A 55,511-nucleotide genomic window follows, 5' to 3' on the forward strand; every position below is an offset into this window, starting at 1 on the left:
ACAGCACCTTTTCGATCATGATCGACTGGGGCCACAAGTCATGCCGGGCCCGGAGGCCGGGAGCCCCGTTGCGGGGCCGTGAAAAAGGTAACGGGCGAGGCCCGGCCCCCGGCGGCGTCGGCCAGAGCCGGGCGTGCGACCGGGCGGCCACGGCAGCGTCTACGGCAGCCGCTCGACCAGGACCATCGCCGCGTCGTCGTCCAGCCGCCCGCCGACGTGGGCGAGCAGGTCGCGGCGCAACCGCTGTAGCAGGGCGGCCGGGCGCTCGGCCTGCCAGTCGGTGACCCGGTCGGTGAGCGGGTAGAAGCGGCGCTGGGCGTCGCGGGCCTCGATCACGCCGTCGGTGTAGATCAGCAGCCGGTCGCCGGGGCGGAACGGGAAGGCCTCCACCTCGTATTCCACCGGGGTGAGCTCACCGAGGCCGAGCGGGGGCGCCGGGTGGCGGGCGACGACGGTGGTGATGCCCTCGGGACGCAGCAGCAGCGGCGGCGGGTGGCCGCAGTCGATCAGGCGGACCGGCGAGCCGTCGTCGGGGATGTCGAGCAGGACGGCGGTGATGAAGGACTCGTCGCCCTCGTCGGGGGCCTCGTGAACCCCTGGGCGCAGGGACGGACGGGCCAGCCGGGCCTGCCGCGTCTGCTCGGCCAGCTGGGCGAGGTCCCAGCAGACGCTGCCGTCCAGGTAGGCGGCGAGGTCCGGCAGGTCGGCGTGCAGGTGGGCGGCGGCGCGGAAGGCGCCGAGCAGCAGGGCGGCGTCGCCGAGCGAGGACAGGCCCTTGCCGCGCACGTCGCCGACCAGCAGCCGGGTGCCGGTGGTGGTGCGGGCGGCCGCGTACAGGTCGCCGCCCACCTGCGCCTCGGCCTCGGCGGCCAGGTAGACGGAGGCCAGGTGCAGCGGCCCGATCCGTTCCGGCAGCGGGCGCAGCAGCACCCGCTGGGCGGCCTCGGAGACCGAGCGGACCCGGGCCAGCTCGCGCTCGTGCCGGTCGCGCAGCACCCGCAGGCCGACGATCAGGGCCGAGACGACGACCTGCGCCCCGAGCTGGCTCTCGATGTTGGCGCTGGTCAGGCCGTCCCGGACGGCGCCGATGAAGGTGAGCGCGCCGAGGGCGAGCAGGGCGACCACGGCGGTGGCGCGGGCGCCCGCGAAGGAGGCGGTGAGGGCGGGGGCGACGATCAGCAGCGGGCCGAGGTGGATCTCCGACGGGGAGAGGACGTCTACGACGGTGATCAGGACGATCAGCGCGAGCGACAGCGCCGTCAGCACTCGGCGATCGGGCCGCCAGGCGCGGCGGCGGGCACGAGGACGCGGCTGTTCGGCACGCTGCCGGAGGGGCACCTTTCCTCTGTACACCGTGGGGACGGTGCGGCGCACCCCGGGGGAGTCGCGGGTGGTGTCCGGCGGTGCCGTGGGCCGGGCTAGCCTTCCTCGCCGTAGCGGGCCAGGTAGGCGGCGAAGCGGGCGACGTCCTCGTCGGACCAGTCGGTGAAGCGGGTGGTGAAGGCCGTCCGGCGCTGCTCGTTGGCGTCCCGCAGCAGGGTCAGCCCGGCTTCGGTGGCGCGCAGGATCTGGCCGCGCTGGTCGTCCGGGTCGGCCTCGCGGCGCAGCAGGCCGAGCTTCTCCAGGGCGGTGACCTGGCGGCTGACGGTGGACTTGTCGAGCATGAAGTGCGCGGCCACGTCGGCGGCCCGGCAGCCGCCGCGCTCGGTGATCAGGTCGAGGATGCTGTAGGTGACCAGGGAGAGGTCGGGGTGCAGCTGGGAGGCCTTGTGCCGGGCACGGCGGGCGAAGGCGGTCAGCTCGCGCTGGATGGTGTCGATGGACGACTGGCGGCCGGGCACGGCGTTCCTACCTCCTCGGAATTTGTTGCACTATACAACGGATTCACCCGGGGTCGCGCGCGGCTCGTCGGCGGCGTCGCCTGCCGTCCTGCTCGACGCCTCGCTTGACGCCTCGCTCGCCGCCTCGCCCGCCGGGCGTCCCGGTCCGGCCTGCCAGGCGCGGGCGGCCGCGATCCGGCGGGTCGCACTCGGATGAGTGGCGAACAGTAGCTCAAGCACCCGCGGCGGGTCGACATCGGAGACGTTCGTCAGTGCCAGTCTGCGCTGCATCGCCACGAACTGCTCGGCATCCCTGGTCAGTTCGAGCGCGTGCCGGTCCGCCCTGGCCTCGATCCGGCGGCTCACCGCGCACTGCGCCGGGCCCGACAGGGCACTGATCAGCGCGGCGAGCGCGGCCAGCAGCGGCAGTGCCCGCGGATCGGCCGCGTCGCGCGCCCCGGCGGCGTCCAGCAGCGGGCGCCAGGTGCTCAGCAGTCCGAGGACGGCCACGGCGACAGCCGCGCCGACCGCGCCCAGCGCCGTACCGAGCGGCACGTCGCGGTGCTTGACGTGCCCCAGCTCGTGCGCCACCACGAGCTCCACCTCGCGCGGCTCGGCGGTCGAGAGCAGGGTGTCGTACGCGACGATCCGGCGGGTCGCGCCCAGCCCGGAAACGTACGCGTTCAGCGCGGTGGTGCGCCGCGAGGCGTCCGCCACCAGGACGTCCCGCACCCGCACGCCGTCCCGTGCGGCCAGCGCCAGCAGGGCGGTGCGCAGCTCACCCGGGGGCATCGGGGTGAAGCGGTTGAACACCGGCTCGATCAGCAGCGGGTGAAGGAAGGAGAGGGCGGCGGTCAGCAGCGCCGCCACACCCGCGGCCGGGAGCCACCAGCGACGCGGCGACCAGTCCGTCAGGGCGAACAGGCCGAGCAGGAGCGGGAGGAGCAGCACCAGGGTGAGCGCGAGCCCGCGCAGCACGTCCAGTGCCCAGCCTGCCCAGCCCTGGGTCACCAGGCCGTACCGGGCCCGCACGGAGCGCACCCGGGCGCCGAACGGCAGCTGCAGGGCTTGGCCGAGCAGGACCAGCGCGGCCGCCCCGGCCAGGACGGCGGCCGTGCGGGAACCGCCGAACCAGCGGCCGGTGGCGCTCACCAGGGCAGCGCCGGCCGGAGTGAGGCCGAGCAGCAGAGTCAGCGCCAGGCCGGCCAGTCGGCCGCCGAGCGCCCACGGCAGCTGCGCGCGGCGCAGGGCGCGGCCGCGGGCGCGCTGGGCGGGGGTGAAGTCGGGGGCTGGCGGCGCGGTGGTCGGTGGGGAGTTCGGCGGCGGGGTGTTCGCCGGTGTGGTGTTCGGTGGCGGGGTGTTCATGGCCGGGGTGCGGCTCCTCCGGTTCGGGGCGTCGCGGTTCAGCATGGCGTACCTGCCCGGGTGCTGCGCAGTCCTCCGAGCTCCGGTGCTCGTGCTCGCTCCTTGTGCTCGCTCCCCGTGCTCACTCCTCGGCGGGACCGGTGGCGCTGTGCACGCCGGCGCGCAGCAGTTGGTGGCCGAGGTCGACCAGGGCGCGGCCGACGGCGAACTCGTCGCCGACCGCCGGGGCCGGGGTGTCGCGGGGGTTGCGGCGGGCCAGGGCGTCGCTGTGCAACACGTTGCCGTCGGCGTCCAGTACGGCGTGCACCCGGGTGGTGTCGCGGTCCTCGACCACGTGCAGGCTGAGCTGCCAGTCCTTGGTGCGGACGGCGTCCGGGGTCTGCTCCCCGGCCGTCGCCGCCGCCTCTGACGGTGGCGGCTCCGAGGCCGTACCGTCGGCGCGGACGATCACCACCGGGCAGACCCCGTGCACCGCGCAGCGGGTCGACACCGAGCCGAGCAGCGTCCGGGCGAAGGTGCCCCGGCCGCGGCTACCCAGCACCAGCAGGTCCGCGCCCTCGGCCGCCTCCAGCAGCACCTCGGCGGCGTGTCCGAGCACCAGGCTCTCCCGGATCTCCACCGAGCGTTCCGGGCCGGCCACCTCGTTGACCTCGGCGGACAGCGTCCGGCGGGCGGCCTGCTCGAAGCCGTCGTCCACCATCGGCGCGAACCAGCCGTACAGCGAGGGGTACTCCCAGGCCGCCACGGCGTGCACCGTGGCCCCGGTGAGCACCGCTTGCCCGATCGCCCAGCGCAGCGCCGCCTTGGACGGTGCCGAACCGTCGATCCCGACCACGATCCGGCGTGCCCGGCCGGGGGTGGGCCGGGTGCCGACGGGTCGGGTGCCGGCGGGTTGGTTGCCGGCGGGTTGGTTGCCGGCGGGTTGGTTGCTGCCCATCTCGTACCACCTCCGGCGTGGATCTGCTGCCGCCTCCCCTCCACGCTGCGCGCCGACCGGCCGGGGCGCCAGGGACGCGGTGGCCGGGTGGGGCGGGGGATTGGGCCGGGTGGGCCAGCGGGCGGGGCGGCTGTCGAGTCGGCTGCCGGTGCGGTCGTTGGTGTGGTTGTCGGTGCGCTTTTGTGTTCGGAATGTTGCGGGTGCGGGCCCAAGCCGTGGCGGTTCGGTGGCGTAGGCTGACCGCTCTTGCATCGTTCTCGGGGGGAACCACTCATGCGCCGTGCCGCGGCCGCCGTCGCGCTGTTCGTCGGGCTGACCACCGTCGCCGCCTGCGGGCCGGACGACCCGGTGCCCGCCCCGGCGGCCCCCTCCGGTGCCGCGGCTGCCGCGCCCCCCGGTACGCCCTCCGGCACGGCCCCCGCCTCGGCGCCCGGCAAGAGTTCCGCGCCCCGGCCCGACGGCAGCATCACCGTCGCCTTCGCCGGGGACGTCCACTTCGAGGGCCGCACCGAGGCCCGGCTGTCCGTCCAGCCGCCCGAGCCCGCACTCGGCCCGATCTCCCGCACCCTCGCCGACGCCGACCTGTCCGTCCTCAACCTCGAGACCGCGATCACCGGCCGCGGCGCGCCGGAGCCGAAGACGTACACCTTCCGCACCTCGCCCAAGGCGCTGTCCGTGCTCAAGGACTCCGGCGTCGACATCGTCTCGATGGCCAACAACCACGCCGTCGACTTCGGCGCCGACGGCCTCGCCGACACCCTCGCCGCCAAGGACTCCTCGCCGATCCCGGTGATCGGCGTCGGGCACAACGCCAAGGAGGCGTACGCCCCGTACGTCACCACTGCGCGCGGGGTGAAGGTCGCGGTGGTCGCCGCCAGCCAGGTCGAGGACATCACCAACCAGAAGTGGCGGGCCGGCGCCGACAAGCCGGGCATCGCCTCGGCGCTGGACGTGCCCGCCCTGGTCAGGGCGGTGGAGTCGGCCAAGCAGCAGGCCCCGGTCGTGCTCGTCTACCTGCACTGGGGCGAGGAGGGCAAGGCCTGCCCGACCGGCGCCCAGACCGCCGTCGCCAAGAAGCTCGCCTCCGCCGGGGCCACCGCCGTGGTCGGCACCCACGCCCACACCATGGTCGGCTCGGGCATGCTCGGCAACACCTACGTGGGGTACGGCTTCGGCAACTTCCTCTGGTACGGCACCTCCAACTACCCCAACTCCAACGAGACCGGCGTCACCACCCTCACCCTCACCGCCGACGGCAAGGTGACCGGCGAGGCCTTCGCCCCGGCCACCATCGACGACAAGGGCATCCCCCAACCGGTCACCGGCGCCGCTGCCGAGGCCGCCCTCAAACGCCGCGACGGCCTCCGCGGCTGCGCCGGACTCACCCCGCCCCCGGCTGCCCGTTGATGTAGTCGGTACCATCACCGGATGAGCGGACACGAGGAACTGACCACCCGTCGGCTGTCCCTGCGGCGCCCCACCGATGGCGACATCGATGCAGTCCTCGCCATCCACCGCGATCCGGCCACCTGCGTCCACAACCCCTCCGACGCGCTCGCCTCCCGCGCCGAGGCCGAGGAGCGCTACGGCCGGTGGGACGCTTTGTGGCAGGCCCGCGGCTACGGCTACTGGACGGTCCGCGAACATGGCGCCGCGTCGGTGCTGGGCTTCTGCGGAGTCAAGCCGATGGAACTGGCCGGCCGGCCGATTCTCAACCTCTTCTACCGCTTCGCCCCCGCCGCCTGGGGCCGGGGCTTCGCGAGCGAGGCGGCCGGCGCGGTGGCGTCCTGGGCGGGCCTTCACGTCCCCGACCTGCCACTGATCGCCCGCATCCGCTCCGAGAACCTCCCCTCCCAACACGTTGCCCTGCGAGCCGGGTTGCGGCGGGCGGAACACCTGGACGGGCCGGGCTACGACGGCCTCGACTGGATCTACGCGAGCAGGCTGTGAAGGGCCTGCGCGCCGTCCCTCGGCGGGCAGCGATGGCACATCATGGTCTGACCCTCAGTCGGTCCGGCCGGGCACCACCGAAGCCCGGCCTGACCCGCCTTTACCGCTACCACACCCGAACCGGGCGGGAGTTCGGCGAGGAGATCCACACCCCTTCGCCGTTCGTATTCGATCTGGACCTGTCGCGCCTGGTTCCCTACCGGGACTGACGGCCCGCCTGGGTGAAGGCGATGAAGTCCGCCCAGGCCGTCGGGCTGAAGGCGAGCTGAGGGCCGGTCCTGTCCTTGGAGTCCCGGACGTGGACTGTGCCGGGGGTGAGGGCGACTTCGACACAGGCGCCGCCCTCGCTTCCGCTGTGGCTGGACTTGAACCAGATCAACGCGCTACTCACTGATCCTCCACCAACGTGTTGATGAACTCGGCCGACTTCTCCGGAGTAAGAGCCTGCCGGAGGATCCTTTCATGGCGCTGGCTCAGTAGTTGCACCTTGTCGGCGTCCGAGTGCAGCAGACCGGCTGCCTGGCCCTCCTCGTAGGCGATCCGCTCGTGTTCGGGCAAGTCCAGGAGGATGAACGGTCCTTCCAGGCCGGGGTGAAAGCCCTTCGACGGAACGACCTGGATGACCACGTTGCGCTGCTTGCCGATGGCGACGAGGTGTCGTAGCTGCTCGGCGTGGGCTTCTTCCGTGCTGAGACGACGGTGTAGGACCGCCTCTTCGATCACGAAGTTGAACGCCTTGGTCTGGATCTTCAGCAACTCCTGACGTTCAAGGCGAGCGGCTACCCGCGCCGCGACGGTCTCGTCGTCCAGCGGGGGCCAGCGGCCATCGATGACGGTTCTGGCCGTCGCCGCTGTCTGGAGTAGACCGGGAAAGAGCTGGTTCTCGTACCAGTTGATGACCACCGCCTCCCCCTCGTTCCGAATGTAGTCCTCGGCAAATCGCGGGTACTTCTCGGGCTTCAGGTAGTCCGCTCCCGCCACCAGGATCCCCTTCGCGCCGCACGCCTCGTCCGCGACCTGCAAAAGGTGCAGCGAGGGCTTTCGCCGCCCGGCCTCCATCGATCTCAGGCTCTCGTAGCTGTACCCGGCCTGTGCGGCCAGGTCCTCGCGGCTGACGCCAGCCCGAGCCCGCCAGAGTTTGATCTGGTCGCCGCAGTATTGCCAGGACATCGGCGGCGGCGAGGCGGACGAGGACGCGTTCATCGCTGACCCCCCAAGGTCATCCGGTGTGGCCCTCGACGCTAGACGCCCGGCGGCTCGGAGGTGTGCGAATCGACTGAATCCGCCCATGTGGGTGACCGTCGCGCTCTGCTCGGAGGCCTGGGCACCTGAGGAGGCGGTCACCGGAAAGGCATAAGACCGACCGGCAAATGGATCACTTGAGGCGGCGTGTGGTGGGGCGGCCGTCCCACCGGTAGCGGGTGGTGGCGCGGCGGATCAGTATGCGGAGCGTGACGAGTGCGGCGGCCAGGTGGAGATAGAACTCGACGACCGTGCCGTTCCTCTCGGTACAGCGCCGAAGCTTGCCGTAGCCGTTCATCCACGAGTGCGTTCGTTCCACGGTCCACCGCTTGCCGGCCTGGATCGGGGCAGGTACGCCCTTGCGGGCGACCTCACCGGTGAAGCCCAACTCACGAAGCAGAGTCCGGGACTTGTTGTTGTCGTAGCCCCGGTCGAGGTTGACATTCACGTCCTGAGGCAGGGGCCCGACCTGCTCGATGGCGGCCTCGAGGGTCGGCCCGAGGAGAGGCGAGTCGCATCCCAATTGGCGGTCGAGTCGTCGCGGGGCTCCGGGCGGCCATGTTCTCTGAGCCATCCGATCGGCTCGTCCATGACAGCCATACCCAGAGCCCTTGGGTCGACCGATCTTACGAGTGACCAGTGCGAACCCATGCCTGAAAGGTAGGACTCCATGATCGCGTGGACCCGTGCCCGTTCTGCCGTTCGGGCCATGTCGCCAGCGCCTACTGCGGGTCGATCTGAGCGGCCGTCACCCGGTAGGTCCGGCGACTGCGCTCCGCCCGCTAATCAACGCACACACCGGTCCGGTGAGCCGCTCTCGCCATGTGGACTGTCCGCGACGGGGCAGGACGCAGCATCGTGAGCATCGCCGTCGTCGTGATGTAGGCGCATCCCGCCAGGATGGCCGCTCCTTCGATCCACTCGGCGCCAGCAGGCTGCGCCGCCGGGTCCAACAGCGCCCGGACCACCGCGATCTGGACGAGGACCACCCACGCCATCAGCACCCGAACCCTGCGGCGCGGCGCGTGGTCGTAGCGGAACCAGAGCAGCGCGACGAAGAGGTTGAACGCGACGACCAGGAGCCAGAGGCCGAGGTCCAGCCCGGCCGCGACGCAGGAGGGCTGCTGATCCTCCCAGGGATGGTCACAGTCAAGAACGGCGAAAAGCGCGAAACCCACCTGCACCAACGAGCCGGCGAGCGCCTCGAGTGCCAGCACTGTCGCTGCCACACGCGGTCTGAAGACTCTCATGACCGCATGACTATCACAGCGCAACAGTGAGGTTGCAGTCGGAATCGGCACCGGTGGTGGTCAAGATGAAGAACGCCCAACGAAAAGGCCGCACGCAAGATGGCAGCGCGGGCACGGCCGTCCTTCGTGATCACTGAGCGTGGAGAACCGGTCTGCTGTACGGACGATCTCGCCACCGCCTATTGCCGGTCGGTCTAAGTCGAAGTAATTGCAGAGACAGATAATCGGCGCTGACTGTCATACTTGTCGGAGAGAAGACGCAACGGGACGTACGGGCGAACGCGAAGGGAAGGCGAGCCATGGGGATCCGCGATGACGCCGCCGAAGTCCGGGCCAGTGGCTGGCGCACGCTCGCCGCACTGCACGGGCTGATCGACACCGCTCTGGAGAAGGCGCTCCAGGCCGAGCACCAGCTCTCGGTGGTCGAGTACACCGTGCTGGAGGCCCTGTCCCGGCAGGACGGATGGCACATGCGGATGCAGCAGCTGGCCCGCGCGGCGGCGCTGAGCAGCAGCGCGACCACCCGCCTGGTCTCCCGCCTGGAGGACCGCGGCCTGCTCAGCCGCTACCTCTGTGCGGACGACCGCCGGGGTATCTACACCGAGCTGACGCCGGAGGGCCGTGCCCTGCTGGAGGCCGCCCGCCCGGTGCACGACGCCACCCTGGAGGCGACCCTGGCCCAGGCCGCCGACGTCCCCGAACTGGCCACGCTGGTCGACGCGCTCACCGACCTCAAGCTCACCCCGGCGAAGGCCTGACGGCGAAGGCCTCACGGTGAAGGCATAGCAGCGGGCAGGCGGCCGGCAGTAGGCGCCGATTGCCGATTACCGATTGCCAATTGCCAATTGCCAAGCACCAAACGGTGAGTCGCTCCTACCGCCGCCCGGCCGCCAGCGCGTCCCGGTGCACCCGGTCGAGCAGGGCGAGCAGCAGCTCCTTGCTGGACGCCCGCTTCCGGACGTCGCACAGCACCACCGGCACCTCCGGCCCGAGGTCGAGGGCGCGGCGGACGTCCTCCGGGCTGGCGTCGCGCCGGCCGTGGAAGCAGTTGACTCCGATCGCGAACGGGATGCCCCGCTGCTCGAAGAAGTCCACGGCGGCGAAGCTGGATTCGAGCCGGCGGGTGTCCGCGAGGACGATCGCCCCGAGGGCGCCGAGCGCGAGGTCGTCCCACATGAACCAGAACCGGAACTGCCCCGGCGTGCCGAAGAGGTAGAGCACCAGGTCCTCGCGGACGGTGATCCGCCCGAAGTCCATCGCCACCGTGGTGGTGGACTTGTCCTGGATGCCTTCGAGGCTGTCGATCCCGATGCTGGCGCGGGTCATCCGCTCCTCGGTCTGCAGCGGTTCGATCTCGCTGACCGAGCCGACCATGGTGGTCTTACCGACGCCGAAGCCGCCGGCGACGAGGATCTTGACCGCGCCCGGCACCAGGCTCTGGGTCGTCAATTCGGGTCTCCTGGATGGGAACTGGGTGGTGCGAGGAGGGAGGGCCGACCGGTCAGAGCCGGCGGACGCCCTCGATCACGGCCTGGATCAGCGAGATGTCCGGCGCCTCGGCGAGCTGGACCGGTGCCCGGGTGAGGATCAGCCGGGCCTCCGCCAGGTCGTCCAGCAGCACCTTGACCACGCTCACCGGCAGGTCCAGGGCGGCCGCGATCTCGGCCACGGCCAGCGGGCGTTCGCGGCACAGGTCGAGGATCGCGGCCGGTTCGGGTGTTAACCGGGTGGTGTCGGCGCGAGGGTCGGCGGTGACCACCAGGGTGATCAGGGCGAAGCCGTCACGGACCGGGCCGGTGCGCCCGTTGGTGATCGCGTAGGGACGGACCAGGTGGCCGGCGTCCTTGTCGTAGAACCAGCCCTCATCGGCGTCGGAGGTGGTCACGCACCGCCACCCGCGCCGGCCTGGCCGGCGTCGCTGCGCGGCGCCGCGGTGAGGTACTGGCCGACCTGCTTGACCAGCATGTTGATCTCGTAGGCCATCAGTCCGGCGTCCACCTGCTCGCTGGTGAGGACGGCGAGCCGGGCGCCCTGCCCGGCGGTGGTGACGAACAGGAACAGCTGGTCCATCTCGACCACGGTCTGCCGGACCCGGCCGCCGTTGAAGCGGTGCCCGGCGCCGCGGGCGAGGCTCTGCAGGCCGGAGGCGACCGCGGACAGGTGCTCGGCGTCGGCCCGGTCGAGGCCCTGGGACATGCCGACCAGCAGGCCGTCCTCGGAGAGGACGATGGCGTGCCGGGTCTCGGGTACCCGCGCCACCAGCTGGTCCAGCAGCCAGTTGAGGTCGCGCGGGGTGTCGGTGTGCTGCGTCATCACTGCTGTTCCTTGGCTTCCTGAACGGCGGAGGCTTCCGCAGGGGCTTCCCGGGGGGCGGAAGGTGCGGCCGGGTTGGGGGCGGTGGCGGGCGCGTCCGGTTCGGCACCGGCCGCGCGGGCGCTGCGGGTGCCGCGCTGGATGGCGGCCATGGTGGCGCGCGAGCGTGCCGGTGAGAGCTCGTCGGCCTCACCGCCGTCGTACCGGGGGCCGGTCGGGGCGGCGTGCCCCCCGTACGGCTGAGTCGGCGCGGTGGATCGCGTCGAGGGCGTCGAGGGCATTGACGGACTTGACGGCGTCGACGGCATCGACGCCACCGGCGGCATCATCGCACCCGGCGCGTTGGCCTCGCGGAGCTGCTCGGCGAGGCTGGCGTTGCGGACCCGCTGCGGGAGGACCCGCGGGGTGCGCAGTTCGCCGTCCGGGCCGTGCTCCACGTGGTCCTCCTGCGGGCGTTCGTGGGTGGGCGCCGAGGGATCGGCGGTGACCCCGTCGAGCCCGGCCGCCGGATCCACGAGCGGTCCGTCCGCACGGCCGGACGCAAGGTCGGAGCCGACACCGGAACCGATGCCCGAACCGAGGTCCGAACCGAGGCCGGAGTCGCTGCCGGAGCCGACGCCCGAACCGTGGCCGGAGGCGACGTCCGGCCCGAGACCGGCAGCGAACTCCGAGGGATCGGTCGGCAGGGCGTACGGCCGGGGCAGCGCGGGCCGGGGCACGACCACGGCACCGGGCAGCCCGGGGATCTCGGCCCCCACCGGCAGCCCACCGTTGGAGGGGGCGGCGCCACCCTCCCCGTCCTGCCGTGCGAGCAGCTCACCGGTGATCACACTGCCGTCCGGCTCCCCGGGGGCGGCGGGCGCCTCGGGCACGGAAGGACCGGAAGGAGCGGAAGAAGCGGAAGAAGCGGATGGATCGGCGGAAGGAGCCGCAGGACCCTCGCCCAGCAGTCCGCTCAGCACTCCCGCCAGAGCGCCCGACAGCTGCTCGTCGACCTCCCCGAGGTCGCCGTCGGCCGTCGGCCGCTGCTCCGGCACCGGCGTGCGGGTGACCCGCGCGCCGGAGGGCAGCCCGGGCACCGCGGCCGGCTGCCCGGCCTGCTCCAGCAGCACCGAGGGCACCAGGACCACGGCCCGGGTGCCGCCGTACGGCGAGGGCCGCAGGGTGACCTGGATGTCGTGCCGGGCGGCCAGCCGCGCGACGACGAACAGGCCGAGCCGCAGGTCGTCGCCGAGCGCGGAGACGTCCAGCTCGGGCGGGTTGGCCAGGTACTCGTTGAGTCGCTCGTACTCCTCCTCGGTCATGCCGAGGCCGCGGTCCTCGACCTCGACCGCCAGGCCCTTGGGGACCTCCTGCGCGGAGACCTGCACCTGGGTGTACGGCGGCGAGAAGGTGGTGCCGTTCTCGATCAGCTCGGCGACCAGGTGGATCACGTCGGCGACGGCCTGCCCGCTGAGCGAGGCCCGGGGCACGCCCTGGACGACCACGCGGGCGTAGTTCTCGGTCTCGGAGACGGCGCTGCGCAGCACGTTGACCATGGGCACGGCGTTGCGCCAGCGCCGGGCGGGCAGCGCGCCGCCGAGGATGACCAGGTTCTCGGCGTTGCGCCGCATCCGGGTGGCCAGGTGGTCGACGGCGAACAGTTCGCGCAGCAGCTCGGGTTCCTCGTGCTCGCGCTCCAGGGCGTCGAGCATGCTGATCTGCCGGTGGATCAGGATCTGGGTGCGGCGGGCGATGTTGAGGAAGACCTTCTTCGTCCCCTCGCGGCCCTGGGCCTGGTGGACGATGGCCGCGACGGCGGCCTGCCGGACGGCGGCCAGGCCGTCCGAGGTCTGCTGGACCTCGTCGCCGGTCCGCCGGGAGGGCGCCCAGGTGGGCGGGGTGGGGACGGTCTCCCCGGCGCGCAGCCGCCCGACCACGTCGGGGATCTCCTGCTGGGCGATCGCGAGGGTGTCGGCCCGCAGTCCGGCCAGTCGGACGGACAGCGCCTGGGCGGCCCGGATGCCGCGGATGAGGCTGATCAGCAGGACCACGGCGACGACGGCGGTGCCGGCCAGCAGCGTGGTGCGGTGGTCGGCGTCGCGTAGCAGGTAGGCGGCGTAGCCCCAGGCGGCGGCGAGGCCCAGGCTGGGGACCAGCACGAGGGCGAGGAGCGAGCTGCGGAGGGAGCCGGACCGGCCGGCGCGGTGGCCCGTGCGGGGGGCCGATATGCCTGGCATCTGATTCCTTGTTGCAGGGCCGAGTTGCAGGCCGGGTCGCGGGTCCGAAGGCGGAGTCGGCCCGTGCGGCCCGGGCGGGCTTCAGGGCGCCGAGGCCGGGGTTTTTGGACGGAGTGACGCGGTGTCACCGTCCGGGCGGGTGCAGCCACGGCCGCCGACGGCAGGAAACCTATCAGCCCCAGGTGCCCTTATCGCAACATCAACTGACGATATGTGAACGGCCGATGGCAGTGGGGCCCGCTCCCGCTCAGGGCGTTCGCTGGCGGAACGTCGCAGATCAGCTTGGTGGCGGCGAAGCGGGAACGGCTCTCCGGGAGGGCCGGGTGTGTCTCTCGGAGAGCCGTCAGGAACAGGTCAAACAGTCGTCATGCTGAAGGTTCTCCACCATCCGGGCGGCGGTTTCCGGTCCGCCGCCCGGGGCTGGCACACGTCCCGGCCCCGGGTCGTCCGCAGTTCACGGTCCACCCGCTCGACCGCCGCGGATCAGCTCGCCATGGAGATCGGCACCACCCTGGCGACCCGCGAGCGCTGCGCCTTCGCCTCGGCCTCCAGCTGGTTGAGCTCGGTCCACGCCCAGCTCGCCACGTCGGCCAGCTCGGCCGACCACTGCTTGCCGTACGTACCCGAAGCCACCTGGCCCAGCCGCAGCTTCTGTACGTCCGAGGTGCCGGCCGGGGCGTAGATGTGGGTGGCGTCCCGCAGGTAGCGGATGATGTTGTGCTCCTCCTGGGTGCCGCGGGCGGCGAAGACCTCCATCGCCTGGCGCGCCGAGTCCATCACGTACTCGGTGTTGACGAGCTTGGCGTTCATCAGCTCGGCGTCGCAGGCCTGGCCGCGGTCCAGCAGGTGCGAGGCGTGGTAGGCGGCCAGCTTGGCCGTCATCAGCCGGGACTGCATCTCGCCCAGCTTCAGCGCGACGCTGTTCAGCTGGTTGAGCGGCTTGCCGTACAGCACCCGCTCCTCGGCGTAGCGCACGGTGTCCTCGACGACGGCGACGTGGATGCCCAGTGCGACGGCGCCCAGGTTCAGCCGGCCGTAGAGGGTGGAGGAGGAGTAGGCGACGTCGAGGCCGAGCCCCTCCTCGCCCAGCCGGTTGGCCGCCGGGATGCGGCAGTCCTCGAAGACCAGCTCGCCGAAGCTGAAGCCGTGCAGACCGCCCTGGGTGCCGATCGCCCCGGTGCGGAAGCCGGGCCGGTCGCTCTCGACCAGGAAGGCGGACAGGCCCCTGCTGCCCTTGCCCGTACGGAAGACCACGCCGTGGACGTCGCCGATGTGCGAGTTGCCGACGAACACCTTCCGGCCGTTGAGCACGTACTCGTTGCCCTCGCGGCGGGCGGTGCCGGACATCCCGAGCACGTGGCCGCCGGACTCCGGCTCGGTCACCGCGATGGTCGGCAGGCGCTCCCCGGAGGCGAACTTCGGCAGCCAGAATCGCCGTTGGGCGTTCGAGCCGAAGTGGATGACCTTGGCGACGCCGAGCTGGGAGGCCTGCGCCATCGCACCCATCGCGCCGCTGACCCGGGCCAGCTCCTCCACGATGATGGTCTTGGCGAGGTGCCCCAGCCCCAGGCCGCCGAACTCGCGCGGGATGGTGACACCGATCCAGCCGCGACGGGCGATCTCGTGGGAGAGCTCGAACTCGACGTCCCGGTCGGCCTCCATCCTGGCCACCTCGGGACGCACCTCCTTCTCCGCGAACTCGCGGACCTCCGCCCGAAGGCTCTCGTGCCGCTCATCGGTGAAGTAGTCCATCGCCATGCTCTGGTCCTCTCGTTGCGGTGGGTGTCGTGCCTCCGTTCGCGCCGTCGATTCCGCTGCGACCATTCCCCCGGCGGGATCACGGGAACTACCGTCCGTGTCTTCGGCAGGGCTCATTGTCATATGTGCCTCCCGACTCCACAGCTAGTGGATCTTGGATTGGCGAGAATCGGATCATCTTTTCGTCGATGGGTTTGGCGCGGCGCCGGGTGGGAAATGGCCTTCCCCCGCTCCGTCGGCCCGCCGCGGGCCCCTCACATGCGGCTATGACTGTTCATCAGCAGGCGTGACGGGCGATCCCGATAGCCCCGCGACACCCCAATGTCTGATTACATGTGCGCCATGACTGATGTGATGAGCACTCAAGGCCAGTTCCCGGGTGCTGCCGGGGAGTCCGAGCGGACCCGCAGGCTGCGCAGCCTGGGTCTCAACGAACCCTCCGCGGACGAGGCCTTCGACCGCTTCGCCCACCTTGCAGCCAGCATCACCCGCGCTCCCATCGCGATGGTCAACTTCATCAACGACGAGCGCCAGATGTTCCGAGGGCTCTACATTCCGCCAACTTCGTCCGAGGCGGCGCACGAAGAAGGCGCCTCCTGGGCGGATCGCGGCATCGCCTTCGACCTCCCCACCCGCCAGATGCCGCTGAGCCACGGCTTCTGCCCGCACGTGGTCGCCCAGCGCTCGCCCCTCGCGCTGGACGACATCCTCGCCTACCCCCGGTTCGCCGGAAACCCGGTCGTGGACGAACTCGGTGTCCGGGCCTACCTCGGCGCCCCGCTCGTCGACGACACCAACACCGTCATCGGCACCGTCTGCGTCCTCGACCGGGAACCCCGGCAGTGGGGGCGCGAGCGGCTGCGCGACATCCAGCACCTCGCCGAGGCGCTGCTCTCCGAGATCCGGCTGCGCGACAACCTGCTCGCCCAGCAGCAGGAGATGTTCGCCGCCTTCGACGGATCCCCGTTCCCGATCATGCTGACCGACGGCCCCGGCCAGGAGATCCGCTACGCCAACGCCCAGCACGCCGACACCTTCGGCGCCCCGGTGGCGTACGGGTCGATCGGCGCGGCCTACCCGCAGCTCGGCGCGGCCGGGCTCCAGCAGGCCGTCGCGGAGGCGTACCACACCGGCCGCGCCACCGTCCTCAACGACGTCCGGATCCAGTCCGGCCGCCCCGAGGCGCAGCGCATCCAGCAGATCTTCAGCTTCACCTGCACCCCGATGCGCAGCGCGCGCACCGGCCAGGTCAACGGTGTCCTCACCGTCGGCATGGACGTCACCGCGCAGTCCCGCACCGAGGAGGAGCTCGGCACGCTGGCCGCGCTGCTGGTCGACCGGCTCCAGCAGAACGGCACCGCCACCGCGACCGGCCGCCCGGGCATCGCCGGCGGGTCCGGACTCGTCCTGCCGAGCTGAGCCGCCGACCCGCCGCCCGCGCGCGGCACCTCGGCCGCGGACGCCGGCTCCGCCCTCCGCACCGTCCACCACCGTGGCGGGGCGCCTCTCACCCCCGAGGAGAGGCTCCCCGCCACGGTGCCGTCCGGGCGCTGCGCGCGCGGCACAGTGGTGCACGGCCCCTTGTCCCACCAGCCGGTGCCTCACCGCCCACTCGCCTCACCGCCCTTCGCCCCGCCAGCCTTCGTCTCACCGCCCTTCGCCCCGGGCCGAGCGGGTGAACCGTCCGCCGCTCGCGCCCCGGCCGAGCCCGGGCGGGGGTCGCCGATGGTAGGCATGGGCCGCATGGACTGGTTCGCCGCCCCCGACCACTGGCTGAGCCGGCTGCTCGTCCAACGCCTGCTCGCCGGCCTCTACCTGGTCGGATTCCTCGCCGCCGCCGCGCAGTTCCGCGCCCTGATCGGCGCCGACGGCATGCTGCCGGTGCCCCGCTTCACCGCCCGCGTCCCGTTCCGCCAGGCCCCGAGCCTCTTCCACCTCCACTACAGCGACCGCTTCTTCGCCGCCGTCGCCTGGAGCGGCGCGGCCCTGGCCGCCGCCGTCGCCGCCGGACTCGGCGACGCCGTCCCGCTCTGGGCCTCCGTCCTGCTCTGGGCGGTGCTCTGGGTCCTCTACCTCTCCATCGTCAACGTCGGGCAGACGTGGTACTCCTTCGGCTGGGAGTCCCTGCTGCTCGAAGCGGGCTTCCTGGCCGCCTTCCTCGGCAACGCCGACACCGCCCCGCCCACCCTCGTCCTGTGGCTGATGCGCTGGCTGGCCTTCCGGGTCGAGTTCGGCGCCGGACTGATCAAACTGCGCGGCGACAGCTGCTGGCGCGACCTGACCTGCCTGCGCTACCACCACGAGACCCAGCCGATGCCCGGACCGCTCAGCTGGTTCTTCCACCACCTGCCCGACCCGCTGCACCGCGTCGAGGCCGCCGCCAACCACTTCGTCCAACTCGTCGTCCCGGTCGGCCTGCTGCTCCCACAGCCGATCGCGAGCTACGCGGCCTGCGCCGTGCTCGCCACCCAGCTGTGGCTGGTCGCCTCCGGCAACTTCGCCTGGCTCAACTGGCTGACCATCACCCTCGCCCTCGCCGCCGTCGAACCGGCCCGCCTCGGCCTGTCCGTGCACGCCCGCCGGTACCCCGGCGCCCCCCTCTGGTACGAGGCGCTGGTGATCGCGCTGACCGTCGCCGTCCTCGTCCTCAGCTACTGGCCGGTCACCAACATGGTCTCGCGCCGCCAGGTAATGAACCGCTCCTTCAACCGGCTCCACCTCGTCAACACCTACGGCGCCTTCGGCAGCGTCAACCGGCTGCGCCAGGAGGTCGTGGTCGAGGGCACCGACGAGGCCGTCCTCACCCCGCACACCGTCTGGCGCGAGTACGGCTTCAAGGGCAAACCCGGCGACGTGCGCCGCCTCCCGCGCCAGTACGCCCCCTACCACCTGCGGCTCGACTGGCTGATGTGGTTCGCCGGCATCTCGCCCGCGTACGCCCGCCCCTGGTTCCTGTCCTTCGTCGCCCGCCTGCTGGCCGGCGACCGGGCGACCCTCCGGCTGCTGCGCCACAACCCCTTCCCCGACGACCCGCCGACCCACGTCCGGGCGACCCTCTATCTCTACCGGTTCACCGGATGGCGCGAACTGCGGGAAACCGGCGCGTGGTGGCACCGCACCGCGCTGCACGAGTACCTCGCGCCGGTCGACGAGCACACCCTCGGTCGGGCCGGCTACCGCCCGCCGCTCGGCCGACCGGCCCGCAGCGCCCGCAAGGTCCCGCTGGACGGGCTGCGGCGGCCCCGCCCACCCCGGACGGAGCACCCCGGCCACCCGTCCGGACCAGGGGAAGGCCACCCGGGTGGCCCTCCCGAGTAGCGTCCAGGCGGGCGGTATGGCACACGACACCGGCCCGTCCGGCGGTGGGTGCGTGCAAGGCTCGAACGGGCACCCGTATTCTGGGCCTCCACAACCGGCGGCCCGACCGCGCGCCCCCGGCCCCGCCCCAGGGGCACTTCGCGCACCCGGTCCGTCGCCCCCTCGCCGCAAGCCCCGCCGTCGACGCCCAGAACCGGACCACACATGACAGTGCTTCACTCGCGCAACGCCGACGCAGCCGACCCGGCGGACGTCGCCGGCGCCGCAGACGTCAAGGACCCCCAGGACGCCGCCGCGGAGCCCGACCTCCGCGAGGACCTCGGCCGCTACGCCGAACTCGGCGCCTTCACCGTCCGCGCCGACACCCACGCCTGGTACGCGGCCGTCGACACCGTCGCCACCCCGGAGGACGCGCGCGCCGCCTCCACCGCCCTCGCCGAACTGCGCGGTCGCGACCTCCAGCAGACCTGGGAAGCCGTCACCGCGCTGGCCGCCGAGGCCAAGCTCGACGAACCCGCCACGGTGGCCAAGACCGCGCTGCTGGTCGAGATGCTCCAGCGGGTGCACCGAACCTCCGCCACCCTCACCACCGCCGCCTACGACGCCGACCTCACCGCCCTCGTGGCCGCCACCGCCGACAGCAGCTGGCGCCGAGAGAACGGCGTCAAGCTCTCCTGGCTGCGCGGCCGCTTGCTGCGCAAGCAGGCCGCCGCCCTGGCCACCGACCGACGGGTCCGCCGCGAGGACCTGCACGAGGCCCTCACCTCCGCCGAGATCGAGCGCCGCGCCTGGGCCGCCCTCGCCCCGGCCGGCACCCTCCCGACCGTGCCCGCCGACGGCGCCCTGGTCGACCGCACCGCCCAGGCCTTCGAGGCCATCAACACCGGCCTACGCGGCCTCGCCCGCCTGTTGCCCGAGCACGACCTGGACGGGATCGCCTTCGCGGACCTGATCGACCTGGTCGAGCGCCTCGCCGCCGACGAGGGCACCCTCTACCGCCTGCCCGCCATCCGCAGCCTGCGCGCCACCCTGGAGGAGGCCGGCCTCGGCGACCTGCTCGCCGAGCTCACCGCAGCCAAGGCCGACCGCCGCGCCGCCGAGGCCGCGTACGCGGCGCGCCAGGCGCTCGCGGGCGGGCAGCGGGACGGGCTGGCGGAGTCGGACGAGACGGGTGTCGGGGAGTCGCCGGCCGAGGTGCCGGAGGTCGAGGCGTCGGACGCCGATGCCGAGGCTGCTGCGCGTCAGGCCCTGGCCGGCGGCCAGCGGGACGGCCTCGCGGAGGAGACGCCGGTCCCGGTGACGGCTCCGGTCGAGGCCGAGGCTTCCGTGGCTGAGGCCGAGGCAGAGGCTGAGACCGAGGTCAAGGACGAGGTCGACACCGAGGCGGTCGAGACGCCGTCGGGCTCGCACCCGGACTCCGTCGCGGTCGAGTCGGCTGCGGTGGAAGAGGTGGCGGAGGAGGAGACCCCGGCCGCCGTGGTGTCCCTCCCGGCGCCCTCCCCGGCCGCCGACGACCTGGTGGCCGCCGCGACCGCCGCGCTGGCCGAGGCCGCAGCTGCGGACGAGACGGGGGCGGAGCAGGCGGAGGAGCCTGTCGCCGAGGTCGAGGCCGTCGAAGAGGTGGCGGAGGAGTCTGCCGACGCCGAGCCGGTGGTCGAGGTCGAGGTCGAGGTCGAGGCCGTTGCTGTCGAGGTCGCTGAGGTCGAGGTCGAGGCCGTTGCTGTCGAGGTCGCTGAGATCGAGGCCGAGGCCGTTGCTGTCGAGGTCGCTGAGCCCGAGGCACCTGCTGTCGAGGAGCCGGTCGCTGAGGCTGAGGTTGCCGACGAGGCCCCTGCCGTTGAGGTCGAGGAGCCGGCGGCTGAGGTTGAGGTTGCCGATGAGGCTCCCGCCACCGAGGTCGAAGAGGCTACTGCCGAGGTTGAGGAGCCCGTCGAGGCTGGGATCGCCGAGCCCGAGGCTGCTGAGGCCGAGGTCGATGAGCCGGCCGCTGAGCCTGACGGCGTGGAGGAGGCTCCGGTCGCCGAGGTCGCCGAGGTCGCCGAGGTCGCCGAGGTCGCCGAGGTCGCCGAGGTCGCCGAGGTCGCCGAGGTCGCCGAGCCGGTGACCGAGGCCGAGGCTGCCGAGGAATCCCCGGCGGCCGTCGCCGAGGTTCCCGCCGTCGACGTCGAGGAGCCCGCCGTCGAGTCCGAGGCCGTCGAGGAAACCCCCGCCGTCGAGCCCGAGCCCGAGCCCGAGCACGTCGTCGAGCCGACCGCTGCCGAGCCTGCCGAGGCCCCCACCGGCCGTCCCGAGAAGCCGGACTTCACCCCCGGCCGCCCCGTGACCGCCTACTCGGCCGACGAGCTGCTCGCCGTCGTCCGCTGGGTCGACGGCGACGGTACCGGGCGGACCGACGAGGAGCTGCTCCGGGCCGCCATGAAGGAGCTGGGCTTCGCCCGCCTCGGTCCCCGGATCAAGGAGGCGCTGGGCGCCGCCGTCGCCGCCGCGCGCGGCTGACGCGTCAGCACCCACAGCAGGGCCCGGGACGCACGAGCGTCCCGGGCCCTGTGCTGTATGCAGGCCGTCAGCCGAGAGCCGTGGCTCGTCAGCCCGCCTTGTTCCACGGCTGGCTGGACATCAGCGCCTTCACGTTGGACACGTACTTCGGGTTCGGGATGTCCAGGCTGCCGACGACCTCGCCCGTGGTCGGGTCGGTGACGGCGTTGTAGTGCACGTTGCCCGCGCCCGCGTTGTACGCCGAGATGACCAGGTCGAGCAGCGGTGTCCTGCCGGTGGCCGGGTCGGGGGACAGATCGTACTTGCCGCCGAAGGAGGAGTCGCCGTAGTAGGCGACCAGCCAGTTGAGCAGCTGGGTGCCGAGCTGCACGTTCCCGGCGAGGGTCTTCGGGTCGGAGGTCGTACCGAACTTGCCGTTCATCCAGCTGACGGTGTTCGGCATGACCTGCATGGTGCCGATCCCGCCGTCGCAGGCGAGGATGCCGGACTGCCAGCCGCTCTCCTGCCAGGCGATCGCCTTGACCAGGTTGACCGGCAGCGGTGGGAGCTTGTCGGTGCCGCCCGAGCTGAGGGTGAGCACCCGGGACTGGCCGGCCGCTGCCGTGAGCGCAGCGCCGACGGTCTCCTTGGGCTCGTCCGGCTGGGGCTTGCTGGGCTGGCAGCCGCTCTGCAGCGGCGGCACGTGCGGGGCCGGCGGTGCGGGCGGCGGCGGGAGCGCGACGGCGCCGGGTTTGGCGGTCGGCACCGGGGCGGCGACGACGGGCTTCTCGACCGGCGGCTGGGTGGCGGGCGCGGGGGCCGCGTTGCCGGCGGCCGGCTTGGCGGTGCCCGGCTGGGTGCTCGGTGCGGCCTTCGCCGTCTTGCCCGCCCCGGTACTGGCGGCGGCGCTCGGACTGCGCGAGGCGCTGGGGCCGGCTGACGCCGAGTCGGTCGGCGTCGGGGCGGCGCTCGCGGACGGGCTCGGGCTCGGCGTGTCGCTCGGCGAGGCGGTGGCCGCCGCGGCAGTGCCGGTCGCCGCCGCGTTCTGATGGTTGTCGGCGTGCTTGGTGCCGCAGCCCGCCAGAACGGCGGTCGAGACGGCGGTGGCGGACACCAGGATCAGTGTCCGCCGGGTGGTGCTCAGCCTCATGCGTGGTTCCCCCCACTTGGCGCCGGTGATCCCGACGAGTGGCGGTCATCCTACGATGTGGGCATCGAGCCCTGTGTGCACGGGTGGTCGATCGCCTGCCGCAGCACGGTCGGTGCGGCGACCAGGGAGGGGCCGTACCAGGTCAGGTGCCGTCCGCTGACCAGCGCGGCCGGGATGTTCGGGAACGCCTCCGGGCCGTCCTCGGCGGTGAAGCGGTACGGTTCGTCCGGTAGCACCACCAACTCCGCTCCGCTCGCCAGGAGTTCGGGAAGCGGCACGGCGGGGTAGCGCTCGGGGTGGTCGGCGTAGACGAGCCGCAGGCCCAGGCGGCGCAGCAGGTCCCCGGCGAAGGTCTCGCGGCCGAGCACCATCCACGGGCGGCGCCAGATCGGCACGATCGCGCGGGGGCCGTCCGCCGTCGGCCGCACCTCGCGCCAGGCTGCCTCCGCCTCGTCCAGCCAGGCCGGGCGGGGCAGTCGGCAGGCGGCGGTGAGCAGGCGGTCCAGCGAGCGGAACGCGTCGTCCAGGGTGCGGATGTCGGTGACCCAGACCGGCACCCCGGCGGCCCGCAGAGCGTCCAGGTCGGGGCGCCGGTTCTCCTCGTCGTTGGCCAGCACGAGGTCCGGTTCGAGGGCGAGGATGCCCGGCACGTCCGGGTTCTTGGTGCCGCCGATCCGGGTGACGGCCAGGCCGGCGGGGTGGCTGCACCAGTCGGTGGCGCCGACCAGTCGGCCGGGCGCGGTGGCGGCGACCGCCTCGGTCAGCGAGGGCACCAGCGAGACCACCCGGCGCGGCGGGTGCGGCCCGAGCCGTACGGGCAGGTCGAGGTCGTCGCGCAGCAGGGTGGGTTCGGCCATCCGGCCACCCTACGGGCAGGGCGGTCGTGCGGCGTTCGTCGGTGGTACCCGTCGGCGGTGCGGAAATCGTCGGGAACCCGCCGTGGTTACGGCCCGACTACCTGGTCCGGGTCCGCAACGCGGGCCCGCAGCACGATCACCGACCAGGAGAGTTGTCATGCGTCCTCGCGTTGTCTGCGGTATCGCGGCCGCCGTCGCCCTGTTCGCCACGGCCTGCGGAAGCGGCGGCGGGGGCGGGGGTGGCCGGAGCGGCTCCGTCACGGCCCAGGCCGCCCCGGCAGGCGGCTACCCCGTCAAGGTCGCCGACTGCGCGGGCAAGGAGACCGTGGTCGCCAAGGCCCCGACGAAGATCGTCACCAGCAACGCGGCGAGCCTGGAGCTGCTGCTGCGCCTCGGCGCGGGCGACCGGGTGATCGGCACCGGATTCCCGCCCGGCAAGGGCACCCTGCCGGCGGAGCTCGCCGACCAGGGCGCCAAGGTGCCGGTACTCGGCGACAAGACCATTCCCAAGGAGAAGCTGCTCGGCTCCGGCGCCGACCTCTACGTCGACACCTTCGGCGCGATGCCGATGATGGGCGGCGGCGCCACCGGGCCCAGCGAGGAGGAGTTCGCGGCGGCCGGCATCCAGCACGTCTACCTGCTGTCGACCGCCTGCGCCGGCACCCCGAAGGCCGCCAAGGCACCGCGCACCGACCTCGCCGCGATCGAGGACGACATCCGCCGCCTCGGAGCCGTCACCGGCACCGCCGCCCGCGCCGAGGAACTCGTCGGCGGGATGGAGCAGCGGATCGGTGAGGTCCGCACCGCGCTCGCCGGCGTCCCGGAGGACAAGCGGCCCGGCTACTTCGTGTTCGACTTCGACGCCGGCACCAAGCAGCCCGTGGAGGTCTGCGGCCGGCAGGTCGCCAACGCCGTGATCACCCAGGCCGGGGCTCGCAACGTGTTCGCCGACTGCGACGCCGACTTCAAGCCGGGCTCCTGGGAGGACGTCGTCGCCAAGAACCCGGACTGGATCCAGCTCGCCGTACGCAACCGGGGCAGCGAGGAGGCCACCCGCAAGGCCTTCGACGACGCCGAGGCGTTCCTGAGGAGCTTCCCGGCGACCCAGGGCCTGAAGGCCGTCCAGGAGGGGCACTTCGTGCGGCTCGGCTCCGAGGTGACCACCATCGCCGGTGTGCGCAACGCCGACGCCGTCCGGCAGATCGCCGCCACCGTCCACCCCGACCTCGTCAAGAACGGACAGTAGACCGTGACTTCGGCCGCGCACGCCGATGCCGTCGATGCCACCGATTCCGTCGATGCCGCCGAAGCCGCCGCCCGCCGCCCGGCCCGCACCCTGCGGGCCGGGCCGCTGGCCGTCGCGCTCGCCGTCGCCCTGCTGCTCGCGCTGACCGCCGCCGTCTCGCTCGGCTCGGTGGACATCCCGCCCGGCGAGGTCTGGTCGGTGGTCGCCCACCACCTCGCCGGGCGGGCCCCCGAACCCGGCACCCGAGACCTCATCGTCTGGCAACTGCGCGTCCCCCGTGCCCTGTTGGCCGCCGTGGTGGGCGCCGGACTCGGCCTGGTCGGCACCGCCGTGCAGGCCCTGGTCCGCAACCCGCTCGCCGACCCCTATCTGCTCGGCATCTCTTCCGGCGCCTCCCTCGGGGCGGTCGCCACCATCGTCCTCGGTGCCGCCTTCGGTCTCGAACTCTCCTTCGGCAGCGCGCTCGGCCTCACCGTCTCCCTGGCGGCGTTCGCCGGCGCGCTCGCCGCGTTCTCGCTGGTCTGGCTGATGGCCCGGCGCGGCGGCGGCTTCTCCCCGCTGCGGCTGGTGCTGGCCGGCATCGGCATCGCCCAGTTCCTCGGCGGCATCACCAGCTACCTCGTCCTGCAGACCCGCGACGAGCAGCAGACCCGGGGCGTGCTGTTCTGGCTCATGGGCAGCCTCGGCGGCGCCGTCTGGGCCCAACTCGCCGTCCCCGTCCTCGCGGTGGCGCTCGGACTGGCCCTGCTCCAGGCCCGCGCCCGAGGGCTCAACGCGATGCTGATGGGCGACGAAACCGCCGCCGGACTCGGCGTGGACGTCGCCCGGCTGCGCCGCGAGGTGTTCGTCGTCACCAGCGTGCTCACCGGGGTGCTGGTTGCCGTCTCCGGCGCGGTCGGCTTCGTCGGACTGATGGTGCCGCACGTCTGCCGGCTGCTGGTCGGCGGTGACCACCGGCGCCTGCTTCCGCTGTCCGCCCTCACCGGCGCGGTGCTCCTCGTCGTGGTCGACACCGTGGCCCGCACCGCCCTGGACGGCCAGGAGCTGCCGATCGGTGTGGTCACCGCCGTCCTCGGCGCCCCCACCCTGCTCTACCTGCTGGACCGACGACTGGAGCGCAATTGAGGATCGCCGTCGAGGACTTGAGCGTCACCCTGGCCGGCCGGGCGGTGGTCGCCGGGGTCCACCTGGTCGCCGAGGAGGGGGAGATCGCCGGGCTGGTCGGGCCCAACGGCAGCGGCAAGTCCAGCCTGCTGCGCACCGTCTACCGGCACCTGCGGCCGAGCGCCGGGCGGGTGCTGCTGGCCGGGCGGGACCTGGCCGAGCTGCGGCCCGCGCAGTCCGCCCGGCACATCGGGGCGCTGCCCCAGGAGCGCGGCGGGGACTTCGAGTTGAGCGTGCGCGAGGTGGTCGCGATGGGCCGCACCCCGTACAAGCGGGCCTTCGCCGCCGACGACGCCGAGGACCACCGGATCACCGCTGAGGCGCTGGTCCGGGTCGGCATGGCCGAGGCCGCCGACCGCCGGTTCGCCCAGCTGTCCGGCGGCGAACGGCAGCGGGTGCTGCTCGCCCGCGCGCTCGCCCAGCAGCCGGACGTCCTGGTCCTGGATGAGCCGACCAACCACCTGGACGTCCGGCACCAGGTCGAACTCCTCGCCCTGCTCCGGAAACAGCGCCGCACCACCCTGGTCGCGCTGCACGACCTCAACGCCGCCGCCTCGGTCTGCGACCGGCTGCACGTGCTGCACCGCGGCGCCCTGGTGGCCTCCGGGGCGCCGCGCGAGGTGCTGACCGCCGAACTGCTAGCGGAGGTCTTCGGCGTGCGGGCCGCGGTGGTCGAACACCCGCTCACCGGCGACCCGTTGATCGCCTTCGACCACCGCGCCCCGGCCGGCGCCGCAGTGCTCCGGTAGTCCGGGATCAGTAGTCCGGGCTCAGTGGCCCGGCTCAGTGGCCCGGCTCAGTGGCCCGGGCTCAGCGGCTCTCGTAGTGGCTCGGCCGACCGTGGTGCATCACCAGTCGGCCGAGCCGCGCGGCCTCCTCGTTGCGCCGCAACTCCCAGCTGCCGTCCGGCCGGTGGAGCACCGCCGAGTGCCAGGGCGTCATCCAGGCGTCGGCCGCCTCCAGCAGTCGGATGCCGAACTTCAGCACCCCGGCGGGCTGCGGGTGGATCGATAGCCGAACCGACCGCGGGTGCTGTTCGGCGATCAACTCGCCCCAGGCACGGCTGCGCTGGATCACCCCGTACGCCCGGCGGCGGCACTCCCGCTGCAAGGCCGACTTGGTGCCGGGGAAGCCCACGGTGTCCTCGGTGAGGAAGCGGGTGATGCCGCGGTAGAGCCGCAGCGTCTCCTGCTCGGTCACCACCTGCTCACGCAACTCCTCGACGCTCGGTGCGTACCACTCGTGCACCCGGGCGCGCTTCTCGTCGTACGGCAGGTCGCCGAGCACCGCCCGCAGATCGAAGGTGGCGAGGTGGCGCAGGCCCTCGCGCTCGATCATCGCGGTCAGCTCGTCCGAGTACTCGTCGATGTGCTCGTCCGGGACGTTGATCAGGTCGCCGAAGATGTGTCCGTCCGAGCAGATCAGGATCCGCGCGCCGGGCGGGTATATCCGGCCGATCCGGGCGCACAGCTCGTCGAGGAAGGTCAGGGACAGCCGCTCGCCCTCGTCGGGCAGGTGGCCGAGCACCTTCGCCGGGTTCGGTGACTTGCACGGGAAGCCCGGCAGGGTGAACACGATCGGGTCACCGGCGGCGATGAAGTCCGCCAACTGTGCGAGCTGGAACGGGAAGTGCTCGGGCCGAGCGTCGAACTCCGGGTCGGAGGCGCGGCGGTGCGGCAGCAGTAGGCCGAGGACGCGGGCGGCGAGCTGCGCCGTCGACCGCTGCTCGGGGGTGCTGGTGGCGACGGGGGCGGTGCCGACGGGCGGCATGATGGGTCTCCTCCACGGATGGGCGGGCGGACGGGCTGCGGGCAGGCGGAGCCGCGCGGGTGGTGCCGGCGCTGGTGTTCAGACGCGTCGGTGCTCAGATGCGCCGGTGGGCTGGTGGGCTGGCGTTCAGGTGCGCCGGTGCTCAGCTGCGCCGGTCGTAGGCGACCGGCAGCCGGTTGACACCGCGGGCCAGGACGGCGGGGATCCAGGCGAGTTCGTCCAGACCCTCCCCGGCCGTCTCGGCGGGGCGCAGCCCGGGCAGTCGGGAGAGCAGGGTGCCGACGGCGATCTGGAGTTCGGCCCTGGCCAGGGCGGCGCCCGGGCAGTAGTGGATGCCGTGGCCGAAGGCCAGGTGGGCGTTGGGCGTGCGGTCGAGGTCGAGGCGGTCGGCCTCGGGGAACTGGTCGTCGTCGCGGTTGGCGGCGCAGAGCGAGACGATCACCGAGTCGCCGGCCGGGACGGCGGTGCCGAACAGCTCGCTGTCCTCGGCGAAGAAGCGCCACGTGGTGAGCTCGAACGCGGCGTCGTGGCGCAGCAGTTCCTCCACCGCGCGGGCCAGCCGGCCGGGCTCGCCGAGGTTCTCGCGCAGCGCGGCGAGCTGCTCGGGGTGGCGCAGCAGGGTGATCAGCATGGTGGTGATCTGGTTGGTGACCGGCTCCTGCCCGGCGACCAGCAGCTGGAACACCATCGAGTCGAGCTCCTCGCGGCTCAACTCGCCCTCGTCGTGGGCCGCGACGAGCCGGCCGAGCAGGTCCTCGCCCTCCGTCCAACCCGGGGCCCGGTAGTCGGCGCGCTTGTGGGCGACGACGTCGGCGATGTACGTCTGCAGGCCGCGCAGCCGGGCCTCGTAGGCCGGGCGGCCCGGGTCCTGTGGGCCGACCGGCTGCACCACCTTGCCCCAGTCGCGGTCGAAGCGGCCCGCCAACTCGGCGGGCAGGCCGATGACTTCGGCGAGCACCTGGAAGGGGTAGTGGGCCGCGAAGCCCGCCACCAGGTCGGCGCCGCCGGTGGTGGGCAGGTCGTCCACCAGGTCGTCGGCGAGCTCCTGCAGCCGGGGGCGCAGTGCCTCCACCCGGCGCGGGGCGAAGGCGTCCAGCACCAGGCGGCGCATCGAGGTGTGCTTGGGCGGGTCCTGGTGCAGCAGGTGGACCTGGAGCTGTGAGTGCTGCGGCTCCGGCATGATCGACGCCAGTCGGCGCCAATTCCCGTTTCCCAGAGTGTGGTTCTTGCCGAGCCGGGGGTCGTTGAGGGCCGCGTGGGCGGCCTGGTAGCCGGTGACCAGCCAGGCGTGGATGCCGCTCGGGAACTCCACCCGGTGCACCGGCCCGGCCTCGCGCATCCGGCGGTAGAGCGGGTACGGGTCGGTCTTGTATGCCGCGCCGTACAGCGGGACGGGGCTGGGGAGTCGGTCGTAGCCGTACGGGCAGCGCGGGGCGTCGGGTGCGGTCTCGGCCTCGGCTCCGGCCGTGCCGGGGTCGTGGGCGGTGTCGGTCATGGGTGTGCTTCCTCCGGTGAGGCGGTTACGGGTGCGAGGCCGTTACGGGTGCCTCGCGCTATGCCTGCGCGCGGGGGCGGTGCAGGGCGAGCAGGACCACGGCGGTGGCGGCGATCACGGTGGCCAGGGCGATGCCCGCGTGGGTGCCCGTGGTGGCGCGGTCGCCCGCCAGGGCGGCGGCGGTGGCCAGGGCCGGGCCGAGCGCGAAGCCCAGACTGCGGGCGAGTTGGACGGCGGAACCGGCGGTGGCCAGCTTCCCGGACGGGGAGGCGGACATCACCAGGGCCTGGGTGGGGCCGCCGTTGAGGCCCATCCCGGCACCGGCGAGGGCGAGTCGCGCGGAGATGTCGAGGGAGGACCAGTCGGCGCCCACCGGGACGAGCAGCGCCAGGCCGAGGGTGGTGGCGGCGGCACCGGTGAGGGCCGTCGGTCGGGCGCCCCAGCGGTCGGCCAGCCGCCCGCCGAGCCGTCCGGCCAGCACCATCCCGAGCGGGAAGGCCAGCATGGTCAGCGCGGTGGCGGTCGCGCTCTCGCCCTGCGGGCCGCGCAGGTGCTGGACCAGCAGGTACTGGCAGGCCGCGAAGCCGGCGGCGAGCGCCAGCACCGAGGCGTTAACCCCGGCGGTCCCGGCGGCCCGCAGCACCTCGGCGACCGGCCGGCCGCCGGGGCGGCGCAGCCACAGCAGCACCAGCGGTACGGCGGGCAGTGCGAGCAGCAGCCACTGCGGGGCCTGCGGCGCCAGGGTGAGCCCGAGCAGGACGGCGGCCACCGCGGCGCCGATCAGGGCGGAGTCCCCGAGCGAGCCCCGCTCGGGTGGCCGCAGCCCGCCGCGCCGTGGGGCGTTCCGCCGCACGATCAGCACGGCGGCCAGACAGACCGGCAGTTTGACCAGGAAGATCGCCCGCCAGCCGAGGTGGTCCAGCAGCAGACCGCCGACCACCGGGCCGGTGACCGCCCCCAGTGGGCCGAGCGTCGCCGGCACGCTCATCGCCCGGCCGCGCAGCTCGGGCCGGACGGAGGTCGCGGCCAGCACCGGCATCAGGACGAACAGCACGGCACCGAAGGCGCCTTGCAGCAGTCGTGCCGCGATCAGCCAACCCGCCCACGGGGCAAGGGCGGCCAGCACGCTGCTGCCGGCGAAGCAGCCGACGGCGAGCAGCAGCGCGGACCGGGTGCCGACCTGGTCCAGCCACCGCCCGGCGGGCAACAGCAGGGCGACGAGGGGGAGTTGGTAGCCGAGGACGGCCCACTGGGCGACCCCGGCGGTGACGTGCAGGCCGGCGGATATGTCGGTGAGCGCCAGGTTGACCACGTTCATGTCGAGCATCGCGACGAACGAGAGCAGCCCGGCGGCCACGACCAGGCTCCACCGATCGACCGGTTCTACCTGACGGGCCGTCGGTGATGGCTTGGTCGAGGGCTGGTGCGCCGACATGAAGTCCTCCGTTCCCCCGTTGCTGTACCGGGCACCGCCTCGGCGGCGGGGTCCGGTACAGCAGTCGGGGGCGCGGCGGCTCCAGTTCCGAACACTTGGGGGAATTTTTGCGAGAGGCGCCTTTCGGCGAACAGATAACAGCCGACAGATTTCGAAATCTGTTGGCTGTTATCTGTCATCTGCAATCTGTTATCTGTCCCCAGTGCGCTGTCGGCTGCCCCCTGCTCAGCAGGCCGCCGCGAGCTCTCCGGTCTCGGCCGCCCGCAGTCGCGCCATCAGCTCCTCGCGCGCCCGGGCGACCCGGGAGCGGACGGTGCCGACGGGGCAGCCCGCGACCTCCGCCGCCTCGGCGTAGCTCAGGCCGACCACCTGGGTCAGCACGAAGGCCTCCCGCCGCTGCGCGGGCACTCGGTCGAGCAGGTCGCCGAGGGCGATCCCGTCCTCGAACCCGGCCATCGGGGTGGCGCCCTGCCGCTCCGCCGCCTCCTGCCAGTCCGGCAGCGCCGCGCAGCGCGGCCGGGCGGCGGCCATCCGGTACCGGTCGATCACGGTGCGCCGGGCGATGGACAGCAGCCAGGTGCGGGCCGAGGAGCGTCCGGCGAAGGCTGGCAGGCCCCGCAATGCGCGCAGGAAGGTTTCCTGGGCGAGGTCGTCGGCGGACTGGACGTCCGTTAGGTGGGCGACGAAGCGCCACACGTCCCGCTGGGTCGCGCGGACGAAGGCCTCGACGTCCGCCGCCCGGCCCGAGCGGGCGGTCAGCGCGAGCGCGGTGAGCTGGTCGTCATCCACGGAGGCCTCCCGCCCGGCCCGCCGTCCCGGCGCACCGGCCGTGCGGGACGATGGTCACATGAGATGCGCGCAGTTCCGTACCGCTCTGTCCGCCCGGCTCGACGGTGAATCGAGCGGCCTGTCGGACGCCCGGCTGGACAAGCACCTCGCGCGCTGCACCGGCTGTCGGGAGTGGCACGACCGGGCCGAGCGGCTGCGCGGCCAGGTGTGGGCGGCCGCCACCGACGGGCCGTCGCCGGAGTGGTCGGCCCGGCTGCTGGCCCGGCTGGAGGCGGAAGGTCCGGTCGGTCGCGCTCCAGGGGGCCCGCAGGGCGCGGAGCGGTAGGACGGTGGCGCGGGCCGGAGCCGGTGCGCCGTCGTAGTGAGGCATGGGAAGGTCCCGAGGGGAAGGCTGGGAACGGCGCCGCGCGCAGCGGCACCGCAGACGTCCGTGGGGCGATCGCGCGGCACACCACACCTCCCGCAGGAGGCGTCGGCGAACGCGGGCCCGAACCCTGCTCGGCACGGTGCGTGGCCGCACTCCGGCACAGCGACCCAAAGGTCCTGCGGCAGCGGGGCGCGACGGACGACGGCACGACAGGGCGACCTGCCCGTCACGGAGGTCCCGGCAGCGGCCGAGGTCGGCCGGGGGGAGGGGCGCGGCGGGCGCGTCAGCAGGCGAGGGCGAACGCCGGCGGGCCGCGCCGGACGACGGCGTGCGTGAGCAGCGCCGGCCGGGGCAGCCGAGCAGGTCGGTCGGCGGGTCGGGGCGGTGCCGGTGGCCGGTACCCGAAGGGGCGGGCGACCAGTGCCAGCAGCGGGAGCAACAGCGCCCCCGCGACTACGCTCCCGAGCGCGCCGAGCAGCTCGAACAGCCGCACCAGCGCGACGTCACCGCGCCAGAGCAGCAGCGCACAGGCCAGCGCCGCCAGCACGTGGGCGACCGCCATCCCCGGCGACATGCCGTGCGACATGCCGGGGGGCATCCCGTGCGTCATCCCACCGGACAGGTCACGCGACATCCCCGACGGCATCGCGTGGGACGTCCCGGGGGACATGCCCGGCATCCCAGGCATCCCCGTCATTCCGGGCAGGTCCGCGTCCATGGGCATCCCGTCGACCGACCCGGCCGCCGCCCCGTGGTGCATCCCCGCCAGGGGGCGCAGGCTGCCGGTCGTCGGCGGGACGTCCGGGTCGATGCCGGCCACCCGTGCCAGCTCGACGGGGGAGAGTCCGCCCGGCGCCCGGTCCGGGTTGCAGAGCAGCAGGGCGGCCCAGTCCGTGGTGGCGAGCCGGCCGAGACCGCCGCCCCCGCGACCGAACGACCCGGCCTGCTCGAACAGCAGGTGCAGCGCGCTCTGCGCCGCGACCATCCACGCGCTGATCACACCGAGCCCGCGCGGCTTCCAGGCCAGCAGCCAGGTCAGCCCGAGGACCGCCCCGAACGCGCCGAACAACACCGGCGCCGAGACCCCGTCCCCTGCCATGGCGACGTGCGCCGTAGCGGCCATCGCCACGCACAGCGCGGCGAAGACCGCGGCGCGCAGCAGGCGGATCCGGTCGGTCATCACGATGGCACTCATCGTCGCACCCGCCTTGCCCGGCCCGTACCGCACCCTCCGGTATTGGCCGGTTCCGTCCCGTGAGACCATGCCCGGCTTCCCGACCTCCCGGCTTCCCGGCTTCCCGGCCCCGACCTCCCGACCTCCCGGCATCCCGCCGGCCCGGTCGACCGCCGGCCCGGTCGACCGGCGGGCCGGCCGACCGGCGGGCCGGCCGACCGACAGGTGAACGGATCAGCCGCTCATAGCACCCATTTATGCAGCCGTCGATGCGACTTGACATCACGCACCCCCTGCTCACTAAATGTGCGCACGCCGACACGGATCGTACGTGCCGGAAGGGAGCAAACCGGAAGCAGGAGGCAGGCCCATGGACGCCCTGACGCAGATCTCCGCGGCCACCCCGGCCGCCCCGGCGTCAGCCACCCCCGACCTTGCCGACCCCCACTTCTGGCAGCTGCCCGCCCCCGCCCGAGCCGCCGCCTTCGCCGAGCTGCGCCGCCGCCCCGCCCCGGTGTACTTCGGAGACCGTGCCACCGGTCGCGGCTTCCACGCCCTGGTCCGGCACGCCGACGTGGTCGAGGCCAGCCGTACCCCCACCGTCTTCCTCTCCGGCCCGGGCGTGACCACCCCCGAGCCGGCCCGCTGGGTCCGGGTGCTGTTTGGCGACTCGATGGTCAACCTCGACGACCCCCGCCACGCCCAGCTGCGCCGGATCGTCTCGCGGGCCTTCACCCCGCGGCTGCTCGGCCGGGTCGAGGAGGACGTCCACCGGATCACCACCGCCCTGGTGGACGCGGTCGAGCGTGGTCGGCCCGAGGACTTCGTCAGTGCGGTCGCCGCCGAGCTCCCCTTCCAGGTGATCTGCACCATGATGGGCATCCCCGCGGAATCGCGCCGCGCCATCCTCGACCTGGTCAACCGCACCTCCGAGGACATCGGCGTGGCCCGTCCGCTGCGCCGCCGGTTCCGGGTGCCCGGGCGCGGGCTGGCGGCGCTCGCCCGGATGCAGGGCATCGTCGCCGGGATCGGCCGCGAGCGCCGCCGCCGGCCCGCCGAGGACCTGATCTCCGCGCTGGTCACCGCCGACGTGGACGGCCGCCGGCTCACCGGCCGCGAGCTGGGCGCCTTCTTCACCCTGCTGTTGGTGGCCGGGGTGGAGACCACCCGCAACGCACTGGCCCACGGCCTGCACCTGCTGACCGTCCACCCCGAGCAGCGGGCCTTGCTCCTCGCCGACCTGGACGGGCGGCTCGACGGCGCGGTGGACGAGATCGTCCGGCACGCCGCGCCGATCATCCAGTTCCGCCGGACCGTCGCGGTGGACCACGAGCTGGGCGGCCCCGGCGGCCCGCTGCTGCGGGCGGGGGAGAAGGTCGCGCTGTACTACGGCTCGGCGAACCGGGACGAGACGGTCTTCCCCGACCCGGACGCCTTCGACATCACCCGCAGCCCCAACCCCCACCTCGGCTACGGCGGCGGCGGACCGCACTACTGCCTCGGCGCCCACCTGGCCCGGCAGGAGATGGCGGCGCTGCTGCGCGAGCTGTTCACCCGGCTGCCCGACGCGCGGTCGGTCGGCGCGCTGGAGCTCGTCCCGTCCAGCTTCGACCACCGGGTCCGCTCGCTGCGGTTCACCTTCTGAGCGCTCGCCCGGCCCCGGGCCGGACTCCTCGCCCGGGCCCTTGCTCGAACCCTTCGTCCGGGTCCTCGCCCGGGCCCGCGTTTGCGCCCTCGATGATCCGTCAGGCGAGCTCCCAGACCGCGTCGTCGTGCGCGGAGAGCACCTGGCGCGGCCCGTGCTCGGCCACCCGGTCCAGCCAGGCCCGGTACCCGGGCAGCGGCGCGGCCGCCCCCTCGCGGGTGGCCTGCCGGGCGAGCATCGCCTGCCCGTACTCGGTGGCGAAGTCGTACGCCTGCCCGGCCAGCAGGACCGTGCAGTCGCCCAGCCGCTCGACCAGCAGGGACTGGTGGCCGTCGGTGTGTCCTGGGGCGGGCAGCACCGCCGCCCGGCCTGCCCTACTTCCTCACTTCCTCGTCGCACCCGCCCTGATCTGCGTGAATACCGGTGAACCGGACGGCATGCCGCCCGGGCGGGGAGGGGGGTCGGCGCCCAGTGGCAGGCGTCACGGCGGGAGCGCGGGCAGCAGAGCACAATGCCGGACATGACAGATCGTCCGATGCCGTCCGGGGGCGGGCCCGCCGACCGTCTGACCGCCGACCGTCCGACCGCTGACCGTCCGACCGCTGACCGGCCGACCGCCGACGCCTGGGCCGCCCTCGGCGGACCGGCCGAACTCCTAGACCGGGTGGGCTTCCACGGCCCGCAGGACGTCCTGCCCTCCGGTCTGCCGGTGCGCCGGCTCGCCCGCGCCACCGTGGCCGCCTGCTCGCTGGCCGCCGCCGAGCTGGCCGCGCACCGCGCGGGCGGGCCCGTCCCCGCCGTCCGGGTGGACGAGGGGGCCGTTGCCACCGCCTTCGTCAGCGAGCGGCACCTGGCGATCGACGGCCGTACGCCCGTCGGCTTCGCCCCGCACTCCGGGTTCTGGCGCACCGCCGACGGCTGGGTCCGTACCCACGCCAACTACCCGCACCACCGGGACCGGCTGCTCGCCAGCCTCGACCTCGCCCCGGACGCCGGGCCCGACCAGCTCGCCGAGGCGCTCGGCAAGTTGCCGGCCGAGCAGGTGCAGGAGCGCGCGTACGCGGCGGGGGCGCTCGCCGTGGCGGTCGCGCCGGTGAGTGCGGCCGTGCACCCCCTGGTGGAGCGCCGGGAGACAGGGTCCGCGACCGCCCGTCCGCTCGGCGCCGCCCCGGTGGACCGGCCCGCCGTCGGGATCCGGGTCCTCGACCTCACCCGGGTGATAGCCGGACCGATCGCCACCCGCACCCTCGCCCTGCTCGGCGCCGACGTCCTGCGGATCGACTCGCCCCGGCTGCCCGAGGCCGAGGACGCCCACGCCGACACGGGCTTCGGCAAGCGCTCCACCCGCCTGGACCTCGCCGACCCGGCCGACCGCGCCGTCTTCGAGGGCCTGCTCGACACCGCCGACGTCGTCGTCTCCGGCTACCGCCCCGGATCCCTGGACGCCCACGGCCTCGCCCCCGACGCGCTGTTCGCCCGCCGCCCCGACCTGGTCCTCGCCCAGCTCTGCGCCTGGGGCTGGACCGGTCCGTGGGCCGGCCGCCGCGGCTTCGACAGCCTGGTCCAGGCCGGCGTCGGCCTCGCCGCCCACGAGGCGGCCCCCGACGGCCGCCCCGGCGTCCTGCCCGCCCAGGCCCTCGACCACGGCACCGGCTACCTCCTCGCCGCCGCCGTCCTGCGCGCCCTCACCGACCAGCGCACCGACCGCCCCGGCGGCCGCCACCTGCGCTTCTCCCTGGCCGGCACCGCCTCCTGGCTGCTGCACGGCATCGAGCCCGAGCCGGCGGCCGCACCGCGCCTGGGCACCGAGCCGTACGACCCGGCGCACTGGCTCACCGAGACCGACTCGGCGTACGGACGGCTGCGGCACGCCCTGCCGCCCATCGGCTACCAGGGCGCGCCCGTCGACTGGGCCAGCCCGCCCGGGAGTTGGGGGACGGACACGCCGGTCTGGCGCTGAGCGACCAAGGGTGCGGCGGGCGCTGTCAGCGGGGTCTGACAGCATCCTGCGCATGACCGCCGCACGCGCCACCGACTACACCTGGTTCGAGAAGCGCTACCCCGTCCTGGGTGAGGCCTACTGCCTCACCCAGGTCCAGGGACTCGGCGCCGACGAACTGCTGCGCCGCTTCCACGCCCTGACCGGCCGGGAGGTGACCGGGCTGGACGCGGTGCTCGCCGCCTGGGAGACCTTCGACGACGGGGAGGACGAGGAGGCCGAGGAGCTGTTCGACCCGGACGAGGACCGGATCCTCGTCGCCGTCGCCGAGCTCGACGGCTGGGCGCTCGCGGTCGAGCCGTACGGCTACCTCGGCAGCCTGTACGAGGTCGTCCCCCGGCTCGGCGAGGGCACCCGGCTGGTCTCGCACTTCCGGAACGTCAACGCGGCGGACCACTTCCACTGGTGGGAGCACGGCACCTGCCGGCTGGACTTCGAGCCGCTCTTCGTTGACCAGCGGAACGGCACGGACGCCGAGGCCCCGGGCACCCCGGAGCTGCTGACGGCCTGCGGCTTCCAGCTCGACGGGGAGCGCTACGAGCTGCACACCGAGGCCGCGTTCGCGCTCGCCGAGCGGCTGACCGACGTCCGGCTCAGCCCGGAACGGCTGGAGGCCGCCACCTTCCGGCTCGGCTACGCGCCTCGGCCGTAGCGGTGGAGGGGGTAGCGCGGCGCCGGGAGCGGTGGCGGCCTTCTCGACCAGCGGCCTTCTCGCGCAGCCGCGGCCTGGCGGCCGGTCAGACCCCCGAAGGGATCCGCTTGGCCCGGCTGCGCATCTGGAGGGCCGTCGCGATCTCGACCACGCCTAGGATCAGCAGCCAGCACCCGGCCAGCACGGTGAGCGCGGCGATCGAGCCGACCGGCCAGACCATCAGCAGCACGCCGGCCAGGGTGTTGGCTACACCCGCGAAGGCCTGCCAGCCGCGGGCGGGCATCAGCGGGTCGGAGATCGCGGCGGCGAACTGGGTGATGCCGCGGAACAGCCAGCCGATGCCGATCCAGAGCGCGAGCAGCAGCAGCGACTGCGCCGCGCTGCGGAAGCAGAGCAGCCCGAGCAGCACGCTGATCGCGCCGCTGATGAAGGCCAGCACCCGCATCGCGGTGGTGGCGTGGGTGCCGAACGCGGCGACCAGCTGCACGATGCCGATGACCAGCAGGTAGAGGCCGAACAGCACGCCCACCACCAGCAGCGTCTCCCGGGGCCAGGCGAAGACGATGACGCCGAGGGCGAGCGAGGCCACACCGGCGGCCAGGAGCACCTGCCAGGCGGCCCTGGCGAGCATGCCGAGCGGGCCCTGGACCGGGGTGCCGTCGGGGGTGGTGATCGGAGGGGCCACGGTGAGGTACTCCTCGGGTATGGGGGCGGAGAGCGCACCCCAGCCTCATCGTTCCGCCGTCAGGCGGCGCGTTGGGTGCGTCCGTTCGAGTGACTTCTGACGGTTGCCGGAATGACACCCTCCGGTCACTCGCTGTCGATATCATCCGTCGGTATGACGTCTGAAGGGTGGGGGCCCCCTCCGGTCGAGCCGATCAGCCAGCACTACATCGTCTGCGGGGGCAACGCGCTGGCGCACCGGCTGGTCCTGGAACTCGTCGAGCACTACGAGGTCCCGGTCGTCGTCCTGGTCGCCGACCGGACCCGCGACCACGCGCCGCAGATCGAGCAACTCCCCGGTGTCGCCGCCGTGGTCGAGTACCCGAGCGTCACCGAGGAGGCGCTGCGCGCGGTGTCCATCGGCACCGCCCGTGGACTCGCCCTGGTCGAGGGCGGCGACCAGGAGAACATCCACGCCGCGCTCAGCGCCCAGGACCACAACCCGGACATCCGGATCGTGTTCCGGATGTTCAACCAGCGACTCGGCGAGAACATCCAACGGCTGCTCAAGAACGGCGCCGCGCTCTCCGGCTCCGCCACCGCCGCCCCGGCCTTCGCCGCCGCCGCGCTCGGGCGACCCAACGCGGTCGAGGTCGACGGACGGTACCTGCACATCGCCTTCGACGACGCCATCACCTCCGACCGGATCTGTGTGGTCGCCGACCAGATCGACCGGCAGGACCTCAGCAAGATCCGTCTGCTGCCGGAACAGGAGGGGGACTCGGCCCAGTTCGTCCGCCTCGCCCGGGAGTTCGGCGACGACGGACCGGTCCTCCCCGGCGGGGCGCACCGTGAACCGGTGGTGCCGGCCGCCGAGCCCGCGGAGACGCCGGGCGGGAGAGCCGCGCTGCAGGCGCTGCCCGTCGAACCCCGGGAACCGATCAGCTGGGCACGACGGCTGCGCTGGCGGGTGCTCGACACCATGCGATTCTTCACCAGCGCCCGGATGCGGCTGGTGCTGCTCACCGCGCTCGCCGCGGTGCTGATGGCCTTCGGCGTGCTCTGGTACCTCAACCGGGACTTCGGCTGGACCGTCTACATCTCGCTGCTCGACCTGGCCGGCGCCGCCCAGCCTGACCAGCAGGCCGACATCGCCGCCGGGACCGGGACGGGCGGGATCTGGCAGCGGGTCGCCCAGGTGGTCATCACCATCTGCGGGATCACTTTCGCGCCGGTCGCCACCGCCATCGCGGTCGAGGTGCTCGGCTCCGGACGGCGCGGGCTGCCCCGTAACCCCAGCGCGGGCACCCGGGACCACGTGATCGTGGTCGGGCTCGGCAACGTCGGTACCCGCGTCGCGACCCAGCTGCACGAGCTGGGCGTGCCGGTGGTCTGCATGGAACGGGACCCGCGGGCCCGCGGCATCGCCGCCGTCCGGGCGCTCGGCATCCCGGTCGTGCTGGGCGACGGGCCGTTCGAGGAGCAACTGCGCCGTGCCCGGCTGAAGCACAGCCGGGCGGTGGTCGCGGTCAGCGGGGACGACGCCACCAACCTGGAGGCGGCGCTGGAGGCGCGGCACGGCAATCCCGAGGTGCGGGTGGTGGTGCGGCTGTTCGACGACAACTTCGCCGGCCACTTCTACAAGACGCTGGACAACGCGGCCTCCAGGTCGGTGTCCTACCTGGCCGCGCCTGCCTTCGCGGCCGCCCTGATGGGCAGCGAGGTGCGCGGGACGCTGTCGGTGTTCCGGCACGTGCTGCTGATCGCCGAGCTGGCGGTGGAGGACGGCAGCGGGCTGATCGGCCTGAACCGGCACGACCTGGAGGACCCGGGCGGCGTCCGGGTGATCGCCGTCCGCTTCGCGCGCAGCACGCACCTGCAGTGGAACTTCCCGGACCGCACCCGCCGGCTGACCCCGGGCGACCGGATCGTGGTCGCCGCCACCCGCAGCGGGCTGGCACGGCTCAACACGGTGCTGGTGGAGGAGGGGTGAGGCGCGCGGCCGGGGGCGGGTGACGGCGGACTGGTGACGGCCGACCGCGGACGGATGGCCGCGAACAGATGACAGCTGACAGATTTCAGATGATGAAATCTGTCAGCCGTCATCCGTCAGTTGTTCGCCGTCAGCGGTTCTCGAACTTCGGCGGGCGCTTCTCGGCGAAGGCCGACATGCCCTCCTTCTGGTCCGCCGTGGCGAAGGCCGCGTGGAACAACCGGCGCTCGAAGCGGACACCCTCCGCCAGCGTGGTCTCGAAGGCGCGGTTGACGCTCTCCTTCATCATGATCGCCGCCGGGGTGGACATCGCCGCGACGGCCTCGGCGGTGGCCAGCGCCTCGTCGAGCAGCTGGTCGGCCGGGACGATCCGGGAAACCAGGCCGGCCCGCTCGGCCTCCTCGGCGCCCATCATCCGGCCGGTCAGGCACAGCTCCATCGCCTTCGCCTTGCCGACCGCCCGGGTCAGCCGCTGCGAGCCGCCGATGCCCGGGATCACACCGAGCTTGATCTCCGGCTGTCCGAACTTCGCGGTGTCCGCCGCCAGCAGGATGTCGCACAGCATCGCCAGCTCGCAGCCGCCGCCCAGCGCGAAGCCGGCCACCGCCGCCACCACCGGCTTGCGCAGCGCGCCGATCCGGTCCCACGGGCCCAGCCAGTCGTCCAGGTAGACGTCCGGGAAGTGGTTGCCCTGCATCTCCTTGATGTCGGCGCCGGCCGCGAAGGCCTTCTCCGACCCGGTGATCACCAGACACCCGATCTCCGGGTCCCGGTCGAAGGCGGTGGCGGCCGCCACGACCTCGTTCATCAGCTGGGTGTTCAGCGCGTTGAGCGCCTTGGGCCGGTTGAGCGTGATCAGGCCCACCCGTCCCTTGCGCTCGACCAGGATCGTCTCGTAGGTCTCGGTCATCGCCGTCGACTCCCATTCCGCTGCTCGGCGCCGCGCGGGCGCGCCCTGACCACCCAACGATCTACGACGCGCCCCACCTCGCGCCAGTCTTGACATGCGAGACGCCGGTCACGAGCGTGGCGGAGTCCCCGGCACCGGGTGGGTCATGGCGGCTCCAGGCGTTCCGGGGAGAGGAGTCGGTGGGATCCGGGCGGGCTCGGGGTCAGGCCAGGCCCAGCTCGTCGTCCTCGCGCGGGGCGAGGAAGCGTGCGACGTCAGCCTCCGTCACCTCGGCGAGCGTGCGCGGGGACCACTGCGGGTTGCGGTCCTTGTCGACTACCTGGGCGCGGATGCCCTCGACCAGGTCGTGGCCGTCCAGCGCGGCGCAGGAGATGCGGTACTCCTGGTCGAGCACGGCCTTCAGTGAGGGCAGCGTACGGGCCCGGCGCAGCGCGGCCAGGGTGACCTTGACGGCGGTGGGGGAGTTCCCGAGGACCAGCCCGGCGGCCTCCTTCGCCTCCGGCACACCGGAGTCGAGCAGTCGCTCGACGATCTCCTCGACGGTGTCGGCCGCGTAGCAGGCGTCGATCCACTCGCGCCGGGCGGCGAGTTCGGCGGGCGGTGCGGGCTCGGCGTGCGCGGCGACGGCGGCGGCCGGATCCGCGCTGCCGGCGAGGGCGTGGAGCAGCTCGGGGAGGCGTGTGGACGGGACGTAGTGGTCCGCGAAACCGCAGAGCAGGGCGTCGCCGGGGCCCATCGAGGCCGAGGTGAGTCCGAGGTGGGTGCCCAACTCGCCCGGGGCGTGGGCGAGCAGGCGGCTGCCGCCGACGTCGGGGACGAGCCCGATCCGGGTTTCGGGCATCGCGACCACGGAGCGCTCGGTGACGATCCGCACCGCGCCGTGCGCGGACAGGCCGACGCCGCCGCCCATGGTGATGCCGTCCATCACCGCGACGTACGGCTTCGGGTAGTCGGCGATCACCGCGTTCAGCCGGTACTCGTCGCGGAAGAAGGCGCGGGCGCCGGCCCCGCCCGCCTTGGCGTCGTCGTGCATCGCGCGGATGTCCGCACCGGCGCAGAGGCCGCGCTCGCCGGCGCCGGTCAGCACGACGGCGCGCACTCGGTCGTCTGCGGCCCAGTCGTCCAGGGTCGCGCGCAGGGCGGTGATCATGCCGTGGGTCAGGGAGTTGAGCGCCCGCGGGCGGTTGAGCACGATCCGGCCGAGGCCGCCGTCGCCGTTCTCGTCCAGGAAGGCCTGGACCTCCGCCACCGCTACGCTCATCGGACCCGCTCCCGTCCCTCGGTGATGTGGACTTCCGCGCTCCACCGTACCGGGGTGGGCGGGTGGTCGTGATCGCTGGGCCGGGACCGGGTGGCTCGGTGGCTACGGCCAGGCGCGCAGGGCGTGTTCGGCGGTGCGGGCCAGGTCGTCGGCGGTGGCGCCGTCGCGGGCCTGCTGGGACATGCCCTGGATCACCGCGGTGAGGTGTGCGGGCGGCCGCGCCTGGGGCGGGTCGGGGTGCCGGCCGTCGTGATAACAGCTGACAGATGATGAAATCTGTCAGCTGTTATCCGTTGGCTGTCATCTGTTATCCGTCGCGACGGGCACGCGCCACTACCCTCGCACCCGCCCGGTCACCTCGCCGAACCCGACCACCGCGCCGTCCGGCCCCGGGGCCGTGGCGGTGATGGTGACCTCGTCGCCGTCCTCCAGGAAGGTCCGGGTCGTCCCGTCCGGCAGCTTCACCGGCTCCTCGCCGTTCCAGGTCAGCTCGATCAGCGCGCCCCGGGTGTCCGGCTCCGGCCCGCTGACGGTGCCCGAGGCGAACAGGTCGCCCGTGCGCAGCGAGGCGCCGTTGACGGTCATGTGGGTCAGCTGCTGCTGCGCCGTCCAGTACATCGCGGCGAACGGCGGCCGGGAGATCGGGTGCCCGTTCAGCCGGACCTCCATCGCCAGGTCCAGGCCCCACGGCTCGTTGCCCCGGTCGTCGAGGTACGGCAGCGGCTCGACGTCGCGCTCCGGCGGCGCGACCCGGGCGTGCTGCAGGGCGTCCAGCGGCACGATCCACGGCGAGACCGAGGTGGCGAAGGACTTGCCGAGGAAGGGGCCGAGCGGCACGTATTCCCAAGCCTGGATGTCGCGCGCCGACCAGTCGTTGAGCAGGCAGACGCCGAACACGTGCTCGCGGAAGTCGTCCAGCACGACAGGCCGCCCCAGCTGCGAGGGCGTGCCGACGACGAAGCCGACCTCGGCCTCGATGTCCAGCCGGCGCGACGGCCCGAAGGTCGGCGCGGCGTCGGTCGGCGCCTTGCGCTGCCCGTGCGGACGCACCACCGGCGTGCCGGACACCACCACGGTGCCCGCCCGGCCGTGGTAACCGATCGGCAGGTGCTTCCAGTTGGGGGTGAGCGGCTCCGCGCCCGGGCGGAAGATCCGGCCCAGGTTGCTGGCGTGGTGCTCGGAGGCGTAGAAGTCGACGTAGTCCGCGACCTCGAACGGCAGGTGCAGCTCGACCTCGTCCGCCGGCAGCAGCGCGGGCGAGAGCGCCTCGCGGAAGGACTCGTCGGTCAGCCAGGTGGTCAGGTCGGAGCGCACCTGCGTCCAGACCGAACGTCCGGCCGCCATCAGCGGGTTGAGCGAGTCCGCCTCCAGCAGCACGGACGGCGCCCCGGCGGCGCGGGCGGCCGCCGCGGCGTCCAGCACGAAGTCCCCGACGCGCACGCCGATCCGGCGCCGGCCGGGTTGGTCGGCGGCGGTGAAGACGCCGTACGGCAGGTTGTGCACGCCGAACGGCGAGTCCTGGGCGCTGGCGAGCCAGCTGCGCGGGCTGCTGGGGGTGGTGCTCAACGGTCCTCCTGGGGCAGTGGATCGGGCGACGACAGCAGGCCGAGTACGGCCAGATCGCCCAGCGGCTCGGCGATGCTGCAGGTGCCGAACGCGGTGAACGAGTTGCGGATCACCGTAACCTGACGATCGGTCAGCGCGCGTGCCGCCTTGGCCAGCGCCTCGCCGTCCCGCTCCGCCAGCACCGCCGCCGCGGCCGCCCGGTCGGTCTCCTGCGCGGCCAGCAGCACGTTCAGGAAGCCGTGGTGCTCGAAGCCGGTCTCCGGGTCGGTGTGCCGGACGGCGTTGTGCAGTCCGGCCGTGCACTTGTACGGCAGGCCGCGCAGCGCGCAGCCGGTGAGGAAGGCGGCCAGCTCGTCCTCGTCCGGGAACGCCTCCGCGACCAGCCCGCCGGTGCGGAACTTCGCCCGGTACGGGCTGTCGACCAGCATGTCCAGCACCGCGTCCAGACCGTCCCCGCGCAGGAGTTCGCGCGGCAGCTCGACGGCGGCCGGTACGTGCGGCGGCAACAGCCGGTCCAGTTCGGCGACCGCCTCGGCGGCATCCCGGGTGGCCAGTTCGACACCGGCCAGCTCGAACGGCGCGGCGGCGGCGAGCGCCTGGGCGAGCTCCGCGCTGCCCCCCGGCAGCACGAGCCCGACCCTGAGCGGCGTGGCGCCCGTCTCCGCCGCACCCCTCGCGGCCGCGGCGTCCACGGCGGCTGAGGCCGGGGGCACCGCGCCGCCCGTCACCACGGCGGCCAACTCGCCCAGCCGGCCCGCCCCGCAGAGGAACGGGCCGACCGCCTCGGCGTACCAGGCCGCGCGGTGGGCGCGGTGCGCGGGCACCGCCTCGGCGATCGGCAGGTTCCCCGGGGGGAACACCGCCGCGTCGTCGAAGAGCCCGCGGAACAGCTCGGGGATCACGCCCGTGGAGACCGCAGCGCTCATCGTCCGGGCCCCCGACCGGCCCAGGTCCAGGCGTAGTTGTCGTCCTCGCTGGCCCGTCCGCCCTCGCCGAGCTCCAGCGGCCGGAAGGTGTCCACCATGACGGCCAGCTCGTCGAAGAAGTCCACGCCGATGCTGCGCTCGTACGCGCCCGGCTGCGGCCCGTGGGTGTGCCCGCCCGGGTGCAGCGAGATCGAGCCCTGGGCGATGCCCGAGCCCTTGCGGGCCGCGTAGTCACCGCCGCAGTAGAACATGACCTCGTCACTGTCCACGTTGGCGTGGTAGTACGGCACCGGGACCGACAGCGGGTGGTAGTCCACCTTGCGGGGGACGAAGTTGCAGATCACGAAGTTGTTGCCCTCGAACACCTGGTGGGCCGGCGGCGGCTGGTGGATCCGGCCGGTGATCGGCTCGAAGTCCCGGATGTTGAAGGCGTACGGGTACAGGCAACCGTCCCAGCCCACCACGTCGAAGGGGTGGTGCGGCACGGTGTAGCGGGTGCCCGAAACCCCGTTCGGGCCACGGTGCTTGACCAGCACGTCGACGTCCCCGGGGGTGTCGACCACGAGCGGCCCGACCGGCCCGCGGAAGTCCCGCTCGCAGTACGGCGCGTGCTCCAGCAGCTGCCCGTACTTGGACAGGTAGCGCTTGACCGGGGTGATGTGGCTGTTCGCCTCGATGCAGTAGGCGCGCAGCGGCTCGTCCCCGGAGGGCACCCAGCGGTGGGTGGTGGCCCGTGGGATGATCACGTAGTCGCCCTGGCCGACCTCGATCGAGCCGAAGACCGTCTCGACCGTCCCCGAGCCGGACTCCACGTACACGCACTCGTCGCCGAGCCCGTTGCGGTACAGCTCGCTCGGGGCCCCGGCGGCGACGTACGAGATCCGCACGTCGCCGTTGCCGAGGACCAGACGGCGGCTGTTCACGACGTCCGCGGACTTCCACTCCTGGCCCGCGAACAGCTCGTGCAGCTTGAGGTGGCGGGGGAGCAGGGGATGGTTGGGCACCGTGGACTGGTCCGGCAGCTCCCAGGGCGCCGCGTTGACCACCGCCGAGGGGATGCCCCGGTGGTAGAGCAGCGACGAGTCGGAGGAGAACCCCTCCTCGCCCATCAGCTCCTCGTAGTACAGCCCGCCTTCGGGTGTGCGGTGCTGGGTGTGCCGCTTGGGCGGGATGTTGCCCAGCTGCCGGTAGTACGCCATCTCCGTGCTCCTCCTCGACCGTCCGTCAGGGCCGGCGTCAATCAGGGTAGGCCGACGCTCACAGGTTGCCGCGACGGTCCTGCTCGCGCTCGATGGACTCGAACAGCGCCTTGAAGTTGCCCTTGCCGAAGCCCAGCGAACCGTGGCGCTCGATGAACTCGTAGAAGACGGTGGGGCGGTCGCCGATTGGCTTGGTGAAGATCTGCAGAAGGTAGCCGTCCTCGTCGCGGTCGACCAGGATGCCGCGCTTCTTCAGCTCCTCGATCGGCACCCGGACCTTGCCGATCCGCTCGCGCAGCTCCGGGTCGTCGTAGTAGGCGTCCGGGGTGTTGAGGAACTCCACGCCGCGCGAGCGCAGCACGTCCACGGTGGTCAGGATGTCGTTCGTGGCGAGCGCCATGTGCTGGCAGCCGGGGCCGGCGTAGAACTCCAGGTACTCGTCGATCTGGGACTTCTTCTTGGCGATGGCCGGCTCGTTGAGCGGGAACTTCACCCGGTGGTTGCCGCTGGCGACGACCTTGGACATCAGGGCGGAGTACTCGGTGGCGATGTCGTCGCCGACGAACTCGGCCATGTTCACGAAGCCCATGACCCGGTTGTAGAACTGGACCCACTCGTCCATCCGGCCCAGCTCGACGTTGCCCACGGCGTGGTCGAGGGCCTGGAACAGGCGCTTGGGCGAGCCCTCCGGGTGGGTGACGCCGCTCTTCGCGGTGACGTAGCCCGGCAGGTACGGGCCGCTGTAGCGGGAGCGGTCGATCAGGGTGTGGCGGGTCTCGCCGTAGGTGGCGATGGCCGCGCGGCGCACGGTGCCGTTCTCGTCCGAGACGTCGTTCGGCTCCTCCAGGACGGTGGCGCCGGTCGCCCGGGCGTGCTCGATGCACTTGTCGACGTCCGGGACCTCGAGGGCGAGGTCGACCACGCCGTCGCCGTGGCGGCGGTGGTGGTCCAGCAGCGGGCTGTCCGGCTGGACGCCGCCCTTGATCACGAAGCGGCAGGAGCCGGAGCGGAGCACGTACGCCTTGCGGTCGCGGCGGCCGGTCTCCGGACCGGAGTAGGCGACCAGCTCCATGCCGAACACGACCTGGTAGAACTGCGCGGTCTGGGTGGCGTTGCCGACCACGAAGACGACCGCGTCCTGCGCGGTGACCGGGAACGGGTCGGTGCTGGCGTCGTGTTCGACGAGGCCGACGAGGCGGCGCAGCTGGTCGGCGTCGAGACCGGCCTCGCGCTCCTCGGGGGTCAACTCAAGGGCGTGGGACTGCGTGGTCATCGCTCGTTCCTCCACTCTGGGCCTCGGCGCTGAGGCTTTTGCTGGATCGCGTGGATCGCGGCCGCACGGCGAACGGATGCGCGGTGCGGATGGCGCAGAGCTTGCTCCTGTCGGGGTGGTTGGGCAACAGGTCGATTTTTCACTGCTCAATGTGTACAAGCTGATTAGGAAATCCCGCCTCTGGCTGCGCAAAATGTGCGGCCCCGAGGCGGTTGTCGCACGAATTCTGCGCAACCGGCCGCTACGGGCTCTCCTCGGGTGAGTCGGCAGGTGAGCCGCCAGGTGGGTCCGCAGGTGAATCCCCGGGTGACTCGGCAGGCGGGAGCGGGAGGTGGTGCAGGAACCAGTCCCCGGCCAGCTCGGCGACCCGGTCGAGCGTGCCCGGCTCCTCGAACAGGTGGCTCGCGTGCGGCACCACCACCAGCTCGCTCTCGCAGTGCAGCCGGGCCCGGGCCTGCCGGTTGAGGTCGATCACGACGGTGTCCAGCGCGCCGACCAGCAGCAGCGTCGGCGCGCTCACCCCGCCCAGCACCTGCGGCCCGGCGAGGTCCGGGCGACCGCCCCGGGAGACCACGGCGCGCACCGCCGGGCCCAGCGTGGCGGCGGTGTGCAGCGCGGCGGCGGCGCCGGTGCTGGCACCGAACAGGCCCAGCGGCAGGCCACGGGTCTCCGTGAGCTCGCCCAGCCGACCGGCGACGGAGGTCAGCCGCGAGCCCAGCAGGCCGACGTCGAACACCTTGCGCCGGTCCGGCTCCTCGGCCTCGGTGAGCAGGTCGAACAGCAGCGTGCCCAGCCCGGCGCGGTTCAGATACCGGGCGACGTGCCGGTTGCGCGGGCTGTGCCGCCCGCTGCCGCTGCCGTGCGCGAACACCACGATGCCGCGCGCCCCGCCCGGGACGGTCAGCCGGCCCGCGAGCCGGACCCCGGCGGCCGGCAGCACCAGCTCGCGGTCGACCCCGGCGGGCTCCGGGGACTGCTCGCCCCTGGCCTCGGCCAGCAGCGCCAGCACCTCCTCGTCGCCGGTCTGCGAGAAGTCGGTGTAGAACTCACCGATCGCGAAGAACGGGGACGGCGTGTCGACGCAGACCAGCTCGTCGGCGACCTCGGTCAGGCGCTCGGTCCAGTCCGCAGGCGCCACCGGCACGGCGAGCACCACCCGGGCCGCGCCGCGCGCCCGGACGATCCGGCAGGCGGCCTTGGCGGTGGAGCCGGTGGCGATGCCGTCGTCCACCACGACCACGGTGCGCCCGCGCAGGTCGGCGGCCGGACGGTCGCCCCGGTAGCGGCGGGCCCGGCGCTCCAGTTCGGCGCGCTCGCTCCGCTCCACCGCCGCCAGCTGGTCGTCGGTGATCCCGGCGAGCCGGATGACGTGCTCGTTCAGCACCCGCACGCCGTCCTCGCCGATCGCCCCCATGCCCAGCTCGGGCTGGTACGGCACGCCGAGCTTGCGGATCACGCAGATGTCCAGCGGCGCGCCGAGCGCCGCCGCCACCTCGGCGGCCACCGGCACCCCGCCGCGCGGCAGCGCGACCACCACGGTGTCGGCAGCGCTCAGGTGGCCGAGGCGGGCGGCCAGGCGCCGACCCGCGTCGGTGCGGTCGGTGAAGTGGGCTCCGGTGACGTGCATGACACGGCCTCCGAGTTCCACCGTACGCCGATCCGCGACGCCGCTCCCGGGCCCGTCGCGGCGGGGCCGGTTCGGGCGCCGACGTCGGGCCGGGACGGGCGTGGGCGCCGGGCTGGGGCGGGGCCGGGACCTGCGTGGGAGTCGGGCCGGCACGGGCGTGGGCGCTTGCCCGGGACGGGGCCGGGACGGGCGTGAGTGCCGGGCTGGGGCGGGGCCGGGACCTGCGTGGGAGTCGGGCCGGCACGGGCCCGGGACACCGCTCGCCGAGGCGGTCGCCCGGGCACGCGACATGGGGCTCGGGGACGGCTGAGCTCGCCCGGATTGATCCAGGGGTGCCGGTCCGCCGACCGGCACCCCCGGGGTCTCACTGGTACTTCCGGTGCATCCGGTACTTCCGGTCCTACGGCTGCATCTCGTACGCGCCGGACAGCGCCTCGACCCGCGCCCACACCTTCGCGGCGCGCTCGGCGTCCGCGACCGGGCGGCGCACGTTCGCCAGCGCCCAGGCGGCCTGCTCCTCGGTGGTGGAGGCCTTGCCGTGCAGCTCGGTGGCGTGCGCGGAGAAGTCGCGGACCAGGGCGTCGAAGACCTGGTCCAGCACGTCGGCCGGCAGGTCGGTCAACTCGGCCTGCTCCAGCACCAGCTGGCCGTAGACGATCAGCGCGAACAGCTGGCCGATCTCCAGCAGGAAGTCCAGGTCGGCCTGCTGCTCCTTGCCCGGCGCGTGCTTGAGCAGCAACTCGCAGAAGCCGTCGGCCTGTTCCCGGAAGCGGGCGACGTTCGGCAGCTGCGCGTGGCGGTCGTAGGCGGCGCGCCAGTCGTGGAAGCGGATCGCGCCGAGGCCGCGGGCCGGGCCCTGGCGGAACAGGAAGGCGTCGTCGGCGGCGTCCAGGCGGGTCGGCACCGGGGCGTAATCGGCGGGCGCGAACAGGTAGTTGCCCATGAACTTGAGGATCAGCGCCAGGTTGACGTGGACGGTGCCCTCCAGCTTCGGCAGGCCGCGGATGTCCTTGGCAGCCTTGTCGAAGTAGGTGTCCGCCTCGAAGCCCTTGGCCGCGATGACGTCCCACATCAGGTCGATGACCTTCTCGCCCTCGGTGGTGACCTTCATCTTGGTCATCGGGTTGAACAGCAGGTAGCGGCGGTCCTCGGGGGAGGCGGTGCGGAAGTAGTCCACGGCCCGGGCGCTGAACAGCTTCATCGCCACCAGGCGGGCGTAGGCGTCGGTCAACTCCCGTCGCACGTGCGGGAAGTCGGTGACCTTCTTGCCGTACAGCACCCGGTTGTGGGCGTGCGTGAGGGCCTCGTACATCGCGTGCTCGCAGATGCCGACCGAGGCGGTGCAGAGGTTGAACTTGCCGACATTGACGGTGTTCAGCGCGGCGTCGAAGGCGGCCTGGCCGGTGTGCAGCACGTCCTCGGCGCGGACCGGGTAGTCCTCCAGGCGGAACTCGCTGACGTACATCTGGGCGTTCACCACGTTCTTGACCAGGTGGTACGCCTCGTGGCGGCTGTCGGCGGCGAAGAAGACGTAGCCCTCCGGGCCCTCGACGTCCGAGCGGCGGCCGAAGACCGAGACCAGGCCGGCCACGTTGCCGTTGCCGATGTAGTACTTCGGGCCGGTCGCGGTGAAGCCGCCCTCGCCGTCCGGGGTGAGGATCATGTCGGTGGAGTAGATGTCGGCGCCGTGGGTGCGCTCGGACAGGCCGAAGGCCATCACGTGGCCCTCGGCGAGGAGCTTGGCGGCGCGGGCCCGGACGGCCTCGTTCTCGCTCTGCCAGACCGGGCCGAGGCCCAGGATGGTGACCTGCCAGGTGTACCAGTAGCCGAGGCCGTAGAAGCCGAGGATCTCGTTCAGCTCGGCGATCCGCGCGGTGTCCCAGCGCTTGGCGGGGTCGGCCGTGGCGGGGGTCAGGAACTCCGCGAACAGTCCTTCCTGGGCGGCGAATTCGAGGAAGTCGGCGTACCAGGTGCGGTCGATGTAGGTGTCGATGAGCGCCTTCTTGCCGCGGGACTCGAACCAGTCGACGGTCGCGCGCAGTAGACGGCGGGTCGGCTCGTCGAACTGCGCGGGGTCGTAGGTGCGCGGGTTGAAGAGCATCAGGGGCTCCCGGGGGTCGAGGGTGTGAGGACTCGGCGAACGGAGTTCAGCGAACGGCATTCAGCAGACGGTGTTCAGCAGACGGTGTTCAGCAGACGGTGTTCAGCAGTCAGAGTTCAGAAGACAGATTTCAGATAACAGATTTCAGCCTCTGTTATCTGAACCTTGTTCCCCGCCGCGCTTCCCCTCGCCCGCGAGCCGGCGCAGCGTGGCGAGCACGTCGTCGAGCCAGGCGAGGGTCATCCGCTCGTACTCGATGCCGCCGCGCAGCACCACGTGCTGGAGCTCCTGCCGGGTGTCGAGCGCGGTGAGGTCGGGGAAGTCCCGCTGCTCGCCGTGCAGGTAGCGGGCGAGCAGGGCGGCGTGGCTCTCGCGGTGCCGCTCGACCTCGGAGACCAGCGCGGCCGGGTCGTCGAAGGCGGCGGCGCGGATCTTGACTGCGAGTTCGTGCCGTACGGTCTCCGGCTCGACCGGCTCGCGCAGCCAGTCGGCCAGCGCCGCCCGGCCCGGCCCGGCCGCCGAGTAGACCTTCTTGTCCGGTCGGCCGTCCTGCGCGACCTCCTCCGCCGCGATCCAGCCGTCCGCTTCCATCCGCCGCAGCACCCGGTAGATCTGCTGGTGGGTGGCGGTCCAGAAGCGTCCGATGGAGCGGTCGAAGCGCCGGGCCAGCTCGTAGCCGGAGCCGGGCTGCTCCAGCAGCGAGACGAGGATCGCGTGCTCCAGTGCCATGCCCGCATCCTGCTATGCAACGAGTTGCATAGGCAATGGGCCCTTGGAGTGTTGAGACGCAGGTCACCGGCGTGATCCAATGGTTATCGGTCATTCCCGACTATCGGGTGCAAAACGGTGGAGAAGCGCCAGAATGGGTACGGGGCAAGCCCCTTCCCTGGTCCGAACCACATGGAGGTGGTATCGGTGGCAACCCATATGCCGACGGGCATGGAGCACCACCCGGACATCGTCGAACTCCGGGAGCACTACGAGCGGGTCACCTTGACTCCCCGCGCCCAGGGCGTCGAAGCCCTGGCCGTACTGGCCGGCCTCTTCCTGGCGGCATCGCCGTGGATCGTCGGTTTCAGCGCGTTCAGCACCCTGACCGTGACCAGCCTGATCGTGGGTCTGGCCTACACGGCGCTGATGGCCGGCTACGGATCGGCCTACGAACGGACGCACGCGCGGGCCTGGGCGGCCGCCGCGCTCGGTGTCTGGACGATCATCTCCCCCTGGGCCGTCTCCGGGTCCGTCGCGCTCGGCAAGAACATCGTCACCTGCGTCATCGTCGGTGCCGTGATGTTCCTGCTCGGCCTCGCGGCGATCTCGATGGCCACGATCACAGCGAACGGAGCAGCGATGCGGCTCGGCCGGGCCGGCCGCGCCAAGGGCTGATCTTCCCCACAGCCCGTGCCCGGGGCGCGGAGGGTGCGAGCCCGCCGCGCCCCGGCGCACCTCCGACGGGCGCGTCTTCGACCGCGCAAGCGCCTACGGGTGTGTCATCCGCAGCACGTCCAGCGCCTGGTCCAACTGCTCCTCGGTGAGCTTGCCCTCCTCGACGTACCCGCGCTCCAGCACCACCTGACGGATCGTCTTCCGCTCGGCCAGTGCCTGCTTGGCGACCTTCGCCGCCTCCTCGTACCCGATGTACCGGTTCAGCGGCGTCACCACCGAGGGCGAGGACTCCGCGTACTCGCGGGCCCGTTCGACGTTGGCGGTGATGCCGTCCACCGTCCGGTCGGCCAGCAGTCGCGCGCTGTTGGCGAGCAGCCGCACCGACTCCAGCACGTTTCGGGCGATCACCGGGAGCATCACGTTCAGCTCGAAGTTGCCGCTCGCGCCGGCCAGCGTCACCGTCGCGTCGTTGCCGACCACCTGGGCGGCGACCATCAGCACCACCTCGGGCAGCACCGGGTTCACCTTGCCCGGCATGATGGACGAACCCGGCTGCAGGTCCGGCAGGTTGATCTCGCCGAGGCCGGTGCGCGGGCCGGACCCCATCCACCGCAGATCGTTCGCGATCTTGGTGAACCCGACCGCCACCGTGCGCAGTTGACCGCTCAGCTCGACCAGCGCGTCCCGCGCGCCCTGCGCCTCGAAGTGGTCCCGGGCCTCGGTCAGCGGCAGGCCGGTGGCGCGGGCCACCTCCTCGATGACCGCCGCCGGGAAGCCGGGCGGGGTGTTGATGCCGGTGCCCACCGCCGTTCCGCCGAGCGGCAGTTCGGCGACCCGGGGGAGCGTCGCCAGCAGTCGCTCCCGCCCGTGCCGCACCTGCGCCGCGTAGCCGCCGAACTCCTGGCCGAGCGTGACGGGCGTGGCGTCCATCAGGTGGGTGCGGCCCGACTTGACCACTTGCGCGAACTCGGCCGCCTTGCGCTCCAGCGACTCCGCCAGGTGCTCCAGCGCCGGGATCAGGTCGTGGGTGACGGCGGCGGTCGCGGCGATGTGGATCGAGGAGGGGAAGACGTCGTTGGACGACTGGCTCGCGTTCACCTGGTCGTTCGGGTGGACGGGCCGCCCCAGCCGCTCGCCGGCCAGGGTGGCGATCACCTCGTTGGCGTTCATGTTGGACGAGGTGCCCGAACCGGTCTGGAACACGTCCACCGGGAACTGGTCGTCCCAGCGGCCCTCCGCGACCTCCTCGGCCGCCGCCGCGATCGCCCCGGCCGTCTCCTCGTCCAGGACCCCGAGGCGGGCGTTCACCCGGGCCGCGGCCGCCTTGATCCGGGCCAGCGCGGCGATGTGCGCGCGCTCCAGCCGCTGGCCGGACACCGGGAAGTTCTCCACCGCCCGTTGCGTCTGCGCCTGCCACTTCGCGTCGGCCGGCACCCGCACCTCGCCCATCGAGTCGTGCTCGACCCGGTAGTCCTGAGACTTCTCCCGCTCGTCACCCATCGCGCGCTGCACCTCCTGTACGGGCCAACTCGGCCCGGTCACGGGTCCACCGATCCGCCGATCCAGTACAGATCCGCCGATCCACTGATTCACCGATCACGACAGCCGCGCGCGGGCCCGGGGTATTTCCACCCGCGGCCGAATGATCCACCGGTGATCCGGGGCAGCGCCGCTACAGCCGGACCAGCTCGGCCCGGACCAGTTCGCCCGGCTCGGTGCCGGCCTGGACGACCAGCGACCCGTCCGCCGCCCAGACGCCGGAACCGCCCGAGCTGTCCGGGAACACACCCGTCGGTCCCGCGCTGGTGGACAGCACGACCTGGATCCCGTGCGCGGTGGAGCGGGCCCGGCAGTGAGCATCCCGCCGCTCGGCCTGCGCGGCGCCCGGGCCGTACAGGGTGGAGGCGACGTAGGCGTCGATCCCGAGCGCGGCCGTTTCCTCGGCGTGGGTCGGGTCGGCGGCGTCGGCGCAGACCGCGAGGCCGAGTCGCAGGCCGTCCAGCTCCAGCACGACGGGCTTCTCGCCCGGGGCGAAGCGGTCGGGTTCTCCCTCGCCGTGCAGGCGCATCTTCCGGTAGACGACGGTGGCGCCCTCGCCGGTGACCGCCAGCGTGGCGATGGCCTCGCGCCCGTCCGCCTCCGCGACCGGAGCGCCGACCAGGGCGAGGGTGCCGGTGGCGGCGCAGGCCTCGACCAGCGGGGCGAGCCGAGGGTCCGCCGGGTCGACGGCGGGGGCGGCCAGGTCGTAGCCGGTGAGCGACAGCTCGGGGAAGACCACCAGGCGGGTCCCGGCCGCCCGAACGGCTTCGGCGTGCCGCTCGACGTTGACGGACACGGTGTCCGGGCGGCCGGGCTCGGCGCAGGCGGGCTGGGCGGCGGTGACGGTCAGCGACGCGGACGAGGGCAAGACGGGGTCTCCGGGCGGGTGGGGGTCGGTGGTCAAGATCAACCTATGCGTCCGCGGAGGAGCCCGGCAAGGACTGGGTCTGTGTGCCCGGCCCGGCGGCCGACCGGTGGCAGCGCTTCGCGGAGGCCGGCCTCACGGCGCCGCGCTGAGCACCGCCGCCGGGAGGTACCCCGCCGGAGGATACCCCGCCGGGGAGGTCCGCAGCCGTTCGGGCCGTGATCACTCGAAGGAGTGAGATCCCGGCCGGATCGCCTCAAACGGTCGTACGGCGCTTCGTACGCTCCTGACCGGGGCCGGGCGGACACCGGCCCGCCCCGGAACGCCGCAGCAGGGCCCGGGGGACACCGGCGCAGGCGCAGGGGGCGGACCAGGATGACCGCGGGACACGGCGTGAACGGCGGAGCGGGGATTGGCCCGGGGAGCGGCCGCGGGAGCGGTCCGAGCAGGCGGCAGTTGCTCGGCGCCTCGGCAGTACTCGGCGGCGCGGCCTGGCTGCTGCGCGGCACCGTCGGCCCGGACAGTGCCGAGGCGGCCGCGCCCGTACCGCCCGGCCTGCCCGCCGGCACCGAACTCTTCCAGCGGGTCTTCCGGAACTGGTCCGGCGAGATCCGTACCGACCAGCTGTGGACCTGCGCGCCGCGCACCCCCGAGGAGGTCCCGGCGCTCGCCGACTGGGCGCACGCCAACGGCTGGCGGCTGCGTGCCACCGGCTACCGACACACCTGGGCGCCGCTCACCGTCGCCAACGGGACCCCGGGCAGCGCCCGCGTCCTTCTCCTGGACACCAGCCGCCACCTCACCGCCCTCGCCGCCGACTCGCCCACCACCGTCCGGGCGCAGACCGGAGCGAGCATGGAGGCGCTGCTCGCCCACCTGGCCGACCGCGGCCTCGGCCTGACGGCCTGCCCGGCCCCGGGCGACCTGACCGTCGGCGGCGTGCTCGCCATCGGTGGCCACGGCACGGCCGCTCCCGCGGCCGGTGAACAGCGGCCGGACGGGCACGGCTACGGCTCGGTCAGCAACCAGGTGGTCCGGCTCACCGCCGTCGTCCTCGACCCGGCCACCGGCCGCTACACGCTGCGCACCTTCGACCGCGCCGAGGCCGACAGCGCCGCCTTCCTGGTGCACCTGGGCCGGGCCTTCCTCACCGAGGTGGTGCTGCGGGCCGGGGCGGACCGGCCGCTGCGCTGCGTCAGCCGACTCGACATCCCGGCCACCGAGTTGTTCGCCCGCCCCGGCAGTGGCAGCGGCGGCGGACTGCTCGGAGGGCTGCTGGGCGGCGGCGGCCCGCGCACCCTCGCCGACTTCGTCGAGCGCGACGGCCGGGTCGAGGCGATCTGGTTCGCCTACACCGAGTACCCGTGGCTCAAGACCTGGACCGTCACCCCGACCAAGCCGCTCGTCTCGAAGGCCGTCGATCAGCCCTACAACTACCCCTTCTCGGACAGCATTCCGAAACCGGTCGCCCAGCTGGCCGGCCAAATCGTCAGCGGAGCCTGGGGATCGGCCCCGCTGTTCGGCCAACTCCAGTACCTCATCGCCAAGGTGGCGCTCACCGGCGACCTCACCGACGTTCTGCTCTCCGGTGGACTGCTGCGCGACCTGCTCACCGGCGACCTGATCACCCACCTGCTCGACGGCGGCCTGCGCTCCGACCTCTGGGGCCCCTCGCGCACCCTGCTGCAGTACGTCCGGCCCACCACGCTGCGGGTCACCGCCAACGGTTACGCGATCCTGGCCAAGCGCGCCGACCTGCAGTGGGTGGTCAGCGAATTCGCCGTCTACTACCGGCAGTTGCTCGGTGAGTAC

At 73.0% G+C, this 55,511-nt stretch carries 48 protein-coding genes and 1 pseudogene (1 of these 49 running past the window's edge); 16 read left to right on the plus strand and 33 right to left on the minus strand.

Annotation, left to right across the window (positions count from 1 at the left end; translation table 11 throughout):
- Positions 1 to 159 precede the first annotated feature (159 nt).
- The 4 genes from ACZ3UD_RS27170 to ACZ3UD_RS27185 form a co-directional block, all read right to left on the minus strand.
- Positions 160 to 1,266, minus strand: a complete 1,107-nt coding sequence (locus tag ACZ3UD_RS27170) for a PP2C family protein-serine/threonine phosphatase (RefSeq protein ID WP_465592945.1) — start codon at positions 1,264 to 1,266, stop codon at positions 160 to 162.
- A 152-nt stretch (positions 1,267 to 1,418) separates the two neighbouring features.
- Positions 1,419 to 1,841: a MarR family winged helix-turn-helix transcriptional regulator gene (locus tag ACZ3UD_RS27175; RefSeq protein ID WP_465592948.1), complete on the minus strand. Its 423-nt coding sequence runs from the start codon at positions 1,839 to 1,841 to the stop codon at positions 1,419 to 1,421.
- A gap of 30 nt (positions 1,842 to 1,871) precedes the next feature.
- The gene (locus ACZ3UD_RS27180; protein WP_465592951.1) at positions 1,872 to 3,185 is read right to left on the minus strand and encodes a M48 family metalloprotease; all 1,314 of its coding nucleotides are present in this window, start codon (positions 3,183 to 3,185) and stop codon (positions 1,872 to 1,874) included.
- Between the two features lie 121 nt (positions 3,186 to 3,306).
- Positions 3,307 to 4,122, minus strand: coding sequence for a universal stress protein (locus ACZ3UD_RS27185; RefSeq protein WP_465592954.1), 816 nt, complete (start codon positions 4,120 to 4,122; stop codon positions 3,307 to 3,309).
- A 273-nt stretch (positions 4,123 to 4,395) separates the two neighbouring features.
- Here ACZ3UD_RS27185 and ACZ3UD_RS27190 point away from each other — a divergent pair, with 273 nt between their 5' ends.
- Both ACZ3UD_RS27190 and ACZ3UD_RS27195 read left to right on the plus strand, forming a co-directional pair.
- On the plus strand, positions 4,396 to 5,529 hold the full coding sequence (locus ACZ3UD_RS27190) for a CapA family protein (RefSeq protein WP_465592957.1): 1,134 nt from the start codon (positions 4,396 to 4,398) through the stop codon (positions 5,527 to 5,529).
- A gap of 21 nt (positions 5,530 to 5,550) precedes the next feature.
- Complete coding sequence (locus ACZ3UD_RS27195) at positions 5,551 to 6,072, plus strand: GNAT family N-acetyltransferase (protein ID WP_465592960.1); 522 nt, start codon at positions 5,551 to 5,553, stop codon at positions 6,070 to 6,072.
- Positions 6,073 to 6,268: 196 nt separating this feature from the next.
- Here ACZ3UD_RS27195 and ACZ3UD_RS27200 read toward each other — a convergent pair whose 3' ends face one another.
- From ACZ3UD_RS27200 to ACZ3UD_RS27215, 4 genes and pseudogenes are all read right to left on the minus strand, one after another.
- Entirely contained in the window at positions 6,269 to 6,463 is a 195-nt protein-coding gene (locus ACZ3UD_RS27200) for a DUF397 domain-containing protein (RefSeq protein ID WP_465592963.1), read from the minus strand.
- Positions 6,460 to 7,275 (minus strand): helix-turn-helix domain-containing protein, encoded by an 816-nt coding sequence (locus ACZ3UD_RS27205; protein WP_465592966.1) that lies wholly within the window; start codon positions 7,273 to 7,275, stop codon positions 6,460 to 6,462. Before ACZ3UD_RS27205 ends, ACZ3UD_RS27200 begins: the two co-directional genes overlap by 4 nt.
- A 172-nt stretch (positions 7,276 to 7,447) precedes the next feature.
- Positions 7,448 to 7,828: pseudogene (locus ACZ3UD_RS27210) on the minus strand (transposase family protein); the annotation flags it as partial.
- Positions 7,829 to 8,096: 268 nt separating this feature from the next.
- Positions 8,097 to 8,531, minus strand: coding sequence for a hypothetical protein (locus tag ACZ3UD_RS27215; RefSeq protein WP_465592969.1), 435 nt, complete (start codon positions 8,529 to 8,531; stop codon positions 8,097 to 8,099).
- Between the two features lie 332 nt (positions 8,532 to 8,863).
- Between ACZ3UD_RS27215 and ACZ3UD_RS27220 the strand changes: the two genes are divergently transcribed.
- The gene (locus ACZ3UD_RS27220) at positions 8,864 to 9,322 is read left to right on the plus strand and encodes a MarR family winged helix-turn-helix transcriptional regulator (RefSeq protein WP_393024016.1); all 459 of its coding nucleotides are present in this window, start codon (positions 8,864 to 8,866) and stop codon (positions 9,320 to 9,322) included.
- Positions 9,323 to 9,437: 115 nt separating this feature from the next.
- Here ACZ3UD_RS27220 and ACZ3UD_RS27225 read toward each other — a convergent pair whose 3' ends face one another.
- The 5 genes from ACZ3UD_RS27225 to ACZ3UD_RS27245 form a co-directional block, all read right to left on the minus strand.
- Positions 9,438 to 10,013 carry a GTP-binding protein gene (locus ACZ3UD_RS27225; protein WP_465592973.1) on the minus strand — a complete coding sequence of 192 codons (576 nt, stop codon included), beginning with the start codon at positions 10,011 to 10,013 and terminating at the stop codon, positions 9,438 to 9,440.
- A 52-nt stretch (positions 10,014 to 10,065) separates the two neighbouring features.
- Positions 10,066 to 10,449: a DUF742 domain-containing protein gene (locus ACZ3UD_RS27230; RefSeq protein ID WP_465592976.1), complete on the minus strand. Its 384-nt coding sequence runs from the start codon at positions 10,447 to 10,449 to the stop codon at positions 10,066 to 10,068.
- On the minus strand, positions 10,446 to 10,877 hold the full coding sequence (locus ACZ3UD_RS27235; RefSeq protein ID WP_063349859.1) for a roadblock/LC7 domain-containing protein: 432 nt from the start codon (positions 10,875 to 10,877) through the stop codon (positions 10,446 to 10,448). Before ACZ3UD_RS27235 ends, ACZ3UD_RS27230 begins: the two co-directional genes overlap by 4 nt.
- A complete protein-coding gene (locus ACZ3UD_RS27240; protein WP_465592980.1) occupies positions 10,877 to 13,096 on the minus strand; it encodes a sensor histidine kinase in 2,220 nt (739 codons plus the stop codon). Before ACZ3UD_RS27240 ends, ACZ3UD_RS27235 begins: the two co-directional genes overlap by 1 nt.
- A 483-nt stretch (positions 13,097 to 13,579) precedes the next feature.
- Positions 13,580 to 14,854 (minus strand): acyl-CoA dehydrogenase family protein, encoded by a 1,275-nt coding sequence (locus ACZ3UD_RS27245; RefSeq protein WP_465592983.1) that lies wholly within the window; start codon positions 14,852 to 14,854, stop codon positions 13,580 to 13,582.
- Between the two features lie 342 nt (positions 14,855 to 15,196).
- On the opposite strand from ACZ3UD_RS27245, the gene ACZ3UD_RS27250 reads away from it, so the two are divergent.
- The 3 genes from ACZ3UD_RS27250 to ACZ3UD_RS27260 all read left to right on the plus strand — a co-directional run bounded on the left by ACZ3UD_RS27250 (position 15,197) and on the right by ACZ3UD_RS27260 (position 20,668).
- Entirely contained in the window at positions 15,197 to 16,273 is a 1,077-nt protein-coding gene (locus ACZ3UD_RS27250; RefSeq protein ID WP_465592986.1) for a GAF domain-containing protein, read from the plus strand.
- Positions 16,274 to 16,597: 324 nt separating this feature from the next.
- Complete coding sequence (locus ACZ3UD_RS27255) at positions 16,598 to 18,172, plus strand: lipase maturation factor family protein (RefSeq protein WP_465593283.1); 1,575 nt, start codon at positions 16,598 to 16,600, stop codon at positions 18,170 to 18,172.
- Between the two features lie 204 nt (positions 18,173 to 18,376).
- Complete coding sequence (locus ACZ3UD_RS27260) at positions 18,377 to 20,668, plus strand: hypothetical protein (protein ID WP_465592989.1); 2,292 nt, start codon at positions 18,377 to 18,379, stop codon at positions 20,666 to 20,668.
- 88 nt (positions 20,669 to 20,756) lie between these two features.
- Here ACZ3UD_RS27260 and ACZ3UD_RS27265 read toward each other — a convergent pair whose 3' ends face one another.
- Together ACZ3UD_RS27265 and ACZ3UD_RS27270 are read right to left on the minus strand one after the other, a co-directional pair.
- Positions 20,757 to 21,797 (minus strand): transglycosylase SLT domain-containing protein, encoded by a 1,041-nt coding sequence (locus ACZ3UD_RS27265; protein ID WP_465592992.1) that lies wholly within the window; start codon positions 21,795 to 21,797, stop codon positions 20,757 to 20,759.
- Between the two features lie 50 nt (positions 21,798 to 21,847).
- Positions 21,848 to 22,654, minus strand: coding sequence for a helical backbone metal receptor (locus ACZ3UD_RS27270; RefSeq protein WP_465592995.1), 807 nt, complete (start codon positions 22,652 to 22,654; stop codon positions 21,848 to 21,850).
- A 157-nt stretch (positions 22,655 to 22,811) separates the two neighbouring features.
- Here ACZ3UD_RS27270 and ACZ3UD_RS27275 point away from each other — a divergent pair, with 157 nt between their 5' ends.
- From ACZ3UD_RS27275 to ACZ3UD_RS27285, 3 genes are all read left to right on the plus strand, one after another.
- A complete protein-coding gene (locus ACZ3UD_RS27275; protein WP_465592998.1) occupies positions 22,812 to 23,900 on the plus strand; it encodes an ABC transporter substrate-binding protein in 1,089 nt (362 codons plus the stop codon).
- Positions 23,901 to 23,990: 90 nt separating this feature from the next.
- The gene (locus tag ACZ3UD_RS27280; protein ID WP_465593286.1) at positions 23,991 to 25,025 is read left to right on the plus strand and encodes a FecCD family ABC transporter permease; all 1,035 of its coding nucleotides are present in this window, start codon (positions 23,991 to 23,993) and stop codon (positions 25,023 to 25,025) included.
- On the plus strand, positions 25,022 to 25,813 hold the full coding sequence (locus ACZ3UD_RS27285; RefSeq protein ID WP_465593001.1) for an ABC transporter ATP-binding protein: 792 nt from the start codon (positions 25,022 to 25,024) through the stop codon (positions 25,811 to 25,813). The genes ACZ3UD_RS27280 and ACZ3UD_RS27285 overlap by 4 nt, the downstream gene beginning before the upstream one ends.
- Before the next feature lie 61 nt (positions 25,814 to 25,874).
- On the opposite strand, the gene ACZ3UD_RS27290 is transcribed toward ACZ3UD_RS27285, so the two are convergent.
- The 4 genes from ACZ3UD_RS27290 to ACZ3UD_RS27305 all read right to left on the minus strand — a co-directional run bounded on the left by ACZ3UD_RS27290 (position 25,875) and on the right by ACZ3UD_RS27305 (position 30,553).
- Positions 25,875 to 26,834 (minus strand): L-tyrosine/L-tryptophan isonitrile synthase family protein, encoded by a 960-nt coding sequence (locus tag ACZ3UD_RS27290; RefSeq protein ID WP_465593004.1) that lies wholly within the window; start codon positions 26,832 to 26,834, stop codon positions 25,875 to 25,877.
- 142 nt (positions 26,835 to 26,976) lie between these two features.
- A complete protein-coding gene (locus ACZ3UD_RS27295) occupies positions 26,977 to 28,329 on the minus strand; it encodes a cytochrome P450 family protein (RefSeq protein ID WP_465593007.1) in 1,353 nt (450 codons plus the stop codon).
- A gap of 58 nt (positions 28,330 to 28,387) precedes the next feature.
- Positions 28,388 to 29,764, minus strand: a complete 1,377-nt coding sequence (locus ACZ3UD_RS27300; protein WP_465593010.1) for an MFS transporter — start codon at positions 29,762 to 29,764, stop codon at positions 28,388 to 28,390.
- A gap of 225 nt (positions 29,765 to 29,989) precedes the next feature.
- On the minus strand, positions 29,990 to 30,553 hold the full coding sequence (locus ACZ3UD_RS27305) for a sigma-70 family RNA polymerase sigma factor (RefSeq protein ID WP_465593012.1): 564 nt from the start codon (positions 30,551 to 30,553) through the stop codon (positions 29,990 to 29,992).
- 58 nt (positions 30,554 to 30,611) lie between these two features.
- Between ACZ3UD_RS27305 and ACZ3UD_RS27310 the strand changes: the two genes are divergently transcribed.
- Positions 30,612 to 30,878, plus strand: coding sequence for a zf-HC2 domain-containing protein (locus tag ACZ3UD_RS27310; RefSeq protein WP_465593014.1), 267 nt, complete (start codon positions 30,612 to 30,614; stop codon positions 30,876 to 30,878).
- 325 nt (positions 30,879 to 31,203) lie between these two features.
- On the opposite strand, the gene ACZ3UD_RS27315 is transcribed toward ACZ3UD_RS27310, so the two are convergent.
- Positions 31,204 to 32,115 carry a hypothetical protein gene (locus tag ACZ3UD_RS27315; protein ID WP_465593016.1) on the minus strand — a complete coding sequence of 304 codons (912 nt, stop codon included), beginning with the start codon at positions 32,113 to 32,115 and terminating at the stop codon, positions 31,204 to 31,206.
- 349 nt (positions 32,116 to 32,464) lie between these two features.
- On the opposite strand from ACZ3UD_RS27315, the gene ACZ3UD_RS27320 reads away from it, so the two are divergent.
- The gene (locus ACZ3UD_RS27320; protein WP_465593018.1) at positions 32,465 to 33,739 is read left to right on the plus strand and encodes a cytochrome P450; all 1,275 of its coding nucleotides are present in this window, start codon (positions 32,465 to 32,467) and stop codon (positions 33,737 to 33,739) included.
- A 100-nt stretch (positions 33,740 to 33,839) separates the two neighbouring features.
- Here the strand turns inward: ACZ3UD_RS27320 and ACZ3UD_RS27325 are convergent, their stop codons facing one another.
- Complete coding sequence (locus ACZ3UD_RS27325) at positions 33,840 to 34,097, minus strand: hypothetical protein (RefSeq protein WP_465593021.1); 258 nt, start codon at positions 34,095 to 34,097, stop codon at positions 33,840 to 33,842.
- A 162-nt stretch (positions 34,098 to 34,259) separates the two neighbouring features.
- On the opposite strand from ACZ3UD_RS27325, the gene ACZ3UD_RS27330 reads away from it, so the two are divergent.
- Both ACZ3UD_RS27330 and ACZ3UD_RS27335 read left to right on the plus strand, forming a co-directional pair.
- Positions 34,260 to 35,699 (plus strand): CoA transferase, encoded by a 1,440-nt coding sequence (locus ACZ3UD_RS27330; protein ID WP_465593024.1) that lies wholly within the window; start codon positions 34,260 to 34,262, stop codon positions 35,697 to 35,699.
- 52 nt (positions 35,700 to 35,751) lie between these two features.
- Positions 35,752 to 36,390 carry a DUF6461 domain-containing protein gene (locus ACZ3UD_RS27335; RefSeq protein WP_465593027.1) on the plus strand — a complete coding sequence of 213 codons (639 nt, stop codon included), beginning with the start codon at positions 35,752 to 35,754 and terminating at the stop codon, positions 36,388 to 36,390.
- Between the two features lie 85 nt (positions 36,391 to 36,475).
- On the opposite strand, the gene ACZ3UD_RS27340 is transcribed toward ACZ3UD_RS27335, so the two are convergent.
- Positions 36,476 to 37,075 (minus strand): HdeD family acid-resistance protein, encoded by a 600-nt coding sequence (locus tag ACZ3UD_RS27340; protein ID WP_465593030.1) that lies wholly within the window; start codon positions 37,073 to 37,075, stop codon positions 36,476 to 36,478.
- A 153-nt stretch (positions 37,076 to 37,228) separates the two neighbouring features.
- Here ACZ3UD_RS27340 and ACZ3UD_RS27345 point away from each other — a divergent pair, with 153 nt between their 5' ends.
- Positions 37,229 to 39,046 carry an NAD-binding protein gene (locus tag ACZ3UD_RS27345; RefSeq protein ID WP_465593033.1) on the plus strand — a complete coding sequence of 606 codons (1,818 nt, stop codon included), beginning with the start codon at positions 37,229 to 37,231 and terminating at the stop codon, positions 39,044 to 39,046.
- Between the two features lie 130 nt (positions 39,047 to 39,176).
- Here ACZ3UD_RS27345 and ACZ3UD_RS27350 read toward each other — a convergent pair whose 3' ends face one another.
- From ACZ3UD_RS27350 to ACZ3UD_RS27390, 9 genes are all read right to left on the minus strand, one after another.
- The gene (locus ACZ3UD_RS27350) at positions 39,177 to 39,956 is read right to left on the minus strand and encodes an enoyl-CoA hydratase (protein ID WP_402939226.1); all 780 of its coding nucleotides are present in this window, start codon (positions 39,954 to 39,956) and stop codon (positions 39,177 to 39,179) included.
- Between the two features lie 202 nt (positions 39,957 to 40,158).
- Positions 40,159 to 41,217 (minus strand): enoyl-CoA hydratase/isomerase family protein, encoded by a 1,059-nt coding sequence (locus ACZ3UD_RS27355; RefSeq protein WP_465593036.1) that lies wholly within the window; start codon positions 41,215 to 41,217, stop codon positions 40,159 to 40,161.
- Between the two features lie 333 nt (positions 41,218 to 41,550).
- A complete protein-coding gene (fahA, locus tag ACZ3UD_RS27360) occupies positions 41,551 to 42,783 on the minus strand; it encodes a fumarylacetoacetase (RefSeq protein ID WP_465593039.1) in 1,233 nt (410 codons plus the stop codon).
- Complete coding sequence (locus ACZ3UD_RS27365) at positions 42,780 to 43,709, minus strand: hypothetical protein (protein ID WP_465593042.1); 930 nt, start codon at positions 43,707 to 43,709, stop codon at positions 42,780 to 42,782. Before ACZ3UD_RS27365 ends, fahA begins: the two co-directional genes overlap by 4 nt.
- Positions 43,706 to 44,908 (minus strand): cupin domain-containing protein, encoded by a 1,203-nt coding sequence (locus tag ACZ3UD_RS27370; RefSeq protein ID WP_465593045.1) that lies wholly within the window; start codon positions 44,906 to 44,908, stop codon positions 43,706 to 43,708. The genes ACZ3UD_RS27365 and ACZ3UD_RS27370 overlap by 4 nt, the downstream gene beginning before the upstream one ends.
- Positions 44,909 to 44,966: 58 nt before the next feature.
- On the minus strand, positions 44,967 to 46,181 hold the full coding sequence (gene hppD, locus ACZ3UD_RS27375) for a 4-hydroxyphenylpyruvate dioxygenase (protein ID WP_465593048.1): 1,215 nt from the start codon (positions 46,179 to 46,181) through the stop codon (positions 44,967 to 44,969).
- Positions 46,182 to 46,422: 241 nt separating this feature from the next.
- Entirely contained in the window at positions 46,423 to 47,808 is a 1,386-nt protein-coding gene (locus tag ACZ3UD_RS27380; protein ID WP_465593051.1) for a phosphoribosyltransferase family protein, read from the minus strand.
- Between the two features lie 400 nt (positions 47,809 to 48,208).
- A complete protein-coding gene (locus tag ACZ3UD_RS27385) occupies positions 48,209 to 49,909 on the minus strand; it encodes an acyl-CoA dehydrogenase family protein (protein ID WP_465593054.1) in 1,701 nt (566 codons plus the stop codon).
- 144 nt (positions 49,910 to 50,053) lie between these two features.
- Positions 50,054 to 50,638, minus strand: coding sequence for a PadR family transcriptional regulator (locus tag ACZ3UD_RS27390; protein WP_465593057.1), 585 nt, complete (start codon positions 50,636 to 50,638; stop codon positions 50,054 to 50,056).
- Between the two features lie 210 nt (positions 50,639 to 50,848).
- On the opposite strand from ACZ3UD_RS27390, the gene ACZ3UD_RS27395 reads away from it, so the two are divergent.
- Complete coding sequence (locus tag ACZ3UD_RS27395) at positions 50,849 to 51,295, plus strand: SPW repeat protein (RefSeq protein WP_465593060.1); 447 nt, start codon at positions 50,849 to 50,851, stop codon at positions 51,293 to 51,295.
- Between the two features lie 93 nt (positions 51,296 to 51,388).
- On the opposite strand, the gene ACZ3UD_RS27400 is transcribed toward ACZ3UD_RS27395, so the two are convergent.
- Positions 51,389 to 52,795 carry a class II fumarate hydratase gene (locus ACZ3UD_RS27400; RefSeq protein WP_465593063.1) on the minus strand — a complete coding sequence of 469 codons (1,407 nt, stop codon included), beginning with the start codon at positions 52,793 to 52,795 and terminating at the stop codon, positions 51,389 to 51,391.
- 172 nt (positions 52,796 to 52,967) lie between these two features.
- Positions 52,968 to 53,702 carry a carbon-nitrogen hydrolase family protein gene (locus ACZ3UD_RS27405; RefSeq protein WP_465593066.1) on the minus strand — a complete coding sequence of 245 codons (735 nt, stop codon included), beginning with the start codon at positions 53,700 to 53,702 and terminating at the stop codon, positions 52,968 to 52,970.
- A 372-nt stretch (positions 53,703 to 54,074) separates the two neighbouring features.
- On the opposite strand from ACZ3UD_RS27405, the gene ACZ3UD_RS27410 reads away from it, so the two are divergent.
- Positions 54,075 to 55,511, plus strand: the 5' portion of a protein-coding gene (locus tag ACZ3UD_RS27410) for a cholesterol oxidase substrate-binding domain-containing protein (RefSeq protein ID WP_465593069.1). 453 nt of this gene lie beyond the right edge of the window; the window shows 1,437 of its 1,890 coding nt (coding positions 1-1,437); the start codon lies at positions 54,075 to 54,077; its stop codon lies off the right edge, out of view.

This window comes from Kitasatospora sp. NPDC023118 (assembly GCF_055560875.1).

Bases quoted from the DNA above. Each gene is read 5' to 3' on its own strand.
- ACZ3UD_RS27380 (WP_465593051.1), bottom strand. From the start codon at position 47,808: ATGCACGTCACCGGAGCCCACTTCACCGACCGCACCGACGCGGGTCGG.
- ACZ3UD_RS27315 (WP_465593016.1), bottom strand. From the start codon at position 32,115: ATGAGTGCCATCGTGATGACCGACCGGATCCGCCTGCTGCGCGCCGCG.
- ACZ3UD_RS27320 (WP_465593018.1), top strand. From the start codon at position 32,465: ATGGACGCCCTGACGCAGATCTCCGCGGCCACCCCGGCCGCCCCGGCG.
- ACZ3UD_RS27260 (WP_465592989.1), top strand. From the start codon at position 18,377: ATGACAGTGCTTCACTCGCGCAACGCCGACGCAGCCGACCCGGCGGAC.
- ACZ3UD_RS27195 (WP_465592960.1), top strand. From the start codon at position 5,551: ATGAGCGGACACGAGGAACTGACCACCCGTCGGCTGTCCCTGCGGCGC.
- ACZ3UD_RS27270 (WP_465592995.1), bottom strand. From the start codon at position 22,654: ATGGCCGAACCCACCCTGCTGCGCGACGACCTCGACCTGCCCGTACGG.
- ACZ3UD_RS27350 (WP_402939226.1), bottom strand. From the start codon at position 39,956: ATGACCGAGACCTACGAGACGATCCTGGTCGAGCGCAAGGGACGGGTG.
- ACZ3UD_RS27185 (WP_465592954.1), bottom strand. From the start codon at position 4,122: ATGGGCAGCAACCAACCCGCCGGCAACCAACCCGCCGGCAACCAACCC.
- ACZ3UD_RS27250 (WP_465592986.1), top strand. From the start codon at position 15,197: ATGACTGATGTGATGAGCACTCAAGGCCAGTTCCCGGGTGCTGCCGGG.
- ACZ3UD_RS27310 (WP_465593014.1), top strand. From the start codon at position 30,612: ATGAGATGCGCGCAGTTCCGTACCGCTCTGTCCGCCCGGCTCGACGGT.
- ACZ3UD_RS27220 (WP_393024016.1), top strand. From the start codon at position 8,864: ATGGGGATCCGCGATGACGCCGCCGAAGTCCGGGCCAGTGGCTGGCGC.
- ACZ3UD_RS27235 (WP_063349859.1), bottom strand. From the start codon at position 10,877: ATGACGCAGCACACCGACACCCCGCGCGACCTCAACTGGCTGCTGGAC.
- ACZ3UD_RS27290 (WP_465593004.1), bottom strand. From the start codon at position 26,834: ATGCCGCCCGTCGGCACCGCCCCCGTCGCCACCAGCACCCCCGAGCAG.
- ACZ3UD_RS27355 (WP_465593036.1), bottom strand. From the start codon at position 41,217: ATGAGCGTAGCGGTGGCGGAGGTCCAGGCCTTCCTGGACGAGAACGGC.
- ACZ3UD_RS27345 (WP_465593033.1), top strand. From the start codon at position 37,229: ATGACGTCTGAAGGGTGGGGGCCCCCTCCGGTCGAGCCGATCAGCCAG.
- ACZ3UD_RS27300 (WP_465593010.1), bottom strand. From the start codon at position 29,764: ATGTCGGCGCACCAGCCCTCGACCAAGCCATCACCGACGGCCCGTCAG.
- ACZ3UD_RS27335 (WP_465593027.1), top strand. From the start codon at position 35,752: ATGACCGCCGCACGCGCCACCGACTACACCTGGTTCGAGAAGCGCTAC.
- ACZ3UD_RS27365 (WP_465593042.1), bottom strand. From the start codon at position 43,709: ATGAGCGCTGCGGTCTCCACGGGCGTGATCCCCGAGCTGTTCCGCGGG.
- ACZ3UD_RS27180 (WP_465592951.1), bottom strand. From the start codon at position 3,185: ATGAACACCCCGCCACCGAACACCACACCGGCGAACACCCCGCCGCCG.
- ACZ3UD_RS27385 (WP_465593054.1), bottom strand. From the start codon at position 49,909: ATGCTCTTCAACCCGCGCACCTACGACCCCGCGCAGTTCGACGAGCCG.
- ACZ3UD_RS27205 (WP_465592966.1), bottom strand. From the start codon at position 7,275: ATGAACGCGTCCTCGTCCGCCTCGCCGCCGCCGATGTCCTGGCAATAC.
- ACZ3UD_RS27245 (WP_465592983.1), bottom strand. From the start codon at position 14,854: ATGGCGATGGACTACTTCACCGATGAGCGGCACGAGAGCCTTCGGGCG.
- ACZ3UD_RS27240 (WP_465592980.1), bottom strand. From the start codon at position 13,096: ATGCCAGGCATATCGGCCCCCCGCACGGGCCACCGCGCCGGCCGGTCC.
- hppD (WP_465593048.1), bottom strand. From the start codon at position 46,181: ATGACCACGCAGTCCCACGCCCTTGAGTTGACCCCCGAGGAGCGCGAG.
- ACZ3UD_RS27400 (WP_465593063.1), bottom strand. From the start codon at position 52,795: ATGGGTGACGAGCGGGAGAAGTCTCAGGACTACCGGGTCGAGCACGAC.
- ACZ3UD_RS27265 (WP_465592992.1), bottom strand. From the start codon at position 21,797: ATGAGGCTGAGCACCACCCGGCGGACACTGATCCTGGTGTCCGCCACC.
- ACZ3UD_RS27370 (WP_465593045.1), bottom strand. From the start codon at position 44,908: ATGGCGTACTACCGGCAGCTGGGCAACATCCCGCCCAAGCGGCACACC.
- ACZ3UD_RS27330 (WP_465593024.1), top strand. From the start codon at position 34,260: ATGACAGATCGTCCGATGCCGTCCGGGGGCGGGCCCGCCGACCGTCTG.
- ACZ3UD_RS27390 (WP_465593057.1), bottom strand. From the start codon at position 50,638: ATGGCACTGGAGCACGCGATCCTCGTCTCGCTGCTGGAGCAGCCCGGC.
- ACZ3UD_RS27190 (WP_465592957.1), top strand. From the start codon at position 4,396: ATGCGCCGTGCCGCGGCCGCCGTCGCGCTGTTCGTCGGGCTGACCACC.
- ACZ3UD_RS27255 (WP_465593283.1), top strand. From the start codon at position 16,598: ATGGACTGGTTCGCCGCCCCCGACCACTGGCTGAGCCGGCTGCTCGTC.
- ACZ3UD_RS27395 (WP_465593060.1), top strand. From the start codon at position 50,849: ATGGAGCACCACCCGGACATCGTCGAACTCCGGGAGCACTACGAGCGG.
- ACZ3UD_RS27295 (WP_465593007.1), bottom strand. From the start codon at position 28,329: ATGACCGACACCGCCCACGACCCCGGCACGGCCGGAGCCGAGGCCGAG.
- ACZ3UD_RS27275 (WP_465592998.1), top strand. From the start codon at position 22,812: ATGCGTCCTCGCGTTGTCTGCGGTATCGCGGCCGCCGTCGCCCTGTTC.